The 54,472-nt window shown below is 73.3% G+C and carries 60 protein-coding genes (2 of these 60 only partly in view); 34 read left to right on the top strand and 26 right to left on the bottom strand.

Annotation, left to right across the window (positions count from 1 at the left end; genetic code table 11):
- The 3 genes from P696_RS48490 to P696_RS0127190 all read left to right on the top strand — a co-directional run.
- A protein-coding gene (locus P696_RS48490; RefSeq protein ID WP_245627823.1) for an ATP-binding protein crosses the window boundary here: on the top strand, window positions 1-721 show its 3' end. It extends 2,417 nt beyond the left edge of the window; the window shows 721 of its 3,138 coding nt (coding positions 2,418-3,138); its start codon lies off the left edge, out of view; its stop codon occupies window positions 719-721.
- A gap of 72 nt (window positions 722-793) precedes the next feature.
- A complete protein-coding gene (locus tag P696_RS0127185) occupies window positions 794-2,689 on the top strand; it encodes a hypothetical protein (RefSeq protein ID WP_157429943.1) in 1,896 nt (631 codons plus the stop codon).
- A gap of 17 nt (window positions 2,690-2,706) precedes the next feature.
- Entirely contained in the window at window positions 2,707-3,063 is a 357-nt protein-coding gene (locus P696_RS0127190; RefSeq protein ID WP_026414785.1) for a DUF5955 family protein, read from the top strand.
- Between the two features lie 29 nt (window positions 3,064-3,092).
- On the opposite strand, the gene P696_RS56250 is transcribed toward P696_RS0127190, so the two are convergent.
- Window positions 3,093-4,424 carry a hypothetical protein gene (locus P696_RS56250; protein ID WP_157429944.1) on the bottom strand — a complete coding sequence of 444 codons (1,332 nt, stop codon included), beginning with the start codon at window positions 4,422-4,424 and terminating at the stop codon, window positions 3,093-3,095.
- Window positions 4,425-4,616: 192 nt separating this feature from the next.
- Window positions 4,617-6,308, bottom strand: coding sequence for a hypothetical protein (locus P696_RS0127200; RefSeq protein ID WP_157429945.1), 1,692 nt, complete (start codon window positions 6,306-6,308; stop codon window positions 4,617-4,619).
- 402 nt (window positions 6,309-6,710) lie between these two features.
- Here P696_RS0127200 and P696_RS0127205 point away from each other — a divergent pair, with 402 nt between their 5' ends.
- The 3 genes from P696_RS0127205 to P696_RS0127215 all read left to right on the top strand — a co-directional run bounded on the left by P696_RS0127205 (window position 6,711) and on the right by P696_RS0127215 (window position 10,301).
- Window positions 6,711-7,961 (top strand): MurT ligase domain-containing protein, encoded by a 1,251-nt coding sequence (locus P696_RS0127205; protein ID WP_026414788.1) that lies wholly within the window; start codon window positions 6,711-6,713, stop codon window positions 7,959-7,961.
- Window positions 7,951-8,679: a type 1 glutamine amidotransferase gene (locus P696_RS0127210; RefSeq protein WP_026414789.1), complete on the top strand. Its 729-nt coding sequence runs from the start codon at window positions 7,951-7,953 to the stop codon at window positions 8,677-8,679. The genes P696_RS0127205 and P696_RS0127210 overlap by 11 nt, the downstream gene beginning before the upstream one ends.
- Window positions 8,680-8,885: 206 nt before the next feature.
- Complete coding sequence (locus P696_RS0127215; protein WP_026414790.1) at window positions 8,886-10,301, top strand: purple acid phosphatase family protein; 1,416 nt, start codon at window positions 8,886-8,888, stop codon at window positions 10,299-10,301.
- Between the two features lie 45 nt (window positions 10,302-10,346).
- On the opposite strand, the gene P696_RS0127220 is transcribed toward P696_RS0127215, so the two are convergent.
- A complete protein-coding gene (locus tag P696_RS0127220) occupies window positions 10,347-10,709 on the bottom strand; it encodes a DsrE family protein (protein WP_026414791.1) in 363 nt (120 codons plus the stop codon).
- A gap of 228 nt (window positions 10,710-10,937) precedes the next feature.
- Here P696_RS0127220 and P696_RS0127230 point away from each other — a divergent pair, with 228 nt between their 5' ends.
- From P696_RS0127230 to P696_RS0127245, 4 genes are all read left to right on the top strand, one after another.
- A complete protein-coding gene (locus tag P696_RS0127230; protein WP_026414792.1) occupies window positions 10,938-11,438 on the top strand; it encodes a heme-binding beta-barrel domain-containing protein in 501 nt (166 codons plus the stop codon).
- A 372-nt stretch (window positions 11,439-11,810) separates the two neighbouring features.
- Entirely contained in the window at window positions 11,811-12,227 is a 417-nt protein-coding gene (locus P696_RS0127235) for a Fur family transcriptional regulator (protein WP_026414793.1), read from the top strand.
- Between the two features lie 84 nt (window positions 12,228-12,311).
- On the top strand, window positions 12,312-13,316 hold the full coding sequence (gene ygfZ, locus P696_RS0127240) for a CAF17-like 4Fe-4S cluster assembly/insertion protein YgfZ (RefSeq protein WP_026414794.1): 1,005 nt from the start codon (window positions 12,312-12,314) through the stop codon (window positions 13,314-13,316).
- 351 nt (window positions 13,317-13,667) lie between these two features.
- Complete coding sequence (locus P696_RS0127245) at window positions 13,668-14,360, top strand: hypothetical protein (protein ID WP_157429946.1); 693 nt, start codon at window positions 13,668-13,670, stop codon at window positions 14,358-14,360.
- A gap of 27 nt (window positions 14,361-14,387) precedes the next feature.
- Here the strand turns inward: P696_RS0127245 and dtd are convergent, their stop codons facing one another.
- Window positions 14,388-14,813: a D-aminoacyl-tRNA deacylase gene (gene dtd / locus P696_RS0127250; RefSeq protein ID WP_026414796.1), complete on the bottom strand. Its 426-nt coding sequence runs from the start codon at window positions 14,811-14,813 to the stop codon at window positions 14,388-14,390.
- A gap of 19 nt (window positions 14,814-14,832) precedes the next feature.
- Here dtd and P696_RS0127255 point away from each other — a divergent pair, with 19 nt between their 5' ends.
- Both P696_RS0127255 and P696_RS0127260 read left to right on the top strand, forming a co-directional pair.
- Window positions 14,833-15,666, top strand: a complete 834-nt coding sequence (locus tag P696_RS0127255) for a beta-keto acid cleavage family enzyme (protein WP_026414797.1) — start codon at window positions 14,833-14,835, stop codon at window positions 15,664-15,666.
- Between the two features lie 88 nt (window positions 15,667-15,754).
- Window positions 15,755-16,714: an asparaginase gene (locus P696_RS0127260; protein ID WP_211245874.1), complete on the top strand. Its 960-nt coding sequence runs from the start codon at window positions 15,755-15,757 to the stop codon at window positions 16,712-16,714.
- 68 nt (window positions 16,715-16,782) lie between these two features.
- Here the strand turns inward: P696_RS0127260 and P696_RS48495 are convergent, their stop codons facing one another.
- From P696_RS48495 to P696_RS0127280, 4 genes are all read right to left on the bottom strand, one after another.
- On the bottom strand, window positions 16,783-18,063 hold the full coding sequence (locus P696_RS48495; protein WP_245627824.1) for a CynX/NimT family MFS transporter: 1,281 nt from the start codon (window positions 18,061-18,063) through the stop codon (window positions 16,783-16,785).
- 11 nt (window positions 18,064-18,074) lie between these two features.
- Complete coding sequence (locus P696_RS0127270) at window positions 18,075-18,764, bottom strand: FadR/GntR family transcriptional regulator (protein WP_034487174.1); 690 nt, start codon at window positions 18,762-18,764, stop codon at window positions 18,075-18,077.
- A gap of 89 nt (window positions 18,765-18,853) precedes the next feature.
- Window positions 18,854-19,108 (bottom strand): hypothetical protein, encoded by a 255-nt coding sequence (locus P696_RS0127275; RefSeq protein ID WP_026414800.1) that lies wholly within the window; start codon window positions 19,106-19,108, stop codon window positions 18,854-18,856.
- A gap of 87 nt (window positions 19,109-19,195) precedes the next feature.
- On the bottom strand, window positions 19,196-20,911 hold the full coding sequence (locus tag P696_RS0127280) for a DUF2207 domain-containing protein (protein WP_026414801.1): 1,716 nt from the start codon (window positions 20,909-20,911) through the stop codon (window positions 19,196-19,198).
- Between the two features lie 41 nt (window positions 20,912-20,952).
- On the opposite strand from P696_RS0127280, the gene P696_RS48500 reads away from it, so the two are divergent.
- Entirely contained in the window at window positions 20,953-22,098 is a 1,146-nt protein-coding gene (locus P696_RS48500; protein ID WP_245627825.1) for a neutral zinc metallopeptidase, read from the top strand.
- 31 nt (window positions 22,099-22,129) lie between these two features.
- Here P696_RS48500 and P696_RS0127290 read toward each other — a convergent pair whose 3' ends face one another.
- Entirely contained in the window at window positions 22,130-22,912 is a 783-nt protein-coding gene (locus tag P696_RS0127290) for an SDR family NAD(P)-dependent oxidoreductase (RefSeq protein WP_245627826.1), read from the bottom strand.
- A 66-nt stretch (window positions 22,913-22,978) separates the two neighbouring features.
- Here P696_RS0127290 and P696_RS0127295 point away from each other — a divergent pair, with 66 nt between their 5' ends.
- The 7 genes from P696_RS0127295 to P696_RS0127325 all read left to right on the top strand — a co-directional run bounded on the left by P696_RS0127295 (window position 22,979) and on the right by P696_RS0127325 (window position 27,719).
- The gene (locus P696_RS0127295; protein WP_026414803.1) at window positions 22,979-23,590 is read left to right on the top strand and encodes a TetR/AcrR family transcriptional regulator; all 612 of its coding nucleotides are present in this window, start codon (window positions 22,979-22,981) and stop codon (window positions 23,588-23,590) included.
- A 98-nt stretch (window positions 23,591-23,688) separates the two neighbouring features.
- Window positions 23,689-24,123 (top strand): helix-turn-helix domain-containing protein, encoded by a 435-nt coding sequence (locus P696_RS48505; protein WP_034487178.1) that lies wholly within the window; start codon window positions 23,689-23,691, stop codon window positions 24,121-24,123.
- Window positions 24,120-24,728, top strand: coding sequence for a hypothetical protein (locus tag P696_RS0127305; protein ID WP_026414804.1), 609 nt, complete (start codon window positions 24,120-24,122; stop codon window positions 24,726-24,728). The genes P696_RS48505 and P696_RS0127305 overlap by 4 nt, the downstream gene beginning before the upstream one ends.
- Window positions 24,729-24,912: 184 nt before the next feature.
- Complete coding sequence (locus P696_RS0127310) at window positions 24,913-25,272, top strand: DUF2516 family protein (RefSeq protein WP_034487181.1); 360 nt, start codon at window positions 24,913-24,915, stop codon at window positions 25,270-25,272.
- Window positions 25,273-25,438: 166 nt separating this feature from the next.
- Window positions 25,439-26,317: an oxygenase MpaB family protein gene (locus tag P696_RS0127315; protein WP_245627827.1), complete on the top strand. Its 879-nt coding sequence runs from the start codon at window positions 25,439-25,441 to the stop codon at window positions 26,315-26,317.
- 113 nt (window positions 26,318-26,430) lie between these two features.
- Entirely contained in the window at window positions 26,431-26,811 is a 381-nt protein-coding gene (locus P696_RS0127320) for a BlaI/MecI/CopY family transcriptional regulator (RefSeq protein WP_084338248.1), read from the top strand.
- Window positions 26,808-27,719 (top strand): M56 family metallopeptidase, encoded by a 912-nt coding sequence (locus P696_RS0127325; RefSeq protein ID WP_026414808.1) that lies wholly within the window; start codon window positions 26,808-26,810, stop codon window positions 27,717-27,719. Before P696_RS0127320 ends, P696_RS0127325 begins: the two co-directional genes overlap by 4 nt.
- 14 nt (window positions 27,720-27,733) lie before the next feature.
- Here P696_RS0127325 and P696_RS48510 read toward each other — a convergent pair whose 3' ends face one another.
- Window positions 27,734-28,357, bottom strand: coding sequence for an MFS transporter (locus P696_RS48510; RefSeq protein ID WP_211245875.1), 624 nt, complete (start codon window positions 28,355-28,357; stop codon window positions 27,734-27,736).
- On the opposite strand from P696_RS48510, the gene P696_RS0127335 reads away from it, so the two are divergent.
- Together P696_RS0127335 and P696_RS0127340 are read left to right on the top strand one after the other, a co-directional pair.
- A complete protein-coding gene (locus P696_RS0127335; protein WP_245627828.1) occupies window positions 28,341-30,188 on the top strand; it encodes a helix-turn-helix transcriptional regulator in 1,848 nt (615 codons plus the stop codon). The genes P696_RS48510 and P696_RS0127335 overlap by 17 nt on opposite strands.
- 75 nt (window positions 30,189-30,263) lie before the next feature.
- Entirely contained in the window at window positions 30,264-31,394 is a 1,131-nt protein-coding gene (locus P696_RS0127340) for a type III PLP-dependent enzyme (protein WP_245627829.1), read from the top strand.
- Here P696_RS0127340 and P696_RS0127345 read toward each other — a convergent pair.
- From P696_RS0127345 to P696_RS0127355, 3 genes are all read right to left on the bottom strand, one after another.
- Window positions 31,370-31,837 (bottom strand): pyridoxamine 5'-phosphate oxidase family protein, encoded by a 468-nt coding sequence (locus tag P696_RS0127345; RefSeq protein ID WP_026414812.1) that lies wholly within the window; start codon window positions 31,835-31,837, stop codon window positions 31,370-31,372. The genes P696_RS0127340 and P696_RS0127345 overlap by 25 nt on opposite strands.
- A gap of 19 nt (window positions 31,838-31,856) precedes the next feature.
- Window positions 31,857-33,290, bottom strand: coding sequence for an MFS transporter (locus P696_RS0127350; protein WP_026414813.1), 1,434 nt, complete (start codon window positions 33,288-33,290; stop codon window positions 31,857-31,859).
- Window positions 33,291-33,434: 144 nt separating this feature from the next.
- Window positions 33,435-34,049, bottom strand: a complete 615-nt coding sequence (locus P696_RS0127355) for a CatB-related O-acetyltransferase (protein WP_064744132.1) — start codon at window positions 34,047-34,049, stop codon at window positions 33,435-33,437.
- Window positions 34,050-34,140: 91 nt separating this feature from the next.
- Here P696_RS0127355 and P696_RS0127360 point away from each other — a divergent pair, with 91 nt between their 5' ends.
- Complete coding sequence (locus P696_RS0127360; protein WP_026414815.1) at window positions 34,141-34,779, top strand: TetR/AcrR family transcriptional regulator; 639 nt, start codon at window positions 34,141-34,143, stop codon at window positions 34,777-34,779.
- Between the two features lie 92 nt (window positions 34,780-34,871).
- Here P696_RS0127360 and P696_RS0127365 read toward each other — a convergent pair whose 3' ends face one another.
- The gene (locus P696_RS0127365; protein WP_026414816.1) at window positions 34,872-35,360 is read right to left on the bottom strand and encodes a MarR family winged helix-turn-helix transcriptional regulator; all 489 of its coding nucleotides are present in this window, start codon (window positions 35,358-35,360) and stop codon (window positions 34,872-34,874) included.
- Window positions 35,361-35,587: 227 nt separating this feature from the next.
- Here P696_RS0127365 and trpS point away from each other — a divergent pair, with 227 nt between their 5' ends.
- Window positions 35,588-36,613 carry a tryptophan--tRNA ligase gene (gene trpS, locus P696_RS0127370; RefSeq protein WP_026414817.1) on the top strand — a complete coding sequence of 342 codons (1,026 nt, stop codon included), beginning with the start codon at window positions 35,588-35,590 and terminating at the stop codon, window positions 36,611-36,613.
- Here trpS and P696_RS58365 read toward each other — a convergent pair.
- A complete protein-coding gene (locus P696_RS58365; RefSeq protein ID WP_245627830.1) occupies window positions 36,610-36,786 on the bottom strand; it encodes a class I SAM-dependent methyltransferase in 177 nt (58 codons plus the stop codon). The two genes, trpS and P696_RS58365, sit on opposite strands and share 4 nt — an antisense overlap.
- A gap of 193 nt (window positions 36,787-36,979) precedes the next feature.
- Between P696_RS58365 and P696_RS58370 the strand changes: the two genes are divergently transcribed.
- Window positions 36,980-37,564 (top strand): hypothetical protein, encoded by a 585-nt coding sequence (locus P696_RS58370; RefSeq protein WP_245627831.1) that lies wholly within the window; start codon window positions 36,980-36,982, stop codon window positions 37,562-37,564.
- Between the two features lie 23 nt (window positions 37,565-37,587).
- Here the strand turns inward: P696_RS58370 and P696_RS0127385 are convergent, their stop codons facing one another.
- Complete coding sequence (locus P696_RS0127385; protein WP_245627832.1) at window positions 37,588-38,208, bottom strand: TetR/AcrR family transcriptional regulator; 621 nt, start codon at window positions 38,206-38,208, stop codon at window positions 37,588-37,590.
- A gap of 39 nt (window positions 38,209-38,247) precedes the next feature.
- Between P696_RS0127385 and P696_RS0127390 the strand changes: the two genes are divergently transcribed.
- Window positions 38,248-38,574, top strand: coding sequence for a rhodanese-like domain-containing protein (locus P696_RS0127390; RefSeq protein ID WP_026414820.1), 327 nt, complete (start codon window positions 38,248-38,250; stop codon window positions 38,572-38,574).
- A gap of 27 nt (window positions 38,575-38,601) precedes the next feature.
- Here the strand turns inward: P696_RS0127390 and P696_RS0127395 are convergent, their stop codons facing one another.
- Window positions 38,602-39,078 carry a winged helix-turn-helix transcriptional regulator gene (locus P696_RS0127395; protein ID WP_026414821.1) on the bottom strand — a complete coding sequence of 159 codons (477 nt, stop codon included), beginning with the start codon at window positions 39,076-39,078 and terminating at the stop codon, window positions 38,602-38,604.
- A 102-nt stretch (window positions 39,079-39,180) separates the two neighbouring features.
- On the opposite strand from P696_RS0127395, the gene P696_RS48515 reads away from it, so the two are divergent.
- The 3 genes from P696_RS48515 to P696_RS0127410 are packed head-to-tail and all read left to right on the top strand — an operon-like array spanning window position 39,181 to window position 41,887.
- The gene (locus P696_RS48515; protein WP_034487191.1) at window positions 39,181-40,608 is read left to right on the top strand and encodes an MFS transporter; all 1,428 of its coding nucleotides are present in this window, start codon (window positions 39,181-39,183) and stop codon (window positions 40,606-40,608) included.
- A 45-nt stretch (window positions 40,609-40,653) separates the two neighbouring features.
- Window positions 40,654-40,788 carry a hypothetical protein gene (locus tag P696_RS58865; RefSeq protein WP_281174995.1) on the top strand — a complete coding sequence of 45 codons (135 nt, stop codon included), beginning with the start codon at window positions 40,654-40,656 and terminating at the stop codon, window positions 40,786-40,788.
- A 1-nt stretch (window position 40,789) separates the two neighbouring features.
- Entirely contained in the window at window positions 40,790-41,887 is a 1,098-nt protein-coding gene (locus P696_RS0127410; RefSeq protein WP_026414822.1) for a winged helix DNA-binding domain-containing protein, read from the top strand.
- A 7-nt stretch (window positions 41,888-41,894) separates the two neighbouring features.
- Here the strand turns inward: P696_RS0127410 and P696_RS0127415 are convergent, their stop codons facing one another.
- From P696_RS0127415 to P696_RS0127435, 5 genes are all read right to left on the bottom strand, one after another.
- A complete protein-coding gene (locus P696_RS0127415; RefSeq protein WP_170026592.1) occupies window positions 41,895-42,275 on the bottom strand; it encodes an MmcQ/YjbR family DNA-binding protein in 381 nt (126 codons plus the stop codon).
- A 134-nt stretch (window positions 42,276-42,409) separates the two neighbouring features.
- A complete protein-coding gene (locus P696_RS0127420; RefSeq protein WP_026414824.1) occupies window positions 42,410-43,054 on the bottom strand; it encodes a response regulator transcription factor in 645 nt (214 codons plus the stop codon).
- Window positions 43,055-43,059: 5 nt separating this feature from the next.
- Window positions 43,060-44,325 (bottom strand): sensor histidine kinase, encoded by a 1,266-nt coding sequence (locus tag P696_RS48520; protein WP_051468244.1) that lies wholly within the window; start codon window positions 44,323-44,325, stop codon window positions 43,060-43,062.
- Window positions 44,326-44,407: 82 nt separating this feature from the next.
- Window positions 44,408-45,019, bottom strand: coding sequence for a MarR family winged helix-turn-helix transcriptional regulator (locus P696_RS48525; protein ID WP_064744129.1), 612 nt, complete (start codon window positions 45,017-45,019; stop codon window positions 44,408-44,410).
- Window positions 45,020-45,211: 192 nt separating this feature from the next.
- Window positions 45,212-46,045, bottom strand: a complete 834-nt coding sequence (locus P696_RS0127435; protein ID WP_026414825.1) for an NAD-dependent epimerase/dehydratase family protein — start codon at window positions 46,043-46,045, stop codon at window positions 45,212-45,214.
- 360 nt (window positions 46,046-46,405) lie between these two features.
- On the opposite strand from P696_RS0127435, the gene P696_RS0127440 reads away from it, so the two are divergent.
- Window positions 46,406-46,924 (top strand): O-acetyl-ADP-ribose deacetylase, encoded by a 519-nt coding sequence (locus P696_RS0127440; protein ID WP_026414826.1) that lies wholly within the window; start codon window positions 46,406-46,408, stop codon window positions 46,922-46,924.
- A 162-nt stretch (window positions 46,925-47,086) separates the two neighbouring features.
- Here P696_RS0127440 and P696_RS0127445 read toward each other — a convergent pair whose 3' ends face one another.
- From P696_RS0127445 to P696_RS0127455, 3 genes are all read right to left on the bottom strand, one after another.
- The gene (locus P696_RS0127445) at window positions 47,087-47,554 is read right to left on the bottom strand and encodes a universal stress protein (RefSeq protein WP_026414827.1); all 468 of its coding nucleotides are present in this window, start codon (window positions 47,552-47,554) and stop codon (window positions 47,087-47,089) included.
- A gap of 102 nt (window positions 47,555-47,656) precedes the next feature.
- Window positions 47,657-48,430: a TIGR03084 family metal-binding protein gene (locus P696_RS0127450; protein WP_026414828.1), complete on the bottom strand. Its 774-nt coding sequence runs from the start codon at window positions 48,428-48,430 to the stop codon at window positions 47,657-47,659.
- A 10-nt stretch (window positions 48,431-48,440) separates the two neighbouring features.
- Window positions 48,441-50,228, bottom strand: coding sequence for an AMP-binding protein (locus tag P696_RS0127455; RefSeq protein ID WP_245627833.1), 1,788 nt, complete (start codon window positions 50,226-50,228; stop codon window positions 48,441-48,443).
- Window positions 50,229-50,358: 130 nt separating this feature from the next.
- On the opposite strand from P696_RS0127455, the gene P696_RS0127460 reads away from it, so the two are divergent.
- Window positions 50,359-51,138 (top strand): hypothetical protein, encoded by a 780-nt coding sequence (locus P696_RS0127460; RefSeq protein WP_026414830.1) that lies wholly within the window; start codon window positions 50,359-50,361, stop codon window positions 51,136-51,138.
- A gap of 37 nt (window positions 51,139-51,175) precedes the next feature.
- On the opposite strand, the gene P696_RS0127465 is transcribed toward P696_RS0127460, so the two are convergent.
- Window positions 51,176-51,937 (bottom strand): SDR family NAD(P)-dependent oxidoreductase, encoded by a 762-nt coding sequence (locus P696_RS0127465; RefSeq protein ID WP_026414831.1) that lies wholly within the window; start codon window positions 51,935-51,937, stop codon window positions 51,176-51,178.
- 108 nt (window positions 51,938-52,045) lie between these two features.
- On the opposite strand from P696_RS0127465, the gene mshA reads away from it, so the two are divergent.
- The 3 genes from mshA to P696_RS0127480 all read left to right on the top strand — a co-directional run.
- Complete coding sequence (gene mshA / locus P696_RS0127470) at window positions 52,046-53,356, top strand: D-inositol-3-phosphate glycosyltransferase (RefSeq protein ID WP_026414832.1); 1,311 nt, start codon at window positions 52,046-52,048, stop codon at window positions 53,354-53,356.
- Window positions 53,353-53,871: a type III secretion system chaperone family protein gene (locus P696_RS0127475; RefSeq protein ID WP_084338228.1), complete on the top strand. Its 519-nt coding sequence runs from the start codon at window positions 53,353-53,355 to the stop codon at window positions 53,869-53,871. Before mshA ends, P696_RS0127475 begins: the two co-directional genes overlap by 4 nt.
- 103 nt (window positions 53,872-53,974) lie before the next feature.
- A protein-coding gene (locus P696_RS0127480) for a phosphoglyceromutase (protein ID WP_026414834.1) crosses the window boundary here: on the top strand, window positions 53,975-54,472 show its 5' portion. The gene runs 258 nt beyond the window's last position; only the first 498 of its 756 coding nucleotides appear in the window; it begins with the start codon at window positions 53,975-53,977; its stop codon lies beyond the right edge, outside the window.

A 54,472-nucleotide genomic window follows, 5' to 3' on the forward strand; every position in this document is an offset into this window, starting at 1 on the left:
GCTCGCCGCGAACTCCGACTGGGCGTGGCTGCGGCTGTGGGCCGAGACGCTCGTCCTCGCGCACGTCACGGGCCGTCCGCTGCCCGCCGTCCCGGCCGAGCTCGGCCGGGCCTGGTCGCGGCTGGCGCAGCGGCTGCGCGAGTGCACCCTCGCGACGGTCGTCGACCGCGCCGTCACCCGCCGGTCCCGCGCGCTGCGCACGGCGTTCCCGCCCGCCGACCTGACCTCCGTCGTGGCCGGGGTCGGCGCGAGGCTGCTCGGCGGCGCGCACGACCTGTCGGGCGGACGGCCCGGAGCGCAGTGGGTGATCCCGCAGGTCCGCTGGCTGCACGAGCTGGACCGGCTGTTCCCCTACGGCGCGGGCGCCCCCGACAAGCACGCCCTCGCGCCGCCGCTCGACTTCCGCCTGCCCGGCCTGCGGGACGTCCCGGACGCGCGCCTCGGCCACCGCCTGCGCGACCTGCGCCGCCACCCGCTGTCGATGGAACTCGCGGCGAACCGCCCGCTCGCCCTGCTGGCGCTCGGCGGCGAGGACGACCACGCGGCCTACTTCGCCGATCTGTCGCTCGTCACGATCGGCATGGAGGAGGACGAGCAGATCGACCACATCGCGTCCGCGATGCGCGTCGAGTCGTGGCTCGAACCCGTCCTGAGCTGGCCGGACCGTTTCGTCGCGCCCTTCGAGGACCCGTCCGCCGGGCTCCCCTTCCTCACCGCCTGACACGAGGTCCCGCCGGGCCCGGCGACGGTTTCGTCACGATCGCGGACCGGGTCTCCCGGTATGCGGTGAGTGATGGGTACTTTCTTCCTCCCCCTGCACGCCGGAGGTCGGATGGTCACCGTCGCCGAAGGTACCGCGCCCGCGTTCGGGCACGTTCGTCCCGGGCCCGCGCCGTCCGCGCGGCCGATGCAGAGCACCACGCGCCACCTCTGCGCGGCCGTGTACCTGAACCGCGCCGTCTGCGCGGCGGTGATCGACGAGTACCTGAGGGACGAGCACCGGGCCGTCGTGCCGTCCTTCGGCTTCGACCTCGAACCGGTGATCCGGCACGCGCTGCGCGCCCGGCGGCTGCGGATCTACCGCGACGCGCTGCTGGTCGTGGCCTGGACGCTCACCTTCTTCCTCGCGCCCGGCATCACGGTCGGCCTCGGATGGGTGCTGGTCGCCCCGACCGTCGCGGCGCGCGTCCGGTGGCGGTCGCTGAGCTGGCAGTGGCGGGTCGTGGTCGCGGGGGCCCTCGGGGCTCCCGCCCTCTACCTGCTGAGCGCGCTGTTCGCGATGAGCCTGTTCAGCGCCTCGACGGCCGCGCGGATCGTCAACGACGGCTTCGGAACGGCGAACGACCCGTTCCAGGGCGAGCATCCCGGCGCGACGCTGGTCCTGGCCGTCCTGCTCTTCGCGCTGATCTACTTCGGGCACCTCGCGCTGCTGTTCTGGACGCTGTCCCGCGAGCTCGCGCCCGGCGCGCACGGGCCGGGGCCGCGCGTCCTCAGCCCCCGGGTGAACGTCCTGCTGGAGCGGATCCGCGCCGCGCAGCTCGGCAACGTCACGCTGTACTCGGGCGACAACCCGTTCGTCGGCGCGGGCCCGGTCCGGTCGGACCTGACCCGGGCGTGGTCGATCGTCCTGGAGCTCGACCGGCCCGGCGCTGATCCGCTGACCGGGGAGTCCGGCGGCGACCCCCTGTCGATGGACGCCCCCGGACGGCCCGACCCGATGGCCATGCACCGGCGCGTCCAGGAGAGCGTCCGCGCGATGCGGGACGAGTGGCCGCCCAGCCCGGACGGCACGCCGCCCGAGCGCGGCTCCTGGCTGCCGCCGAACGAGCGCGTCGTCGGCCTCAACACCGGCTGGCACGTGGTCGCGCCGGGCCTGTGCGAGCAGTGGGAGCGGCCGGTCGGGGCGTCCGACCCGCGCCCGTTCAGCGGCCACCCGCTGATCGACGCGTCCGCGCGGCTGCCCTACTCGCTGGCCGGGGACGAGGCGGTGGACGCGCTCGTCCGGCACCCGCAGGGCGCGGTCCGCTGCTACCAGCGGATCACCGTCGGCGCGCGGTCGCAGCCGGTGCTGCGCCGCGACGGCGGCCCGCTCGCGCCCGCCGCCGACCGCGACCAGGCCCTCACCACGTTCGTCTACCTCGCCGTCGAGGGACGGATGCTGTACGGCCAGTTCGTCGCGGCCGTGCTGCCGCCCGTCCGGCCCGAGTTCCGCGTCGTGGACCTGCTGTCGGCGTGGAGCGTCCCCGTCCTGCTGGGGCAGGTCCTCGCGGCCGGGTGGCGCGGCTTCGCCGAGGCCGCCCTGCTTCCGCTGCCGAGGACCGTCTCGGCGCTGTGGGGGATGGCGGGCGGGGTGCTCGCGGCGTCCTCGGGCGGCGATCCGACGGCGCGGACCGTGCGCGACTACGGCTCGCGGCTCAGCGTCCGCGAGCTGGTGGCCGACACCGACCTGCGCGACTTCCTGCAGGTCACGGACGTGGACAAGTACGCCAAGCTGATCGAGCGGCGGGTCAACGAGGCGCTGCTGGACTACCTGGACACCGAGTGCGGCGTGGACGTGTCGGCCTACCGAGAGCAGGCCGGGACCCTCCTCAACCAGGGCGTGATCATGACCGGCGGACGGGTCGACGGGCAGATCGCGGTCACGGGACGAGGCTCCCGCGTCCGCCAGGCCCAGGGCGTGAACCCGTAGACGAGAAGGAGAGCGGAATGGGACGGCGCGGCGACGACCGTGGAGTGCGCATCGGCGGGAACGCCCGGGTGTCCGGGCAGATCTCGACCGGCGACGACAGCGTCCAGATCCAGGGCGCGCGGAGCGGGGAGGACGACGGGACGGCGGGTGCGCTCGACCGCGTCGCCGACCTGATCGACGCGCACGAGGCGGACCTTCCCGAGGCCGCCCGCGCCCGTCGCGACCTGGCCGACATCCGCGAGGAGGCGGAGGCCGACGACCCCGACGGCGACCGCATGTCGGGCGCCCTCGAACGCCTCGCCCGCCGCGTCGGGGGCGTCGCGGCGCTCGCCGAGGCCGTCCACGTCCTCGCGGGCCAACTCGGCGTCGGCTGACCGGGCGGACCAGGACGCGCGGCCTGGGGCTAGATCCCGGCCTCGCTGCGGGGCGACAGGCCCGCCTTGGTCGCGACCGGGTTCCACAGGCCGATGAACTCGCGCTTGGCGTCGGTGGCCTGCTGGTTGACGTCCGCGACGTCGGAGTCGGACGGGCAGCCCGGCGACAGCTCGATGTACTTCGCGTTGGACGCCACGGACGCCTGCAACGCGCGGACCAGCGCGTCCTTGAGCTGCTGGCCGCCGTCGACCGCGCTCACGTCCAGGCCCTGCGCGGTGGACAGCTCCGACTGCCGCTCGCCCTTGATCCGCTGCAGCCCGGCGGTCTCGCACCCGTCCGTCAGGACGGTCTGGAGGTTGCCGCGCGTCGAGGACATGTCGTCCAGCAGGGAGTTCACCTTGCCCGCCTGCTCGGTCAGGTCACCGCTCGGCGAGGACGCGGTCGGCGACGGCGTCTCGGACGGCTGGCCCTGCGTGGTCACCTGCGACGTCTCCTGCGTCGTCGCGGGGGAGGTGCTGCCCGCGCGGTCGGCCTTCCCCGAGCCGTTCGGCCAGAACACGATGCCGAGCGCGATCGCCGCGAGGACGACCAGCCCGGTCGCGATCAGCAGGTAGGGCGGGCCCTTCTTCCTCTCCGGCGGCGGGGGCGGACTCCACACCTGCGGCTCGGCCGCCCACGGCTCCGGCGACAGCGTGATCGTGTGCTCGCCCGGCACGCCGGGAGCGTCCGGCGGCGGAGGAGGCGTCGCGGACAGCCCCGCCCCGCCACCCCACGGCTCAGGCGGCGGCCCATACGCCGCCCCCGGGTCATACGCCGCGTTCGGGGCGTACGCCGCACCAGGGTTGTACGCAGCGCCCGGGTCGTAAGCGGCGTTCGGGTCGTATGCGGGGCCCGGATCGGCGGACGGTCTCGGCGCGGGCACGCCCGGGTCGTACGCCGTCGGCGGCGACGAGTACCCCGCGTCGAGCTCGGTCTGCTGCTGTTGCCCGTGCCCGAACTCCTGCGGCGGACGTCCGAAATCGTGCTCGCCCGGAGGCGCGGACGGCGCCCCGTACTCGCCCGGCCCATGCTCGGGCGCCCCGGACTCAGGCGTCCCGTACTGGGACGAACCGTACGGGGACGACTCGTGTCCAGGACGGCCGTACTCGGCCGGGTACGGCGCTTCGTTCCCGGCCGGATAAGGGCCGGGAGCGGGCTCGGGAGCACCCGGTTCGGACGGCCACGGAGGCGACGACGGCCAGCCGTCATCGCGCCGGGTCGCGTCACCGGTGGGGGACGCGCCGTCGTTCAGGGGCGCGTCGCACCGGGTGCAGCGGGGGAGCGCCGGAGTCGTGTCGCTACCGCAGGCAGGGCACCGCATGAAAGCCCCTCACCGTCAGGGTCCGTCGCGACCAACCTACCGTGACGAACCGCACAGGGGGATGCCCCCGCACGGCCCGCGACCTGGTTGTGATCAGTCGCTCACCTGCGGCTGCGCCCCGAACCGCGTGACGCGGCCGTCCGGCGCGACCCCGGCCCGGCCTCCAGCCTGGCCTTCTGCCTGGACTCCGGCTCAGACTCCGGTCCAGCGCCGGGCGGGCTGGCCGGCCTTGCGGGCGACGGGGTTCCACAGCTCCACGAAGGTCTTCTTCCCGCTGGTGGCGCGGCGCTCGGCGTCGGCGCGGCCGGGAGCGTGGCCCGCGTCCGGCTTCGGCTTGCCCTTGCAGCCGTGCTGCGACCGGGTGGCCCAGGTCAGCAGGGCGCTGTCCACGTCCAGGGACGCCTGGAGCGAGTCGTGCAGGGTCGAGCGCAGCTTCTCGCCGCGGTCCAGCTTGTCCACCTTCAGGGCCTGGGTGCGCTTCAGCTGGTTCTGCCGCCGCTGCGCGACCTCCCGGAAGGAGCCGACCGCGGCGGGCAGGTCCTTGCAGGCGCGGGACTGCGCGAGGCCCCGGACCAGCGTCCGCTTGGTGTCGGCGCTGGCGTCGAGGATCGCGTTCAGCGCCTCCGCCTGCTGCCGGGTCGCCTCGTCGACCTTGATCTTGCTCTTCTGCGCGACCGGGGAGTTGGAGGTGTTGGGCGCCGCGTCGCTCTTGCCGCCGCTCGGCCACAGCACGACCGTGACCGCGACGACCGCCGCGACGACGAGCGCGCCGACGCCGATCAGCAGCGGCTTGTTCGGCTTCTTCCCGCCTCCGCCCCCGGGCGGCGGACCGCCCTGGAAGCCCTGTTGTCCGTAACCGCCCTGGTCGAACCCACCCTGGCCGAACCCGGCGTCCTGCTGGCCGCCGAACCCACCCTGGCCCAGGCCACCCTGCTGACCGAAGTTGCCCTGCTGCCCGAAGTCGCCCTGCTGGCCGAAACCGGCGTCCTGCTGGCCGAACCCGCCCGGCTGCTGGCCGAAGCCACCCTGCTGCTGGCCGAAGTTGCCCTGTTGCCCGAACCCGGCGTCCTGGCCGAACCCCTGCTGCTGCCCGAAGCCGCCGGGGCCGGGCGGGACGGAGCCCGCGTCGATCATGGCGGTCGGCTGCTCGCCGCCGCCCTGCTGGAAACCGCCCCCGGCGGGAGGCTGCTGGCCCCAGCCCTGGTCGGCGACCGTGTGCTGCGGCTGCCACTGCTGCGGCCCGGCGGGCTCGGACGGCTCCTCCGGACGGCGCGGCTTGGCGTACCAGGACTCCGGGACGATCGACTCGGCCGGGTTCTCGGCCGCGCCGTCCTGCCAGTTCTGCGCCGGGGAGGCCGCCGCCGCGGACACGGCGGGCGACGGCGCGATGATCGTCTTCATGTCGGACGGGTGCGGATCGGCCGGCGCGGCCGACTTGTGCTCCCCGGACTCGGCGGGGTCGAACACCCACGCCGCCGTGGACTCGGGGTCACCGGCACCACCGGACGGGCCGGAGTCGGACGACGCCCAGGCCGGGGCCGGCGGCGGGGGCACGTCACCCCCGGTCCCACTGGCGGGCGGCGCGGGCGCGAGAGCGGGCGGCGCGGACAGCGGCATACCGGGCTGCCCGCCGCCGAACCCGGCCGGAGGAGCGCCGGGGCCCGCCTGCCCGCCGGGGCCCGCCGCGAGGGCGCCGGGGCCGGGGACGACCATCGTCTGCTCGCCGAACCCTCCGCCCGCCGCTCCGGGGGGCCCGCCCGTCCCGCCGGCGTTAGGTCCCGCGCCACCGGGGTTCTGGGCGGCCGCCGCACCCGTCGGCGTTCCGCAGTTCGCGCACCTGTCGAGCGTCCCGGCCGTGGTGGACCCGCACGTCGGACACTGCATCGCTCAGACCTCGCTTGTCGCCGCTTCGCACGCCTCGCGGCCCACGCCCTCCACGGGGCGGACCCTCCCCACACCGGCCGCGGGGTATTCGACAAAAGGTACTGCGTACCGTCGGTCGCGTACGCGGTGACGGGAATCCGCGGGGCCTTCCTTCGGCCGCCGTCGCAACGTCACCGGGGCTGGCACCGAATCACGACATGTCGTCCAGGGTCAAGGTCGGCCGCCGAGGTTTACCGCGACCCCGTGTGATGCTCGTCGCATTCTCCGCCCCGGCCGTCCCCCCGGCTCCCCGGCCGGACCCGGGCAGGTGATCACACCCACGACGAGCCCCGCCCGGCACCGACTACCCTCGGGAAGGTCGCTGAGGCGCCCCAGAGACACGGAACAGAGAAGACGGAGTTCATGAGCGATCTTCCGCTGCGTTCGCAGCTGGCCGTCGCACTCGGTCGTACGGCCGCGAAGATGTCCCGGATGGCGGGCAAGGGAGACGGGTCGGTGATCGGCGGGAAGGTCGGCCTCCGGCTCGACCCCGAACTGCTCACCCGGCTGTCCCGGGACCGCAAGCTCGTCCTCGTCTCGGCCACCAACGGCAAGACGACGACGACCCGGCTGATCACCTCGGCGATGACGCCGCTGGGGGAGGTCGCCACCAACGCGTTCGGCGCGAACATGCCCACCGGGCACGTGTCGGCGCTCGCGTCCGCGCCCGCCGCCCGGTACGGCGTGCTGGAGTGCGACGAGAAGTACGTCCCCATGGTGCTCCGGGAGACCGGCGCCAACCTGGTCGCGCTGATGAACCTGTCCCGCGACCAGATGGACCGCGCGGCCGAGATCTGGCTGCTGGCGGGCAAGTGGCGCAAGGCCCTCGCCGAGTCGCCGGGCACCCACGTCATCGCCAACTGCGACGACCCCCTGGTGACCTGGGGCGCGGCCACCGCCAAGTCGGTGACGTGGGTCGCCGCGGGCCAGCACTGGCGTGAGGACTCCTGGTGCTGCCCCGAGTGCGGTGGTCCCCTCGACCGCCAGGAGGGCGAGGAGAACTCCGACTGGGCGTGCCGCCAGTGCCACTTCCGCCGCCCCCGCCCGGACTGGGTGCTCCACAACGGCGCGGTCTACGACCCGCACGGCCGCGCGTTCCCGCTGGACACGATCCAGCTGCCCGGCCGGGCCAACCGGTCGAACGCGGCCGTCGCGCTCGCGGTGGTCGCGCAGTTCGGTGTCCCGCCGGAGCAGGCGCTGCCGCTGCTGGCGACGGTGAAGTCGGTCGCGGGCCGGTACACCAGCGTGGAGGCGCAGGGCCGGACGCTGCGGCTGCTGCTCGCCAAGAACCCGGCGGGCTGGCTGGAGGCGTTCGACGTCCTCAAGCCCGCGCCGTCCCCGCTGATCCTGTCGATCAACGCGCAGGGCCCGGACGGCCGCGACACCTCCTGGCTCTGGGACGTCGACTTCCGCCTCCTGCGCGGACGCCCGGTCTGGGTCGGCGGCGAGCGCCGGATCGACCTGGCCGCCCGCCTCGAGGCCGCCGACGTCCCGTTCACCCTGGTGGACGACGTGGAGCAGGCGATCCTCGCCGTCCAGCCGGGACACCTCGACGTGATCGCCAACTACACCGCCTTCCAGAGCATCCGAACGAGGTACGGCCGTGTCGTCTGACCGTTTGAAGATCGTCTGGATCTATCCGGACCTGCTGTCCACCTACGGCGACCAGGGCAACACGATCGTCCTGGAGCGGCGGGCCGCGCTGCGCGGCATCCCGACCGAGACCGTCCACCTGCGCTCGGACGAGCCGGTCCCCCCGGACGGCCACATCTACCTGCTCGGCGGCGGTGAGGACCGGCCCCAGATCCTCGCCGCCCAGCGGCTGCGCGCCGACGGCGGCCTGACCCGCGCCGTGGAGAACGGCGCGGTCGTCTTCGCGGTCTGCGCGGGCTTCCAGATCATCGGCCACGAGTTCGGCGGGGACGAGGGGCAGCCGCTCCCCGGCCTCGGCCTGCTCGACATCCGCTCGTTCCGGGGCCAGCGGCGCGCGGTCGGCGAGGTCGTCTCGGACGTGGCGTCCGAGCTGCGCGTCCCGCGCGTGACCGGCTTCGAGAACCACCAGGGCGCGACCAGCATCGGCCCGAACGCGCGGCCGTTCGCCAGGGTCGTGTCCGGCATCGGCAACGCCGACGGGCAGGGCTTCGAGGGCGCCTACCAGGGCCACGTCCTCGGCACCTACATGCACGGCCCGGCGCTCGTCCGCAACCCGGCGCTCGCCGACCTGCTGCTGACCTGGGCCGTCGGCCGCGAACTCCAGCCCGTCGACGACTCCTGGGCCGGCCGCCTCCGCGAGGAGCGCCTGGCTGCGGTGCTCGGCGCGGCACCTGCTTAATGGGTTTCGGGCCGCCAGGCTCGCCTGGCGGCTCGCCCGGCGGTCCGAAACCTGTGCGAGTGCGGCATCGCTTCGCGATCAACCGCGCAGGGGCTCGCCTGCGGCGTCGCCCCTGCGCGGTTGGTAACGCACTCGCGCCGGTTGAGGTCGTCGCGCCGACTCTTTGGGCCTGGCGAGGTTGATCAAGCGCTGCGACGCTGCGAGGCATGATCTGCTGCCTGGTGAGCCGCCGCGATGTTCTGCGGCTGAGTGCAATCGCGGCGGGGTTCACTCTCGTCCCGGCGACCGGGGCGCTCGCGGCGGACGCCGTCGCGGCGGTGAACCTGGAGCTGGTCACGCTGACCGAGACCGGCGCCGTCCTGACCTGGTACACCGGCGTCCCCGGGACGGACGACGGGCTCGGGCGGATGAAGCCCACTCCGGCGGACGCCGAGGTCCGGTACGGGACGCACCCCGCGCGGCTGACCAAGGTCGCGCACGGGCCGTCCGGGACGCCGTACCACCACGTCGAGCTGCACGGACTCGAACCGGGCCGCACCTATTACTACCGGGCGTCGTCCCGAGGACGGGCCGCGTCCGCGACGCCGCTGACCGGCGGGACCGCCGCCGGGACGCCGCGCGGCGACGGGATCTTCGCGTTCACGACGCCGCAGCCGCCGCCCGGACGGTTCCTGTTCGCGGTCGCGCTCTGCAACGACCTGCACCTCGGCGAGACCGTCGCGGGCCTGGTCGGCGCGCTCCCGTGGATCAAGGGGATCTCGCAGGTGCCCGGCCATCCGCCGTACCCGGAGATCATGGCGACCGCGCTGGTGGACGACGCGAAGGCGCGCGGCGCGACGCACCTGCTCGCCGCCGGGGACGTCAGCGCCGAGGCCGCGCCCGCCGACCTCGCCCGCGCCAGGGGCCTGCTCGACCGGTTCGGCGGGTACGGCGCCGACTACCTCGTCACCCGCGGCAACCACGACCGCGCCCACGACGGCCACCCGTCCTGCACGCCCGGCCGGTGGCAGGGGAACGACTGCTTCGGCGACGCGTTCTTCCAGGGCCGTCCGACCTACTTCTCCCACGAGCTGAACGGCCTGCGGGTCATCGGCCTCGACACCTACGACAAGCCCGGTGACGGAGGCGACGCGGGAGGGCTCGGCCGCGACCAGTTCGCGTGGTTCCAGGACGAGCTGAAACGCGACCCGGACCGTCCGACGCTGGTGTTCGGCCACCACCCGCTCTTCACCGAGAACGACCCGCTCGCCCTCACCGGGACGCACTCGCTCGACGCGGGCCAGTCCCTGCGGATCCTCGCCGCCTACGACCGGACGCCCGGCGTGCTCCTGCACCACGCGGGCCACACGCACCGGAACCGGCGCTCGGTGTTCCCGCTCGCGCCCCGGGTCGTCCAGCAGGAGGTGGCCGCCGTGAAGGAGTACCCGGGCGGGTTCACGCTGCTGCGCGTCCACGAGGGCGGGTACGCGCTGAACTTCTACAAGACGCGCGCGCCGCTCGCCCGCGAGTGGAGCGAACGCAGCAGGCAGGAGCTGTCCGGGATGTGGCCGCGGCTGTCGTTCGGCGACCGGATCGCCGACCGCAACAGCGTCGTCCGCCGCGACCTCTCCGGCCTCGGCTGACGCTCGGCCCGCGCTCAGCGGCACAGGTTGACCGGCGCGCGGGTTTCAGTAGACGAGGGCCTGGACGCCGTCGGTGGTGACCTCTTCGACGAACGTCGGGGCGCCCGCGATGCGGATGCCGGGGATCACGTCGTCCGGGCCGATGTCGCGGCGTCCGGCGCACTGCGTGCAGAGCGTCACCCGGCCGCCCGCGAGGATGACCTGGAGCAGCTCGTCCAGCGGGGTGGCGAGCGGCAGGTTCAGCTCGGCGGCCCGGCCCGGCAGGGCGTACCAGGCCGACTCGCCGGTCAGCCACAGCGAGACGGGGACGCCGCTGGCGACGGCCGCCGCCGCGACCGTGAACGCCTGGTTCACCCGCTCCGGGCCGTCCGCGCCCGCCGTCGCCTTGATCACCAATGAACGCGCCATACCGGGCACTGTAGCCGGGCGCGCCGTCCCGGCCCGGAACGTCCCGCCGGTTAGGGTGGGGCGCCATGGGCGGACTGGTGAACGCGGGCGTGCTCGTCCTGGCCTGCGCCGGGCTGGCTGTCGCCGCGCTGCTGCTGGTGGTGCGGCTCTTCCGGCTCCGCTGAGCCCGCGCCGGAGCGCGGTGTCAGAGGCGGGCCCGCGGGCGCTCCAGCCGGTAGCCTTCGGGGCATGGAGCCTGAGCTGCACGACGACCTCAAACCGCTGGAATTCCTCCTCGGCACCTGGAAGGGCGCGGGGGTCGGCGACTACCCGACGATCGAGGCGTTCAACTTCGGTCAGGAGATCTCGTTCAGCCACAACGGCAAGCCGTTCCTGATCTACTCCAGCCGCAGCTGGCTGATCGAGCCGGACGGCTCGGTCGGCCGCCCGCTGGCGACCGAGACGGGCTACTGGCGGCCGCAGCCAGGCAACCGGATCGAGGTGACCCTCGCGCACCCGACCGGGATCATCGAGATCTACCTCGGGACGATCGCCTTCCACCAGATCGAGATCGGCACCGACGTGATCGCCCGCACCGACACCGCCAAGGAGGTCAAGGCGGGCAAGCGGCTGTACGGGCTGATGCCGGAGAAGAACGGCGCCCGCGACCTCGGCTGGGTCTATGAGATGGCCGCGATGGGCCAGCCTTTGCAGGCGCACCTGTCGGCGCAGCTCAAGAAGGCCGACTAGCGGCTCAAGAAGCCCGGCTAAAGGCGGCGGAAGGGGTTCGGGGGCGTCCCGGAAAAGGGAACGACCCCCGGACCTTCCCCGCCGGATGGCGGGAGACGCACAGGACTGGTGCGTCGGTCCGGGGGCCGGGTAACTGCCTGGTATTCGCCGATCACCGTCCGGTGATCGGCCACCGCCGTGCGATGACGACGGCGCCGCGGCAGGACGGCGACTAGCGGACAGTCACCTCGCGAGTCCCAGAATGAATCATTTCTTGGACCACCTCCTTTCGCGCGTGCCGCCAAGCTATGCGAGCATCCGGGCGGGAGGCAAACCCTTTTTCGGACGATTTCGCTGCGGCGGTTCGCCGCCCCCGGGACGTAGGATGCGGGCATGGCCGAGACGTGGCAGGAGGAGCTGCGGGCGAAGGGGTACCGCGTGACCCCGCAGCGGCAGCTCGTGCTGGAGGCCGTCCACAGGCTCGAGCACGGCACCCCCGAGGAGATCTGCACCGAGGTGCAGCGCACCGCGGGCGGCGTCAACATCTCCACCGTCTACCGGACGCTGGAGCTGCTGGAGGAGCTGGGGCTGGTCAAGCACGCCCACCTCGGCCACGGCCCCCCGAACTACCACCTGGCCGCCGAGGCCCAGCACATCCACCTGGTCTGCCGCGACTGCGGCCGGGTGAACGACGTGTCCCTGGACGCCGCGGCGAGCCTCGCCGCCGGGCTCGACAGCGACTACGGCTTCGAGACCGACGTCCAGCACCTCACCGTCTACGGCCGCTGCAAGGACTGCCGCGCCCGCTGACGCCGCGGGACTTCGGAGATGGTCTCGGACGGCTGATCAGGTCCGCGAGGCGTGATCCGCTTCCCGCCGCATAGTCTGGGCTGCATGGAGAGCCCGCTGCTGAACGTGCACGGGGCCGTCGCCGCCGACGCCCCCGACCAGGAGATCGCCGCGCACTACGGGGACCCGGTCCGCGAACAACGGCTGCTCGAGGCGGGCAAGGCGTTCGTCGACCGGAGCAACCGGGGCGTCCTGAAGGTCTCCGGCCCGGACCGGCTGTCCTGGCTGCACAGCCTGCTCAGCCAGCACCTGGAGGCGCTGGAGCCCGGCGCCGCGACGCAGGCGCTGCTGCTGACGATCAACGGCCACATCGAGCACCACCTGCACCTGGTGGACGACGGCGAGACGGTCTGGATCCACGTCGAGCCCGGTACCGCGCCCGCGCTCGCCGAGTTCCTCGACCGCATGCGGTTCTTCCTGCGCGTCGAGGTCGAGGACGTCTCCGACCGCTACGCCGTGGTGACCGGCCCTTCGGGCGACGGCCTGGCGGGCGACGGCCCGTCCCTCCCGGACGTCGCGGGCCTGACGACACGGATCGTCCTGCGGAGCGAGCTGGACGGGCTCGCCGCGGGTGACCTGCCCCCGGCGGGCCTCTGGGCCTACGAGGCACTGCGGATCGCCGCGCACGTCGCCCGTTTCGGCCGCGACACCGACCACCGGACGATCCCGCACGAGATCGGCGTGATCGGGACGGCCGTCCACCTGCACAAGGGCTGCTACCGGGGCCAGGAGACGGTCGCGCGGGTCGAGAACCTGGGCCGTCCGCCGCGCCGCCTGGTCTTCCTTCACCTGGACGGCAGCGTCGACCGGCTGCCCGCGCAGGGCGACCCCGTGGAGATCCCCGGCGGACGCCAGATCGGCTTCGTCGGCACCTCCGCACGCCACCACGAGCTCGGCCCGATCGCGCTCGCGCTGGTCAAGCGCAACGCCCCGGTGGACATCGAGCTGCTGGCCGGGGGAGTCGCGGCGTCCCAGGAGGTGATCGTCGCGCCCGACACCGGCGCGAACGCCAAGATCGAGCTGCGCCGCACCGCCGCCGACCGGCCCTAGCGGAACCGCCGAAGGGCGCGTAGAACACGGGCTCCAGGGGCAGAATCGTTCTCACGGGAGAGGCGGCCGTCCGAGTGGCCGCCACGCCCGGAGGAGGTGGGACCCGTCACCGCACCCGAGGAGCCCCCACGCCGCCCGCCCGAAGACGGCGACCGCTGGGTCGCGGGCCCCGGCGACACCGCGCCCGACCCGCCCTCGCCCCCCGAGAGCGTCCCGCCTCCGCCGCCCGGCCACTTCCCCGCCCCTGAACCCCTCCCGCCCTCCGGATCCCTGCCACCTTCCGGGCCTGCGCCGCCTTCCGGATCCCACGCGCCCTCCGGGGCGGTGCCGCCGCCTGGGCCCCCGCCGACCATGACGGCATCGTTCGGGCGGGGCGACCCCGCAGCGACCGAGGATTCGAGCGTCCCGCGTCCCGTGATGCCTCCGGACGCGCCGATGGCCCCCGCCCCGGCGCGGACGTCCACGCAGGCGGCCGGGGGACGGGGGAACCGGCGGAGGCCGCGGCGGGAGCCGCCCGGCGTGTGGTGGGCCGGGTTCGCGCTGTGGGAACTGCTGGCCTGGTACGTGGGCTCGTGGCGGCTCGCGCTGCTGGGGCTGGCCGCGTGGTGCCTGTACGAGTTCCTGCTGATCCCGACGGTGTGCCGGGTGATGACCGAGAAGGGCTACCCGTGCCGGGAACCGGTGCGCGGCAGGCCCTTCGCGTGCCGCCGTCCCGGGCACCAGGCGTTCAAGAACGAGGGGATCGCGCGGCTGCTCGGGCTGCGTCCCCGGCGTCCGGCGCGCGACGTCCGCCCGCTGCCCGCGCCCGTCGGGAACGACCGTCCGGCCTCCCTGCCCGTCCAGGACGACCGTCCGGGGCCGGTGCCCGTCCCGGAGGCGTATTCGCCCGCTCAGGCGGGCGCGCCCGCGCGGGACGAGCGGGTGGTGGTGCATTCGCGGGACGTCCGCGCGCGGCTCGCGCAGGCGGACCAGGTGTGCCTGATCCTCGCGGGCGCGGGCACGGTCGTCGCCATCGCCGGGATGATCTACGGATTCCGCGGCTGAGCCGTCGGAGCCGTCCTGCGCGTGTGGTCAGTATTCGAGGAGGACGGTGATCGGGCCGTCGTTGACCAGCTCGACCTTCATGTCCGCGCCGAAGACGCCGGTCTCGACCTTGGCGCCCAGGGCGCGCAGCTCGGAGACGACGGCCTCCACGAGGGGCTCGGCGACCGGGCCGGGGGCGGCGGCGGTCCAGGTGGGACGGCGGCCCTTGCGGGCGTCGCCGTAGAGCGTGAACTGGCTCACCACCAGCAGCGGGGCCCCGAGGTCGGAGCAGGACTTCTCGTCCTCCAGGATCCGCAGGCCCCACAGTTTCGCGGCCGTCTTCGCGGCCTTCTCGGGCGTGTCGTCGTGGGTGACGCCGACCAGGACCATCAGGCCCGGACCCTCGATCTCCCCCACGACGCGACCCGCCACGGTCACGCTCGCCCTGCTCACCCTCTGGACTACCGCTCGCATGACACGCCATTCTGCCTCCATGGGAGCAACGACGCTCATCACGGTGGCCCCGACCGGGGCGGAGTCGGCCAAGGCCGACGTCCCCGCCCTTCCGGTCACCCTGGACGAGCTGGTACAGACGGCCAAGGAATGCGAGGCGGCCGGAGCCGCCGTCATCCACGTGCACATCCGCGACGACGACGCGCGGCCGACCCTGGACCTCGCGCGGCTGCGCGACACCGTCCAGGCGCTGCGGGAGAGCACTGGACTGATCGTCCAGCTGTCCACGGGCGGCGCGGTCACCGACCCGTACGAGCACCGGCTGCGGGTGCTGGACGCCGAGCCGGACGGCTGCTCGCTGACCTGCGGGACGGTCAACTTCGGCGACGACGTGTTCATGAACCCCTGGCCGTTCATGGTGGAGCTCTACCAGCGGACGCAGGCCCAGCGGATCGTCCCGGAGTTCGAGCTGTTCGACCTCGGGCAGATCCGGTCGCTGCACCGCCTCCTGGACAAGCACGGCCTGCCGTTCGGCGGGCACGTCCACTGTGACCTGGTCATGGGCGTCCCGGGCGGGATGCCGGGGGACGCCCGGACGCTGGTCGCGGCGGTCGAGGCGCTGCCCGAGGGCGCGACCTGGTCGGCGACGGGCGTCGGCCGGACGTCCCTGCCGGTGATGTTCGCGGCGCTGTCGGCGGGCGGGCACCTGCGGGTCGGCATGGAGGACACCCTCACCTTCGCCCGGGGGCTGCCGGTGGCGGCGAACGTCCAGCTCGTCGAGCGGGCGGCCGAGGCGGCCCGGCTCGCGCAGCGTCCGCCCATGAGCGCGGCCGACGCCCGCGCCCTGCTGGGCGTCCGCAAGATCGACAACTGAACGAGGGCGCCGGGGTCCGGCGCACCCCACCAGGTCGGGTATGAGTAAGGACGAGAATGTCTGACTTGTGGGGGTTGTTGTGACGACGGTGTCCACGCCTGTCCTGGTCGAGGTGGAACGTTCCGGCTTCGTGGAGTCGCGCCACCGCGGCAGCGCGGTGGGACTGGCCGCCGACGGGACGACGGTGGTCCGCGCCGGGTTCCCGGACGAGCCGATCTTCCCGCGCTCGGCGAACAAGCCGATGCAGGCGGTCGCGATGGTCCGCTCGGGGCTCGCTCTGGAGGGCGAGCTCCTGGCGATCGCCGCGGGCAGCCATTCGGGCGAGGACTTCCACGTCGAGGGCGCCGAGCGGATCCTGGCGTCCGCAGGGCTGTCGGCGACGGCGCTCCAGTGCCCGGAGCAGTGGCCGCTCGACCAGGAGGTCGCGCTGGACGTGGCGCGCCGCGGCGAGGGCCGCACCCGGCTGCGGATGAACTGCTCCGGCAAGCACGCCGCGATGCTCGCGACCTGCGTGGCCGCCGGGTGGTCCACCGGCGACTACCTCGACCCCGCGCACCCGCTGCAGGTCGCCTCGCGCGAGGCGGTCGAGGCGCTGGCGGGCGAGAGCGTCGCGGCGGTCGGCGTGGACGGCTGCGGCGCGCCGCTGTTCGGGCTGTCGGCGACCGGTGTCGCGCGGGCGTTCCGGGCGCTGGTGACGGCCGAGCCCGGCACGCCCGAGCGCAGGGTCGCCGACGCGATGCGCGCCTATCCGGCCTGGACGTCCGGCACCCGGCGCGAGGAGCGCCTCCTGATGGACGCCGTGCCGGGCCTGCTGGTCAAGTGCGGCGCGGAGGGCGTGGACGCGTTCGCGTTCGCGGACGGCCGGGCCGGGGCCATCAAGGTCGACGACGGGTCCATGCGGGCCCGGACGCCGGTCACCGTGGCGCTGCTGCGCGCGCTCGGCGTCGAGCCCGCCGACCCGGCGGCGCTGGACGACCTGGCGACCGTCCGGCTGCACGGCGGCGAGGCGGTCGTGGGCGAGATCCGGGCCGTCCCGAACCTTTTCTGATCACGGGCGGAACGGCCGGAGGCGCGGCCCTGGAACGTTCCAGGGCCGCGCCTCCGCCGCGTCCCTGGTCATTCGAGGACGCGGGCCCGGCCGGCGCCGAGGCCCGGCAGGATCTCGGCGAGCGCGATCGCGACCACCAGCGCCACCGGGACCGTCCAGCCGGACGTGGCGTCCCGCAGCGCGCCGATCAGCAGCGGCCCGAACGCGGAGATCACGTAGCCGACGCCCTGCACCATCCCGGAGAGCTGGGCGGCGGTCGCGGCGTCCGGGGAGCGCAGCCCGATCATGGACAGCGCGAGCGCGAACGACCCGCCCTGGCCGAGTCCGAGCACCACGACGAACAGCCACATCCCGCCGAGCGGCGCCCAGGTCAGCCCGGCGAACCCGGCGGCCGTGAAGAGCCCGACCATCAGCGCGATCGGCCGCTGGTCGCGCAGCCGCGAGGCCAGCAGGGGCAGGGTCATGTTCCCGATGATCTGGATCAGGCTGGCCGCCGCGGTCACGAACCCCGCGCTGCTCTCCGACAGGCCCCGGTCGGTGAGCAGGGTCGGCACCCAGGCGAACAGGACGTACGCCAGCGACGACTGGAGCCCGAAGAACAGCGTGATCTGCCAGGCCAGCCGCGACCGCCACACCTTCCGCGCGATGTCCCGGTGCGAGGCGGCGGCGGCCGGGCCCGTCCCCGCCGCTGCGGCGGCGCGGCGCACCCGCAGCAGCCGGGGCAGCCACACCAGCGCGGCCAGCACGGACGGGACGGCCAGCAGGGACAGCGGCGCCCGCCAGTTCCCGCCGGTCGCGTCCTGCATCGGGACGGCCAGTCCGGACCCGAGCGCCGCGCCGCCGCTCAGCGCGACCGTGTAGAGCGCCGTCACCGCCGTGATCCGGTGCGGATGGTCGCGCTTGATGATGCCGGGCACCGCGATGTTGCCGATGCTGATCGCCATCCCGGCGACCAGCGACCCGGCGAACAGCGCCGCCGTCACCGGGATCATCCGCAGCCCGATCGCGGCGGTGAGCGTGACCATCGCGGTCACCAGCAGCGCCTCGGGACGCGGCGGACGGCGCAGGAACGCCGCCAGCAGCCCGTACGAGCCGAGGAACATCAGCGGCAGCGTGGTCAGCGCCCCGGCCGCCGTCCCGGACAGGTTCAGGTCGTCCCGGATGCCGCCGACCAGCGGCCCGACTGCGGTCAGCGCGGGCCGCAGGTTGACCGCCACGAGGACGATCAGCACGAGCCCGGCGACCGCCCCGGCGCGTCCGCGCGCGTCCTCTGGTGGTTTGAGGGGATTCGGTGGAGTTCGGGGGCTCGTGATCGAGAGGGAGGGCTCGGACTCCTCGCGGACGGTCACAGGGGGGCTCCTCAGGGGGTGTCGGGGGTGACCAGCGCGTCCAGCTCGGCCAGGGTGGGCTCGATGATCGTCCGGACGGCCCGCTCGGCCGCCTCGGGGTCGCGGGCCGCGACCGCGTCCAGCACGGCCTGGTGCGCCTCCTGGCTGGCCTCCGCGACGGCGACGTCGGCGCGCAGTGCGGCCATCGCCTCGCCGAGCCGTCCGGTGAAGTACCGGTACGCCTCGACGAGCAGGGGGTTCTTCCCGGCCTCGACCACGCCGAGGTGGAAGCGGGCGTCCGCCTCGCCGAACTCCCGGTCGTCGGCGGCGGCGCCGCGCGCGGCGAGCAGCCCCTCCAGGCGGGCCAGATCGGCGCCGGTGCGGCGGCGCGCGGCGAGCCGGGCGGCCTGGACGTCGTAGGCGAGCTGCACCTCGAACACGTCGATCAGCGTCGAGCGCGCCACGCCGGTCAGCATCGGCCGGGGGTCGACGCGGCTGCGCACGTACGTCCCGTCGCCCCGGCGGACCTCGAGCACGCCGATGTGGGTGAGCGCGCGGATCGCCTCCCGGACGGCCGGACGGCTCACCCCGAGTTCGCCCGCGAGCCGGTGCTCCCCGGGCAGCCGCTCGCCCACCTCCCAGCCGCCGCCGGTGATCTCCGACTGCAGCTGGTCGAGCACGGCGTCCACGGTCGAGCCCGTGGGGACCGGGTTGAGGGCCATGCCACCTCCATAGGTCAGATGTCAGACATCTTACCTACGCGAAAAAGATGGCTTTTGGGCGGGTGGGCCGCGAACGCCCCGGCGAGCGGCTACTCGTGGCCGCGGTGCTCGTACTCCTCGGGCTGGACGACGTCACGGCGGTTGCGCTGGCCGGGGTCCCCCTCGATGATCCCGCCCTGGACCGGGCCCCGGTCGGGCATCGAGCCCCTGGTCCTCTCCGGGCGTGCGCGCCTGCGCGCGGCGATCCGGGTCAGGACGAGCCAGGTGAGGATCGCCAGCGCGATGATGATCGGGCCCAGCACGAGCCAGTAGTTGTTCCCGACGTGGTGTCCGATGGCGAGCAAAGGAAAACACCTCCTCACCAGGCAGTACCCGGTGAGAAGGCGCTAATCCTCACATCTCGGGCGGCGTGCGGTCCGCCCTCCGTGGGCTCACATGCCGCGCGACTGGGAGATCGAGCCGGACGTGGCGAGGGTGAAGGTGCGCATGGACTCGGCGAACCGGGACAGGTCCCACTCGGCCGGGCCCTCGTACCAGTAGAGGTTGTCGGCGCCCTCGGCGCGGACGCCCGCGTCCTCGACGGTGCGGGCCCACCGGTCGACGACGTCGAAGACGACCGCGTACGGCAGGAACCGGGAGAACAGGGCGATGCGCTGCTGGGACGGCATCTCCGCGTCCGGCAGGGCGCCCCGCTCCAGGAACGCGCGGAACCCGATGGTGTGCGCCAGGACGGTCGAGCCGCGCGCGGTCTTGGCGGGCATGTACTGGCCGCCGTAGGCGAGCGCCGCGCCCGCGACGATCGCCGCGAGGCCGACCAGCGCGAGGTCGGTGGTGACGGCGAGGACGACGGTGGCGATGATGCCGAGCCCGGTCAGCGCCATGCCCGCGATCGTCCAGCGGGACCGGACGGTGTCCGGGCGGCGCGCGAACCAGCCCTGCTCGACCACGTCGTCGTACATCGCCGACCGGACGCGCTGGAGCTGCGTCGCGAACGTCCCGCCGAGCGCGGACAGCTTGACCGCCTCACGGCCGTCGAACAGCGCGCCGAGCAGGATCCGCTCGTACCGCAGCAGGTCGGCGTCGCCGCCCGCGCGCTGCAGCCGGCGCAGCGTCCAGTCGAGACGTCCGGTGGTGCCGCGGTCGTCCTCCTCGATCAGCAGGTGGCCGCGGACGGCCAGGTCGACGATGGTGGCGGTGACGTCGATCACGTCCGCCTGCTCGTCGATCAGCGTGCCGATCTGGCCGGGACGGACGCCGTCCGGCGGCTCGAACTCCTCGCCGGTGACGTGCCCGTGGTCGGCCTCGGCGGCCCGCTTGCCGACCACCCGGGTGTCCCGGCCTCGCACCATGTAGAGGCCGACGACGCCGCCGACCAGCAGGAGGAGCAGCGCCCCCAGCGCGGACGCGGTGACGCCGTTCACCGAGAACGCGGTCGCGGCGGTGTGGCGGCGCTCGAAGGCGGCCTTGCCGCCGGTCGCCCCGGCCGGGAGCCCGACGACGACGGTGAGGTTGTCGTCCGGCAGCATCTGGCTCTGGCTGAACACGCCCTGCGTGTGCGTGTGGTTCGTATAGAACTGCGTGCACCCGATCGTGCTGTCCAGGGCGCCCGCGAAGCAGTTGACGTTCTGGACCATGGCGGGCGCGTCGACCGTGGCGCGCGCCTGGGCGACGGGGACCTTCCAGCCGCCGATCGCCGTCCAGCGGAACTCCTCGGCGCCGTTCGTCTGGGCGACCGGGCCGCGCACGTCGTACTCCAGCACGACCGAGTGCTGCCCGGACGCCGCGCCGCCGGTGAGCTTCACCTCGGTCGTCGTCCCGGACGAGGAGACCGCCGTCTTCGTCGGCCCGCCGTCAGGGCTGGACGCCTTGACGTTCTCGATCTTCCAGACCCGGTCCCGCGTCACGCTGGAGTGCACGCGGGTGGTGAAGGTCCGCTCGAACCCGGGGCTGGTGAACTGGTAGACGATCGTCTCGCGGACGTGCGCGACGCCGCCCTTGGCCAGGGTGATCGCCGCCTCGTCCTTGACGACGCGGTCGGACACCCGCAGCGCCGATCCGCTCGCGGCCTGCGCGGGAAGCGCGACCCCGGCGGACAGAACGGCGGCGAGCGGCAGGGAGGCGACCAATGGCCACAGGCGACTCGACATGGCGGCAAATGGTAGCGGGCCCGCCCGTATAGTTCTGCCCTATGGCTGGTCACTACCCCCCTCCGGCCGGACGGCCGGGGCAACCTCCGTACGGTCCGCCGCCCCCGCGGCCGCCCTACGGCGGTCCTCCGCACGGCGCGCCGCCCGCGCAGCCGTACGGCGCCCCGCCCCGTCCTCCGTACGGCGCGCCGCCCCCGCCCCCGCAGGGACCGCCGCCGCCGTACCGGGGAATGCCCCAGCCCTACCCGCAGGGCGGTCCGCCGGTCGCCTACCGGTACATGCCACCGCGCCGTCCGCCGCGCCGCAGCGCGGGCGGGACGGTCGCCGGGATCATCGGCGGGTTCGCCGCGCTCGGCGTCGTCCTGATCGTCGTGCTGTCGGCGCTGTCGTCCAACCACACGACCGTCCAGTCCGGTGGGAGCGGCGTGACCGCATCCGGCCGGGGCAGCGGCGGGTCGCCGCAGAGCGCGACCCGCGCGACCGCGACGGACAACAAGTTGTACGCGACCGGCGCGCTGGACTCGGTGGGCTGCCACCTGCCCGCGCTGGACGAGACGTCCGACACGATGCGCCGGTTCATGAACGAGCTGAGCGACTGCCTCGACTCCACCTGGAAGGCGCAGTTCGCCAAGACCGGCATGTCGTTCGCGCCGCCGAACCGCGTGTTCTGGCTCACGTCCGGCAACAGCCCGTGCGGCAACTACCCGGCCCCCGGCTCGTCGGCGTTCTACTGCCCGGCGAACAACACGATGTACGTCGGGCTCAAGCACGTCATCGAGACCTCGGGCTCGGAGTCGGTGGAGCACTTCGCGGTGTTCGCGCGGGTCATCGCGCACGAGTACGGCCACCACGTCCAGGACCGGGCGGGCATCCTGCTCTACGGCGACCGCCTCATGGACCAGAGCGACCCGCTCGGCCGCGCCGAGGCCAGCCGCCGCATCGAGCTGCAGGCGCAGTGCTTCGCGGGCGAGTTCCTCGGCGCGAACCGGACGACCCTGCCGCTGGACCAGGCTCAGTACTCGGCGCTGGTCGTGGACGTCCAGGGCCGTGGCGACGAGAACCAGCCCGCCGACAAGCGCGACCACGGCTCCAGCAAGCACTACGCGGGCTGGGTCGTCCGGGGCATCCGGACGCAGAACCTGTCCGCCTGCAACACCTGGACCGCTTCGCCCAGCGCGGTCTCCTGATGTCCGGCTCCTGACGTCCGGGCGGGCGCGGTCAGAGCTTCGACCCGCCGGTCGCGTCCAGGACGCTGCCGGTGACCCAGCGGGAGTCGTCGGACGCCAGGAACGCGACGACGTCCGCCACGTCCTCGGGCGCTCCGACGCGTCCGAGGGCCGACATCGAGGCGGAGTGGTCCCAGGCTTCCTGGTTCCCCCGCAGCCAGGACGCGTTGACGTCGGTGTCGATGATCCCCGGCCGGACGGAGTTGGCCGTGATGCCGCGCGGCCCGAGCTCCACCGCCAGGTTCGTCGTGAAGTTGTCCAGGGCGGCCTTGGTCGCGCCGTAGGCCATGATCTCGGGCATCGCGACCCGGGCCAGCCCGCTGGACACGTTGATGATCCGCCCGCCGTCGTTCAGACGCGGCAGCGCCTTCTGGACGATGAAGAACGGCGCCCGGACGTTCACCGCGAACACCTGGTCGAAGCCGTCCTCGGTGAGGTGCTCCAGGTCGTCGCTGCGCCCGATGCCCGCGTTGTTGACGATGATGTCGACGCGCGCGCCGCCGGTGGCCTCGTCATAGGCGGCCCACAGGCGGTCGGCGTCGCCGCGCTCGCCGAGGTCGGCCTGGATCGCGATCGCCCTCCCGCCGTCCTTCTCGATCCGCGCGACGTTGTCCGCCGCCGACTCCGCGTCCCGGGCATAGGTGAGGACGACCGTCGCGCCGTCCGCCGCCAAGCGCTGGGCGATGGCCCGCCCAATGCCCCTGCTGCCCCCGGTGACCAGCGCGAACTTCCCGTCCAGACGTCCCGTGCCCATGGTCGTTCGACCGCCTCTCATTTATTGAATGATCGCTCAAGAAAGAAGCTAGCACAGATTCTTGAGCGGTCGATCTAGAATTGGGGCATGACCGAGACCCGCCGGGGCCGTCCCCGGGCCTTCGACCGCGACGCCGCCCTCGCGTCCGCCACCCGGCTGTTCTGGGAGCGCGGCTACGAGGCGACCTCCATCGGCGACCTGACCGAGGCCATGGGCATCCGCCCGGCCAGCCTCTACGCCGCGTTCGGCGACAAGAAGACCCTGTTCAGGGAGGTCGTCGCGAGCTACCAGCGGACCGAGTGGGCGGACTTCGTGGCCCGAGCCCTGGACGAGGAGCCCACCCTCTACAGGGGGTTCGCCCGCGCCCTGCGGGACGCCGCCGAGATCTACACCGACCCGTCCCATCCGGCGGGCTGCCTGGTCATCCGGGCGGCGACGAACGTCGCGGCGCGCGACGCCGAGATCGAGGCGTACCTCCGCGACATCCGCAACGCCAACGTGGACGGGTTCGCCGAGCGGGTGCGCGCGGCCGTCCGGCGCGGCGAGCTACCGGACGCCACCGACCCGGACGCGGTGGCCCAGCTCTTCGCCATCGCGCTGCAGGGGCTGTCGCAGCGCGCGGGCGACGGCGCGACCGCTGACGACCTGCGTCCGGCGGTCGACATGGTCCTCGCGGCCTGGCCGGGGAGCCGGGATTGAGCGACGTCGACGCTGGTCAGGATGGCTGTGAGCAGTCTCACCGGGGAAGTGCTAGCAAGCCGCTTGCAATTGCAAGCACCGTGACGGAGGGTGGAGGCATGGCGAGTTCGAAGGTCGGCTCCATCGGGGAGTACATCCGGGAGCAGCGCACGCGGGCGAAGATCTCGCTGCGCCAGCTCGCGGACGTCTCGGGCATCTCCAACCCGTACCTGAGCCAGATCGAACGCGGCCTGCGCAAGCCGAGCGCGGAGATCCTCCAGCAGATCGCGAAGGGTCTGCGGATCTCCGCCGAGGCGCTGTACGTCCAGGCGGGCATCCTCGAGGCCCGCGAGGCCGAGAGCGACGTGCAGGCCGCGATCCGGACCGACCTGATCCTCACGGAGCGTCAGAAACAGGTGTTGCTCGACATCTACGACTCGTTCCGCAAGGAGAACGAAGCAGCCGGAGTCGTCCCCGAGGCCGCGCCACCGGGCGCGCGCGAGGCGGACGGCGAGCAGGCACCCGCAGCACGGGAAGGGAAACAGGTTCGATGACGCTTGCCGACACCCTCCGAGAGAACAAGGTCGTCTACACCGTCGCCGGCGCGGGCGACCTCGCGGTCGAGAAGCTCCGCGAGGCCCCCGAGCAGGTGGGCAAGGCGCGCGAGACGGCCGCCAAGTACCAGGACGAGGTCCGCGAGAACCTCGGGAAGTACCGGGGCGAGGTCCTGGAGAACCTGGACAAGTACGGCGACGAGGTTCGGGAGAACCTCGGGAAGTACCGCGGGCAGGTGCGTGACACGGTCGCGAGGTACCGCGGCCAGGTCCGCGAGAACGTGGACAGGTACCGCGGCGAGGCACGCGGGAACGTGGAGAAGATCCAGGAGAAGGTCGAGGTCAAGGACCTTCCGGGCGCGGCCGTCGCGTACGTGACGCACTTCGGCACCCGCGCCGTCGGGTTCGTGGACGAGCTGGCCGAGCGCGGCAAGAAGGTCGTCCACGGGGCCGCCTCCGAGGTCGCCCAGGGCGCCGAGGCCGTCGCCGAGGTCGCCGCGGGCGACCAGGGCAAGGGCGCGTCCAGGGCCAAGGCCGCCCGGACGAGGAAGGCCGCCGGGGAGCAGACTCGCTCCGGCGCGTCCACCCCGAAGTCCGGCTCCTGACCCTCAGGGGCGGGGGACCGCCGGACGCTCGACGCGCGAAGGGGCCCGGCCGGGAACACCCGGCCGGGCCCCTTCGTCGTTCGATGTACCGGCTGGACAGGCCGCATAGGGTGGGGAGTCCACTCGCCGAACACGCGGCGCCCACCCCGGCGCCGCCCGGAACGGACAGGAGCGTTGATCGTCGGTGACCGGCTTCGGTGTGCTCGACTACTTCTTCTGGATCCTGCTGCTCATCGCGTTCGTGATGGAGGCGTGGGCGCTGATCGACGCGCTGACCGTGCCGACGAACGCCTACGCCGCCGCGAGCAAGCAGAGCAAGAAGCTCTGGATGATCATCCTGATCGTCGCGGCCGTGGTGGGGCTCGCGGCGGCCGTCCTGCCGCTCCAGGGCTCCTCGCCGATCGCGATCCTCTTCGGCATCCTGCCGGTGGCCTCGTTCATCGCCGCCGCCGTCTACCTCGCCGACGTCCGTCCGGCGGTCAAGCAGTTCAAGGGCCGCGGCGGCGGCCGGGGCTCCAACATGGGCCCCTACGGGCCCTGGTAGGCCGCGGATCCACCCCCGGGACGGGCGTCCGCCGCGGTCCGGGGGTGATCCGGAACACTTGCAAGTGGGCACTTACTTCAGGCACCCTGGGCGGGTCCGCCGATCCGTGCGACGGGCGCCGGGCGGAGGCTGCCGCCGACCGGACGCCGTGCGAAGTGAGGCTCCCGTGACCAGTGCCCCCACCCTCCCGCTCGCCGCGGGCTCCGGCCCGGACGGGCCCGGCGCCGCCGGTGAGCCGATCCCGCGGGTCGTCCGCGAGCTGGTCAGCGGCCCGTCCCTGGCCGCGGGCGGCGCGAACGTGATCATGCAGCTCTCCCGGCTGCCCGTCGGGCTCGGCGTCGTGGAGTCCAAGGTCGAGTCCGGACGCATCGACCGGCACCCGGTCAAGCGCACCCGCACCACGCTCACCTATCTGATCGTCGCGATGCTCGGCGGCCCGGACGAGCGCGTCTGGATGCGTGAGGAGATCAACCGGCAGCACCGCCGCGTGCGCAGCGAACCCGGCGCGGACGTCCGGTACAACGCGTTCGACCGCGAGCTCCAGCTGTGGGTCGCCGCCTGCATCTACTGGGGCATGGAGGACGTCTACCGCCGCTTCTACGGCGAGCCGTCCGAGGCGGCGCTCGCCGACTTCTACCGGCACGGACGGCGGTTCGCCACGACGCTCCAGGTGCCGGACGACATGTGGCCCGAGAGCCGCGAGGCGTTCGAGGAGTACTGGCGGGACGGCCTCGCGAAGCTGAGCAGCACCCCGGAGACCCGCGCCTACCTGCGCGGGATCGCGAAGGCGGCGTTCCTGCCGAGGTCCGTCCAGCGCGTCGTCGGCCCGGCGAACCGGCTCCTCACCGTCGGGTTCCTGCCGCCGGAGTTCCGCGAGGAGCTGGGCTTCACCTGGACGGCCCGGGACCAGCGGGCGTTCGACGCGGGCGTCCGGGCGCTCGCGCTCGCCAACCGGACGATGCCGAGGCCGATGCGCGAGTTCCCGTTCAACGCCTACCTGTGGGACTTCCGCCGTCGCATGCGCACCGGCCGCTCCTTCGTCTAGGGGGCACCTCCGGGGGCGTGGCTCCGCCCGATAGCACTACGCGCCGTAGTACGTAAGTCGGTAGTACTACCCCGCGTGGTGATCTGTCTCACCCGTCGCATACAGTGGACGCCGTGAAGGGTCTGGGAGAGCTTGAACGCACCGTCATGGAGGTCTGCTGGGCGCGCGAGGAGGCCGGTGTCGTCCCCGCCACCGCCCGCGACGTGAGCCGCGCGCTGGCCGACCAGCGCGACCTCGCGCACACCACGGTCATGACCGTGCTGGACCGCCTGGCCAAGAAGGGATTCCTTGATCGTGAGCGGGACGGCCGCGCGTGGCGGTACCGTCCCAGTGCGAGCAGGGAGGGATATGTGACCGAGCTCATGCTGGGCGCGCTGAACGAGACCGGCGACCGCGACGCGGCGCTGGCGCACTTCGTCCGGTCGGTGTCGCAGGACGAGATCGACGTCCTCCGCCAGGCCCTCGAAGAGATCACCCTGGAGCCACCGGCATGACAGGCCCGGCCCTGCTCGCGGCGGTCGCGCTCCTGACCGTCCTCGGCGCGCACGGGCTGTCGAAGGCTCGCTGGACGTGGCGCACCCCCCGCATCGCGATCGGGCTGTGGCAGGCCCTCGGCCTCGGCTGGGGCATCGCCACGATCGGCGCGCTGCTGAGCGTGGCCCTGCTCCCGTACGGGCAGGGCATCGTGCACGGGGTCCCCGGCCTGGTGGCCGACAACGCCGCGCGGCTCGACGTGGTCCACATGGCCGCGCTGCTCGCCGCCGTGGCGCTGACCTTCGTCCTGCTCACCATGCTCGCCACCGCGGTCGTCCGCGTGGTGCGGGCCCGCCGCAGGCACCGCGCGCTGCTCGCGCTGGTCGCCCGCGGCGACTCGGCCGCCCCCGACGCGCTGGTCCTCGACCACCCGGGAGCGGCCGCGTACTGCGTTCCGGGCGTCCGGTCGTCCAAGGTCGTGGTGAGCGCCGGGACGCTGGAACTGCTCGACGACCGGGAGCTGGCCGCCGTCCTCGCGCACGAGCGCGCGCACGCGCGCGAGCGGCACGACCTGGTGCTGCTGCCGTTCTACTCGCTCCGCCAGGTGTTCCCGCACTTCCGGCTCGTCGGACGATGTCTGGACGCCGTCGAGCTGCTCATCGAGATGGCCGCCGACGACCGCGCCCGCCGTCACCGCCCCGCGAAGGAGCTGGCGACGGCGCTTCTGCGTTTCGCCGCCGCCCGTCCGGCGGCGGCCCCGTCGGGCACGCTCGGCGTGGCCGCGGCCGACGACCTGCCGGTCCTGGCCCGCGTGAACCGCCTGCTCCGCCCCGAGCCGCAGCCCCGCCGCATCCGGGTGGCCGCCACCGTCGCGATCCCGATGGCGATCATCATCCCGGCCCTCCTCTGGACGCTGCCACCCTTCTAGAACGCCTTCACCCCTCACACACGCCGGTCCAGGACCCGATCCCGGACCGGCGTTCCGCTGTCACCACCCGCCGCGCCGTCCGGGGGAGCAACAGCGACAGCGGGATGGTCGCCAGCGTGAGCGCCAGGTCTCCCAGCAGGGTGAGACGCGCCGCCCCGACCAGGCCGTGCCGTCCGGCCAGCGTGAAGAACACGGCGCCGGACGCGGAACAGCGCGAGGTCCACGACCGGTTCGGCCGTCCGGCGCTCCCAGAGCAGCGTCGCGGCCAGCACCGGGAGGCTCGCGCCGAGCGACAGCCAGGTCCACAGCGGCCAGCCCTCCTCGCGCCCCAGCACCAGCGGGGCCAGCGCCAGCCCGAGACCGGACGAGACGCCGAGCACACCGGCGACGTCCAGCCGGGGAGCGGTCCGGGCCTCGGCGCGCGGGAGGACGCGGGTCGCGAGCAGCGCCGCCGGGACGCCGACCGGCACGTTCACGAGGAAGATCGTCCGCCAGCCGAGGCCGAACAGGTCGGCCTGGAGCAGCAGCCCGCCGAGCACCTGCCCGCAGACGCCGCCGAGCCCCATGACGGCCCCGAACCAGCCCATCGCCCGCGCCCGCCGCTCCGGCGCGAACGACGCGGTGATCAGTGCGAGCACCTGCGGCACCATCGCCGCCGCCGCCCGGCTGCCGGAACCCGAGCTGGAGGGGGCGCTGCGGTCCGCGATCGAGCAGGGCGTCCTGGCGCGGCCGGTCCGCGACCACCACGCCTTCCGGCGCGATCTCGTCCGGCAGGCGGTGTACGAGGACATGCTGCCGAGCGAGCGCACCCGCTTCCACCTGTGGTTCGGACGCGCGCTCCAGGCCGATCCGTCCCTGGCGCCACCTGATCACGTCCTGCCGCTGCTCGCCGCCCACTGGCAGGTCGCGGGTGAGCGCGAGGAGGCGCTCGCCGCCTGCCTGCGGGCCGCGCGGGCCGCCGCCGACATGCACGCCTACCCCGAGCAGCTGCGGATGCTCGAACGGGCCCTGACGCTCCTGCCTCCCGGCGCGGACCGGTCGCGTGCGCTGTCCCTCGCCGCCGCGGCGTGCCTGCACGCGGGCGAGGCCGGACGCGGCGTCGAGCTGGCGACCGAGGCCCGGTCGCTGCTCGACCCGACCCGGGCCGATCCGTCCCCGGCCGACTCGTCCCCGGCCGACTCGTTCCGCCGCCGGGCCCTCCTGCTGGACCTGCGCAGCACGCTGGCCCACCGCCTCGGCGAGGACGGCCTGTCCGACCTGCGCGAGGGCGTCGCCCTCCTCGAGGACGGCCCGGACCGCGCCCGCCTGACGTCCACGCTGGCGAACCGTCTCTACCTGATGGCCCGGTTCGACGAGGCCCGGACGCTCGCGTCCCGGGCGCTGGAGATGGACGGGGACGAACGCGTCCGGGCCTGGGCCCAGCTGACCCTCGCCGCCCTCGCGGCCCTGGACGGGGACCTTGACGAGACCGCGACCCGCACGGCCGAGGCCGAACGCCTGGTCCTCGCCTCGGGCGACGCCACGACCCGGTGCGTCGCGATCCTGTGCGAGGCGGACGCGCTGCACGCGATGGGCGAGGACGAGCGGGCCTGGGAGCACGCGCGGAAGGGCATCGAGACGGCCCGCGAGCACGGCCTCGTCCGCGACCAGGGAGCCGGGCTGACCGCCCTGGCGGCCGAGGCCCTGGTCACGCTCGGCCGCTGGCCCGAGGCCCGCGCCGTCCTCACCGCCTGCCTGGACCGGGATCCGCCGCCGCTGCTCCGCGCCCTCGCCCTCACCACCCTCGGCGGGATCGAGCTGGCCGCGGGCGACACCGAGGCCGCGGCATCGGCCGCCGCGGAGGCGCGCCGGAACCTGAGCGCCACCTATGGCGGACGCATGTTCCAGCTGCGGCTGCTGGACCTCGAATGCGCCGTGGCGTCCGACCCGGACGCGCTGCTGGCGGACGTCCTGTCGGCTCCGGACCTGCTGGCCCACCCGCGCCAGGTATGGCCGCTGCTGGACACCGCGGCCCGCCGCACCAGGACGCATCGGCCCCGGATCCGGGCGCTGGCGGCGGACCTTCCCGTCGTCGGGCCCGTCCAGGAGGCGCATCGGCTGACCGTCCTGGCCGAAGTGGGCGACGCCTCCTGGCGGCATGCCGCCGACGCCTGGCGGTCGCTGAAGCACCCGCACCGCCTGGCGTACGCCCTCATGCGCGCGGGCTCGGTGGGGGAGGCGACCGCGTTGACCACGAGCCTGGGCGCGACCCCCTTCGCCTCCGAGACGTCGTTCCCGCCGCTGACGCCACGCGAGGTCGAAGTGCTCGGCCTGGTCGCGCTCGGCTACAGCAACCGCCGGATCGGCGAGCATCTGTTCATCTCCGGACGCACGGCCGGAGTGCACGTCTCCAACGTCCTCGCGAAACTCGAGGTCGCGTCGAGGACCGAGGCGGCGGCGGCGGCGCACCGGCTGAAACTCATCGGATGAGTCCGGTCCGGGCAATTCGTGGCCGATGACGCGGTGGGGCCTGTGGGGGCCCTCCAGGCGCGTGAGAATGGGGACGTGCTCACCGACCGGCTTCGGACGTGGATGGGGGAGACCCCACGGCTGCCCGCCTTCGTGTACGACCTGGACGCGCTCGGCGCCCACGCGCGCCGCATCAGGGACGCGGTGCCGGTCGAGGTCTTCTACGCGGCGAAGGCCAATCCGGACGCGCCGGTCCTGCGGACGCTCGCGCCGCACGTGGACGGGTTCGAGGTGGCCTCGGGGGGCGAGTTCCGGCACGTCCGGGACGTCCTGCCGGACGCGCGGCTGGCGTTCGGCGGTCCCGGAAAGACCGACTCCGAACTCGACCTCGACGCCGACCGCCTGCACGTCGAGTCGCCGTTCGAGCTCGCCCGGCTGGCCGCGAAGCGCCGAGAGGCGGACGTGCTGCTGCGGGTGAACCTGGCGGTGGACCGGGAGGACGTCGCGCTCGCGATGTCCGGCCCGTTCGGGATGGACCCCGTCCTGATCGAGGAGTGCCACGCGATCCTGGCGTCCGCGCCGTGGCTGCGGCTGCGCGGCGTCCACGCGCACCTGGCCTCGGGCCTGGACGTCCCGGACGCGCTGGCCCAGTCCCGCGAGATTCTGGACTGGGCGCGTCCGTGGGCGGAGAAGGCCGGGGTGGAGGATCCGGAGTTCAACCTGGGCGGCGGGATGGCGGTCGACTACGCGTCCCCGGCCCGGACGTTCGACTGGGAGACCTACGGGCGGGAGATCGCGCGGCTCGTCCGTCCCGGTGAGACCCTGCGGATCGAGCCCGGACGGGCCGTCACCGCCTACTGCGGCTGGTACGTCACCGAGGTCCTGGACGTGAAGCCCGCGCACGGACGCTGGTACGCCGTCCTCCGCGGCGGGACCATGCACCTGCGGACCCCGGTGACCAAGCAGCACGACCAGCCGTTCACCGTCGTCCCCGGGCGGACGGGCGGCTCGGCGGCTCCGGCCGTGCGGGACGCGGAGATCACGCTGGTCGGGCAGCTGTGCACGCCCAAGGACGTCTTCGCGCGCGATGTCCCCGTCGCCGAGATCGGCGTCGGGGACATCGTCGCTTTCGGCATGTCAGGCGCTTACGGCTGGAACATCTCGCATCGCGACTTCCTCATGCACGACCCGCCGGGGTTCCACTACTTGGTGAGCGAGGTGCCGTAAAGGCGCTCGACGTGGAGGCGGATGACGACGCGGCGGTCCTTCACCATCTGCCCGAGGAAGGCCGCCTCGTCCGCCGGATCCGGAAAGCCGCCCATCATGTCCAGCAATTCGCGGGAGACCGCGTCGCCCGGCTCCGCGGCGACGTCCGACAACTCCGCGGTCCCTTCGGCGACGGCGAACGCCATGAAGTCCTCACTGGAGACATAGAGGGACGTTCGCGGGTTGTTCCGCAACTGCCGGACCTTGAGCCGGTCCGCCGTGGTCGAGATGCGGACGATCCGCTCCTTCTCGTCCCAGGAGAAGACGACCGTGGACATGTGCGGGTGCCCGCTGCGCTTCACCGTCGCCAGAGTTCCGAAAGTGGTCGCGCCGATCAGTTCGGACGCCTCCTCGTCCGAAAGCGCGACGGGTGCGGGTCCATCTCCGGGGCCATAGGCGGTCATCGTGGTTTCTCCCTTTTCCTTAGAGCTCAACGGTTGCGGGGGCCGGGGCCGGGGCCTCGGCGGGGGACGGCTCGGACGCGGGCGTCACCCGGCGCAGGACGACCAGCGACAGGACGATCCCGGCGGTCAGCAGCCCGGCGCCGGCCCAGAAGGCGACGTGGTAGCCGTGCGTGAGCGCGGCGCGAGACGTCCCGCCGGTGTTCGCGGCGGCGACGGCCGACAGGGCCGCGACGCCGAGGGCCGCGCCGATCTGCTGCGTCGTGTTGAAGACGCCCGACACCACTCCGGCGTCCTCGGGCTTCGCGCCGGACATGCCGAGCCCGGTGAGCGACGGCATCACGAGCCCGAACCCGCCCGACAGCAGCATGAGCGGCAGCAGGTCCGTCGCGAAGTGCCCGTCCACGGGGACGCGGGCGAGCAGCAGCCGCGCGGCGAGCAACAGGACGAGCCCGGTCACGAGGACGGTCCGGGCCCCGAGCCGGTCGATCAGCCGCGCCGCGACGAAGAGCGACACGACGGCGATCGCGCCCGCCGCGGGAAGCATCGCGAGCCCGGTCTCGGACGCGTTGTAGCGCAGGACGTTCTGCATGTAGAGCGCGACCATGACCTGGAAGCTGAACAACGCGGCCAGGACGACGAACTGGACGAGGTTCGCGCCCCAGACGTTCCGGTCGCGCAGCACGCGCAGCGGCATCAGCGGGACGGCCGCGGTGGTCTGCCGGGCGACGAACCCGCCGAGGAGCGCCAGCGCCCCGAGACCGAGGCCGAGCGTCCGGAGCCCCCAGCCCGCGGACTCGGTCTGGACGATCGTGTAGACGCCGAGCATGCTCCCGGCGGTCACCAGCGCCCCGCCGAGCACGTCCGCGCCCGCCGCGAACCCGAGGCCCCGGCCGGACGGCAGGTACCGCAGCGCGGCGAGGACCGTGGCCAGCCCGAGCGGAAGGTTGATCAGGAAGATCCAGTGCCAGTTCAGCGCGTCGGTGAGCACCCCGCCCAGGACCTGCCCGAGGGACGCGCCGACCGCGCCGGTGAACGCGAAGGCCGACAGCGCGCGGTTCCGCTCGGCGGGCGCGGAGTACAGCGTGGTGATCATGCCGAGCGCGACCGCCGAGGTCAGCGCGCCGCCGACGCCCTGGGCGAACCGCGCCGCGATCAGTGTCGCGGGGCCGGTGGCCGCCGCGCACACCGCCGAGGCGAGGGTGAACACCGCGATCCCGGCGACGAACACGGCCCGTCGTCCGGCCAGGTCGCCCAGCCTGCCCGCCAGCAGCAGCAGGCCGCCGAACGCGATCACGTAGCCGTTGACGACCCAGGTCAGCCCCGCGTCGCCGAGCCCGAGGTCGCGCTGCATCGCCGGCAGCGCGACCGTCACGATCGACCCGTCCAAGATGATCATCAGCGGACCGGCGCACAGCACGGCCAGCGCCAGGGCCCGTGATCGAACGCTCTCCATCAACTCTCCTCAGGCGACGCCCGCCGGTCCGGCGCGAACGGCCGGACCCGGCCGCGCCCGGTCGGCGCGACAGGAGAGACGTTAACAGATAGTTCTGTTGTAGACGATATGTATCCGATCTAGATTATTGGCGAGTGTCCGGCTTCACGGGCGCGGGCGGGACGGCGCGGCGGCCTCCAGGGCGTCGACGGAGCCGGACATGATCGTCCGGAGGTGCGCGGTGATGTGCTCGACCGGCCAGTCCCACCAGGCGATCTCCAGGAGGCGGGCGACGTCCTCGGGCGCGAAGCGGGTGCGGATGAGCCGCGCCGGGTTGCCGCCGACGATCCCGTAGTCGGGGACGTCCGAGGTGACCACCGCGCCGGACCCGACGATCGCGCCGTGCCCGATCCGGACGCCCGGCATGACCGTCGCGCCGTTCCCGAGCCAGACGTCGTTGCCGACGACGGTGTCGCCGCGGTTCGGCAGGCCGGTGAGCAGGTCGAAGTGCTCGGCCCACGCGCCGCCCATGGTCGGGAACGGGAAGGTCGACGGGCCGTCCATGCGGTGGTTGGCGCCGTTCATGATGAACCGCACGCCGGTCGCCAGCGCGCAGAACCTGCCGATGACCAGCCTCTCCGGCCCGTAGTGGTACAGGACGTTGCGGGTCTCGAAGGCCGTCGCGTCGTCCGGGTCGTCGTAGTAGGAGTACTCGCCGACCTCGATCAGCGGGGACGTCACCAGCGGCCGGAGCAGCACCACCCGCGGCTGCCCGGGCATCGGGTGCAGCACGTCCGGATCGGTCGGCAGGGCGTTCGGGGCGGTCATCGGCACTCCATTAATGCGACAAGTGATGCATTAAGATGCTGGCATGACCTCGTCCAGCGAGCAAACCCGTCCAGGAGACCCCGGGGACGGCGCGCCACGACGCCGCCCGGGTGGACGGACCGAACGTGTTCGCACGCAGGTGCTCGACGCGGTGCAGGCCGAACTCGCCGAGAACGGGTACGACGCGCTGACGATCGACGGTGTCGCGGCCCGCGCGGGCGTGCACCGCGCGACGGTCTACCGGCGCTGGCGCGACATCGGCGGCCTGCTCGCGGACGTCTTCGACGCGGCGAGCGACGATGACTGGCAGCCCGCCGACACCGGCTCGCTCCAGGGCGACCTCACGGCCCTGAACGAGGAGAGCCAGGTGGCGCTGACCGCGCAGCCGCCGCTCGTGTCCGCGCTGATCGCCGCGTCCTTCCGCTCCGACGAGGCCGCGCGCGGCGTCCGCGAGCTGTGGGAGGACCGCTACACCCGCTGCGAGGTGATCGTCGCGCGGGCCGTCGAGCGCGGCGAGATCCCACCGGGCACGGACGCGCGGCAGCTGCTCATCGCCGCCACCGCCCCGGTCTACCACCGGCTCGTCCTGCTCCGGACGCCGCCCGACCCGGACCTCCCCGCGCACGCGGCGAGGACGGCCGTCCTCGCCGCCACCGCCGGAGCCTTCGCCACGAGCGACTAGGAACGCCCAGGCTGCGGCACGCGCGCTCGCCGCGTCTGTCGGCCGTCGCGTCCGCTGGTCGGTGCCCGCGCGGGCGCTGCGGGGTTGGGGTTCTAGAGGGCGCGCTCGCGGGTGCGGCGGGCCGAGGTGGACGCGACGGGTTCGGCGAGCAGCCCGGTGGCCAGGCGGTTCATCGCGCGGAGGAAGACCTCGCGCTCGTCCTCGGGTAGCGCGTTCAGCACCTCGGCGTGGACGGAGTCCACGATCTCCTGGCTCCGCGCGGCGACCTCGGCGCCCTTGTCGGTGACCGCGATGACGCGGGCCCGCCGGTCCCTGGAGGACGGGCGGCGCTCGGCCAGGCCGCCGTGCTCCAGCGCGTCCACGGTGCTGACCATCGTGGTCTTGTCCATGTCGCCGATCTCGGCCAGCTGGTTCTGGGTGCGCTCCTCCTCCTGGGCGTGGACGAGGACGCAGTGCATGCGCGCGGTCAGGCCGATCTCGGCGAGCGCCGCCGCCATCCGCGTCCGCAGGACGTGCCCGGTGTGGTCGAGCAGGAACGAGACGTCGGGCGTGACGCCGGAGGTGGGTGCGAGAGAGGTCATGCCCCCATTCTAGTTCCGTAGCGGATTATCCGCTTTTGTGTTGATCACAGGTCTGGGCAGCGGCGCGCCCGGCCGGGTACGCTGAGGCCATGCATCTCAGCGTCTGTCTTGGTTGGTGGCCGTCCTCGGACGGCTGACCAGGCGTACGCGCAGGCCGTCCGAGTACCGGGCGGCCTTTCTCCTTTTCGAGGGGTCCGCCCTGAGAACCGCCCTCGAAGGAGAAGAGCATGACCCTCACCACCCCCGAACTCTCGGAACTCGTCGCCGGCGACGCCGCGCGGCACCGCGTCCTGACCGGTGACCGCCCGACCGGCCCCCTCCATCTCGGCCACTACTTCGGCACCCTGGAGAACCGCGTCACGCTGCAGCGCGCGGGCGTCGAGGTCTTCGTGATCATCCCCGACTACCAGGTGCTCACCGACCGGGACGTGGCCGACCGGCTGGAGGAGAACGTCCTCGGCCTGATCGCCGACTATCTGGCCGTCGGCATCGACCCGGCCACCGCGACGATCTTCACGCACTCGGCCGTCCCGGCGCTGAACCAGTTGTTCCTGCCGTTCCTGTCGCTGGTCTCGGTGCCGGAGCTGAGCCGGAACCCGACCGTCAAGGACGAGATCGAGCACTCCCGGCAGAGCGCGGTCAGCGGGCTGATGTTCACCTACCCCGTCCACCAGGCCGCCGACATCCTGTTCTGCAAGGCCGACCTGGTGCCGGTGGGCCGCGACCAGGCCCCGCACCTGGAGGTCACCCGGACGGTCGCGCGCCGCTTCAACGAGCGGTACGGCCAGGTCTTCCCGGTGCCGGAGTGCCTCCTGTCCGACGTCCCGCTGCTGCTCGGCACCGACGGCCAGAAGATGAGCAAGTCGCGCGGCAACGCGATCGCGCTGTCCTCGACGGCGGACGAGGTCGCGCGCCTGGTCAAGCGGGCCAAGACCGACGCCGACCGGCACATCGCCTACGCGCCGGAGACCCGTCCCGAGGTGTCGAACCTGGTGCGGCTCGCCGCGCTCGCCCAGGGGCGCGCGCCGGAGGAGGTCGCGGCGGAGATCGGCGACCGCGGCGCGGCCGAGCTCAAGCGGGTCGTCACCGAGTCGGTGAACGAGTTCCTGCGTCCGATCCGGGAGCGCCGGGCCGCGTTCGCCGCCGACCCCGGGCAGCTGCGGGCCATCCTCGCCGCGGGCAACGCGCGCGCGAACGAGATCGCAGGAACCACGCTGGCCGAGGTCCGGAAGGCCATGGCGATGACGTACTAGGCGATGGTGTCGATGCGGGCGAGGAAGTCGGGACGTCCGAGCAGGCCGGACAGTGCGGGCATGACGGCCGGTGGAGGGCCAGGCCGTACGCGAGGTGGGCCCGCACGCCGTCCGCCCGGCCGGAGCGCGCGGGCGATGTTGGCGAACGCGGCGACGGGATCGGCGAAGAACATCACGCCGAACCGGCTGTTGGAGCGGCGTCAAGCCCTCGGGTGTCGGTGCTGGTGGGGGCCGTGAATCCCTCGCTCGGGGCACGACGGGGCGCGACCTGCGGGGGAGGCGGATGGTGATCACGGGGGAGGTGTGCCGGACGGGCGCGGCCCGAGGCTTGGGGACGTCGAGAAGCCCCGAACCCGGGAGAGGGTCGTGTCCGAGACCGTTCACACACGGCGTCCGCATCGGATCGCCGCCGCGTACGCCCGCCTGCACGGACGCCCCGCCGAGGGCGTGCCGCGCTGGGCCGTCGTCGCCGCCCACGCGACGGCCTGGGTCGTCCTGCCGTCGTGCCTGTGGCGGCTGGCGTTCGGCCTCTTCGGCCTGCCGATCGCCGAGCATCCGCGCACGGCGGCGGACATGAGCGGCGACACGCCCTCATGGCTCCCGCAGGGGGCCTACATGATCGTGTTGTCCCTGGTCAGCGAGGGGTTGGCGTTCCTGACCGTCGGCCTGGTCAGCACCTGGGGCGAGCGGGTCCCGCGCTGGGTGCCCGGCCTCGGCGGACGCCGGATCCCCACGCTCGCGGCGGTCGTCCCGGCTGCGCTCGGGGCCGCCGCGGTGATCTGGATCTGCGCGTTCGGGCTGTTCTTCTCGCACCCGACCGAGGAGTTCCACCAGACCTTCGCCCACCAGTGGCAGCTCAACCTGCTCATCGTCAGCTACGTGCCGCTGCTCGCCTGGGGGCCCCTCCTGGCCGCCGTCACGATCGCGTACTACCGCCGCCGCACGCGCTGACCCGGCGGCGGCGCGCGCCGGGCTCAGGGGGCCGCGACGGTGCGCGCGAGGCGGGTCAGGGCCGCGCGCAGGCGGTCCTCGCCCAGATCGGGGAGCAGCGCGGAGACGTGTTCCGCGCTGAGGACGGCCAGGAGGCCGTGCGCGGCGGCCTCGGGATCCGGGTCGCCGTCCAGCAGGAGCGCCAGGTGCAGGTGCCAGAACCGGTACGCGCCGATGCGGTACCGCGCGCCGGGGGACGCGGTCTCCGACATCCGCACCAGCGGCAGGTGTCCCAGCAGGTGGTCGAGGTAGGCGAGGACGAACGCCTCGACCCGTTCGGCGGACGTCGCCCCCGGGCCGAGCGGCGGCGGCCCGCCGAGGATCGCCTCCTGGAGTTCGCGCTCGCGGGCGTCCAGCAGCGCGACGGCGAGCCCCGCCTTGTCGCCGAAGCGGCGGAACAGCGTCCCCTTGCCGACCCCCGCGGCCGTCGCGATCTGGTCCATGGACACGGCCTCCGGACCGTGCTCGGCGAACAGCCGGGCCGCCGCGTCCAGCACGGCCGCGCGGTTGCGCGCCGCGTCCGCGCGCTCTCTCGGCGGCGGGGTGCGCAGCAGTTCCAGGGGCGTTGCATAACCGGACCGCGGTCCGTTACTGTCCTCAGACACGAAACGGACTATAGTCCGATTCTCGAGAGGATGCTTGGCATGACCGCACTCATCACCCGCGACGAGCTGAAGGCCGCCATCGACGGCGGGAAGGTCACGGTCGTGGACGCCCTCGGCGGCGACTACTGGGCCAAGCAGCACCTGCCCGGCGCGATCCCGCTGAACCCGGGCGAGGTGGACGCCGAGGCGGCGAACCGCCTCACCGACCGCGACGCCGCGATCGTCACCTACTGCTCCAACGAGGCGTGCCCGAACAGCGGCCAGGTGGCCGACCGCCTGACCGCCCTGGGCTACACCGACGTTCGCAAGTACAAGGAGGGCATCGAGGACTGGACGGAGGCCGGGCTCCCCACCGAGTCCGCCTGACCGCCACCCCGGCCCCGGCCCCGATCGTTAGAACGGCGCGCTGCGGACGGCCGGGGTCGTGGCCGCGATCTCGGCCTCCTCGGCGGCGCGCAGGTCGTAGGCGTCCCTCGCGGCGGCGATGGCGCCCTTGTGGACCTCGGTCCAGTCGACCAGGGCCTTGATGGTCGAGTGCAGACTCGCGCCCAGCGGCGTCAGGGAGTAGTCGACCCGCGGCGGGACGACGGGGTGGACGGTCCGGTGGACCAGGCCGTCCCGCTCCAGATGCCGCAGGGTGCGGGTCAGCATCCGCTGGCTCACGCCCTGCACCGACCGGCGCAGCTCGGTGAAGCGCAGACTGCGCTCGTCCAGGAGCGCGATCACGAGCAGCGACCACTTGTCCGCCACGCGGTCGAGGATCTGCCGGGTCTCGCAGTCCTCCCGGGAGTCCCAGTGCGAGATGTCGAAGCCCTGGTCAGGGACGGTATCCGCGCAGTAACCGGGGGACTTTGAAGTGCCGTCTTCCATGATCCCCGATGGTGCCTGACGATGCTGTCGGTATCAAGAGGTAACCGGCAGGCCCATCGGGAACCGCCGGTTCACACTGCCGGAAGAGGTGTCGGGACCGAAATGAGTACTTCACGCCGCTGGGGTGCGCTCCTGGTGTTGTGCGGGGCGATCTTCCTTGAGGGGATCGACGTGGCGATGCTGAACGTCGCGCTGCCGTCGATCCGGGCCGATCTGGGGCTGTCCACGGGCGCGCTGAGCGGCGTCGTCAGCGCCTACGTGCTCGGGTACGGCGGATTCATGCTGCTCGGCGGCCGCGCCGCCGACCTGTTCGGACGCCGCCGGATGTTCCTGTCCTGGCTCGTGGTGTTCGTGGTCTTCTCCGGGCTCGGCGGCCTGGCGACCGAGGGCTGGATGCTGCTGACCGCGCGGTTCGTCACCGGCGTCGCCTCCGCGTTCCTCGCGCCCGCCGGACTGTCGCTGGTCACCGCCGCGTTCCCGGAGGGCCCCGAGCGGACCCGCGCGCTGTCGGTGTACGCCGCGACCGCCGCGGGCGGCTTCACGCTCGGGCTCGTCGCGGGCGGCCTGCTCACCCCGCTCGGCTGGCGCTGGGTGTTCTTCGCGCCGGTCATCCTGTCGCTGCTGATCCTGGTCGCCGCCGTCCCGCTCGTCCGGGACGACGCGGAGAACGCTCGTGGCCGCCTCGACGTCCCGGGCGCCCTCCTCTCCACGACCGCCATGTCCGCGCTGGTCTACGGGGTCGTCCGCCTGGAGCACGCCTCGGACGGCCCGCTCCTGACCGCCGCCGTGTTCGCCGCCGGGATCGTCCTGCTCACCGCGTTCGTCCTCGTCGAGCGGCGCGTCCCGGAACCCCTCGTGAGGCTCGGCGTCCTGCGCTCCGGGCCGCTGGCGCGCGCGAACCTCACCGCGCTCCTGTTCGTCGGCGCGTTCGGCGGCTTCCAGCTGCTCATGACCTTCTACCTCCAGGAGATCCGCGGCTGGACGCCGATGCAGACCGGCCTGACCATGCTCGTCGCGGGCCTGGACCTCGTCCTCGCGCCCACCCTGACGCCCCGCCTGGTCGCCCGCTTCGGCGTCACGCGGGTGATCCTCGCCGCGACGGTCCTGGCCGCCGCCTGCTACACGACCTTCCTCGGCGCGGGCCTGGACTGGTCCTACGCCATGATGCTCCCCGGTCTCGTCCTGCTCGGCCTGGCCTTCACCCTCGGCTACGGCCCCCTGACCATGGCCGCCACCGAGGGCGTGGACGAGTCGGAGCAGGGCCTGGCGAGCGGCCTGCTCTACACGTCCATCCAGTTCGGCACGGCCCTCGGCGTCTCGATCGTCACCGCCGTGAACGTCGCCGTCCTCACCGGCGACAGCACCGCCGACAAGCTCGACGCCCTTCACACCGCGATGCTCGTCCCGGTGGCGGTCGCCGTCGCGGGAGCCCTGGTCACCGCTCTCGGTCTGCGCCGTCGCGGGACCGTTCAGCCGGTGCCCGAGCCCGTCGCGGAGGGCGTCCCCGGGCCCGTCCGGACGAACGCCTGAGCGCGGGCGGGATCGGATGTCGGTGGGGCGTGGCAGGATGCGGGCATGATCGAGATCGGGCCGCTTCGTCAGGACGAGCGGGACGCGGGGGAGACCCGGGAGCACAACGAGACCGTGCGGCTCCCGCACGACAAGGCCGCCCGGTCCAACGGGTTCCTCCGCTCCGACCACGCCCTCTGACATGGCCGCCACGCTGGGACGACGTGAGCTGAACCGGGCGTTGCTCGCCCGGCAGCTCCTGCTGCGCCGCCACCGCATGGGTGTCCTCGACACCCTCGAGCACCTGGTCGGGATGCAGGCGCAGGCGCCGAACCCGCCCCACCTCGGCCTCTGGACGCGGCTCGAGGAGTTCGACTTCGACGAGCCGGGACGGCTGCTGCACGAGCGCCAGGCCGTCCGCATGGTCCTCATGCGCGGCACGTTGCACCTGGTCAGCGCACGTGACGCGCTCCGGATCCGGCCGCTCACGCAGACCGTCATGGACGCCTTCCTGCGCAACCAGAGCACGCTTCGCGGCCTGGACGGCGTCGACTTCGACGCGGTCCGGGAGACCGTCCGGGAGCTGCTGTCCGCCGAGCCGCTCTCCGACAAGCAGGTGCGGGAGGCGCTGGCCGAACGCTTCCCCGGGCACGACGCCTCGGAGCTCAACTGGGCGGCGCGCTGCATGCTGCCGCTCGTCCAGGTGCCGCCGCGCGGCGTCTGGGGGGCGTCCGGGCTGGCGAGGCACGCCGTGCTGGACGCCTGGCTCGGCGAGCCCCCGGCCGAGCCGGACGCCGAGGCGCTCGTGCTGCGCTACCTGGCCGCCTTCGGGCCCGCGAGCGTGGCCGATGCCCAGCACTGGTCCGGCCTCACCGGACTGAGCGAGGTCTTCGGACGGCTCAGGCCCCGCCTGCTCACCTTCAAGGACGAGACCGGCCGCCTCCTGTACGACGTGCCGGACGCGCCCCGCCCGGACGCCGACACGCCCGCGCCCGTCCGGTTCGTCCCGGAGTTCGACAACCTCACGCTGTCCCACAGCGACCGCACCCGCATCGTCACCGACGAGGACCGCAGGCGCCTGTTCACCGTGAACGGGATCATCCGCGCGGCCGTGCTCGTGGACGGATTCGTGCGCGGCATGTGGAAGGCCGAGGTCAAGCGCGGAGCCGCGACGCTCCGGATCGAGGAGTTCGCCCCCATCCCGGACGCCACGCGCGAGGAGCTGACGGCCGAGGGCCTGCGGCTCCTCGAGGCCGCCCACCCGAAGGCGGCGGACCGCACCGTCCTGTTCGCCTCGTAGGCCATGCTCACGGCATGAGCTGCTCGGCCAGGCGTTTCGGGGCCAGCAGCAGGTAGCTCTCGGTGACCAGCTCGGTGATCTCGTCCCAGTCGACGTCCGGGAGGTCGAGCCACGCGCCGACCCACCCGTGCTGGCCCATGTAGGGCGCGCTGAAGAACCGTTCGGGTTCGGACCCGAGGAGCGCCTGCTGCTCGTCCAGCGTGACCTTCACCCACAGGGACACGCGATTGTCACCGTGGTGGTTGTCCACGTACCAGGCGAACGTCGTCTTCCGCACGCGGTAGGCGACGTGCGGGCCGTGCCCGGACGGCTCGGACCCCGCCTCCGGCAGGCCCGTGCAGATCTCCGTGAGCCGGGCCTTGCGCCGCTCGGTCTCCTTATCGTCCATGCCCGCCATCATGCGCGACGCCACCGACAGTTCCGCGCCAGGCCCAGGCGCGCGTCAGACGCGAGGGCCAGGTGCGCACGTCAGGCGCGCAGGCAAGGCGGGCGGGTCGGGCCCGCACGTCAAACACGCACGGGTCAGGCGGCGTTCAGGTACCGCAGGACGGCCAGGACGCGCCGGTGGTCGCCGGGCGCGGGCGGCAGGCCGAGCTTGGCGAAGATGTTCGCGACGTGCTTCTCCACGGCCCGTTCGGACACCACCAGCGCGCCCGCGATGGCGGCGTTCGAGCGTCCCTCGGCCATGAGCCCGAGCACCTCCCGCTCTCGCGGGGTCAGGCTCGGCAGCCTCGCGCCGCCGCCCCCGCCGAGCAGCTGCGCGACGACCTCCGGATCGAGCGCCGTGCCGCCGGATGCGACGCGCCGCAACGCCGTCTCGAACTCGGCGAGGTCGGACACGCGCTCCTTCAGCAGGTAGCCGACCCCGGCGGGCGATCCGGCGAGCAGCTCGGCCGCGTACCGGGTCTCGATGTACTGCGAGAACAGCAGGATCCCGACCGACGGGTGGTCGCGGCGGAGCGCGAGCGCGGCCCGCAGGCCCTCGTCGGTGTGCGTCGGAGGCATCCGGACGTCGACGACCGCGACGTCCGGTTCGTGCTCGGCGACGGCCGCGACCAGCGCGTCCGCGTCGCCGACCGCCGCGGCGACCTCGTGGCCGCGCAGCCGCAGCAGCTGGACGAGCCCGTCGCGCAGGATCACCGCGTCCTCGGCGATCACCACCCGCAGCGACGTCACGGGACGGGGAGGGGAAGGGACACGGTCACGGTGGTGGGGCCTCCGGGAGGGCTGTGCACGGTCAGTTCGCCGTCAACCGTAGCGATCCGGTCGGCGAGCCCGGCCAGCCCACCGCCCGGCCGGACCTCCGCCCCTCCGCGTCCGTCGTCGGTGACGCGCAGCGCCAGCCGGCCGTCCGCCGTCCGGGCGTCGATCGTCAGGCGCGACGCGTCCGCGTGCTTGGCGGCGTTGGCGACCAGTTCGGCGGCGCAGAAGTAGGCCATGGACTCCAGCGCGGGCGACGGACGTTCGGGCAGGTCGGTGGCCAGTTCGGCGCGGACCGGGCTGCGCGCGCCCAGCGTCGCGAGCGCCGCGTCCAGCCCCTTGTCGAGGACGGGCGGGTGGATGCCCCGCACCAGTTCGCGCAGCTCCCCGATCGCGGCGCGGGCCTCCTCGTGCGCGGCGTCCACCAGCTCGCGGACGGCGTCCGGCGCGTCCGGCGGGAGCGTCTCCCTGAGCATCGCGAGCCGGATCGTGACCGCGACCAGCCGGACCTGCGCGCCGTCGTGCAGGTCCCGTTCGATTCGCCGGACGGTCGCGACCGCGTCCTCGACCGCGTACGAGCGGCTCTCCTCCAGCGCCCTGATGCGTTTCTCGGCCGGTCCGGGACGGAAGACGAACCGCAGGACCCGCACGTCCAGGCCGGCGGCGGCGCGGGTCACGGCGGGCGCGGCCAGCAGCAACGACGCGCCGACGGCCGTGAGCCCGAGCACGCGAGGCCAGGTGTCGAAGAGGATCCCGGAGATCATCAGTCCGTGGCGGATGCGCCCGGACGCGTCCGTGACCGTCGTCTCGTTCATTCCCAGCCGCCACTGCACCGGGTACGTCAGCAGGACCGCCCCGTACACCCACGTGAGCAGGACGGCCAGCAGCCCGAGCAGCCCCGTCGGGACGCTCGCGGCCAGGTAACCGAACGCGCGGTAGCCGAGACGTCCGTGCTGTTCGCGCACCCAGTTCCGCATGCCGCGGGCCTTCCCGCGGGACGGCATGGGCACGTCCTCACCGAGCAGCCGGGCCGCCAGGACGCGTCGCCCCTCGGCCATCCGGACCGACCCGTGCAGCACGGCCGCGGTCGCGGGCCTGCCGATCCGGGTGACGGAGAGGACCAGCGCGGCGAGCCCCGCGTAGACCGCGTAGTAGACCCCGAACGCGCTCAGCGCGCCGCCTCCGACCAGGTAGAGCGCGGGCGCCCAGCAGCGCCGGTCGTAGGGGTTCCACCTCATGCGCCCAGCGTCGCCGACGACGGGCGTCCGCGTCGATCGTGCCTCCACGGGGACGGGGGGTTCGGCTGGCCCCACCCTCGCGTCAGGCGGCGTCGCAGTCCGAGTCGTCGTCCGAATCCTCGTCCGAGTCGATGCCGGGGCAGCCGCCCACGTCCGCGCAGCCAGGGCCGATCTCGACGGCCGCCGAAGGCGGCTCGGCGTCGGTGGGGCAGACCGGGGAGTCCGGGCAGACCGGCGCGTCCGGGTCGAGCCCGGCGAGCAGCGTGGTCAGGATGTCGTCGAAGGACGCCAGCTGCTCGGGCGTGAGCCGGTCGAACACCAGGCGGCGGACCTCGCCGACGTGTCCCGGCGCGGCCTTCTCGACGACCGCCATGCCGTCGTCGGTCAGCGACGCGATGATCGCGCGCCGGTCGTCCGGATGGCGGCTGCGCACCACCCAGCCGTTCGCCTGGAGCTTGTTGACCGCGTGCGACAGCCGGCTCGGGGACGCGCGCACGACCGTGGCCAGCTCGGTCATGGTGAGCGACCGGCCGGGCGCCTCCGAGAGCATCGCCAGGATCAGGTAGTAGCTGAAGGGCAGGCCCTCGTCACGGCCGAGCTGCCGCTCCATCGCCTCCGACAGCAGCCGGGAGAACGCGACGAAGGCGCGCCAGGTCTGCTGCTCCTCGTCGTCGAGCCACCGGGTGTCCGTCATACCGGACATCATACTTGAAGTTTCAATGATCTGTCCGAGCCGCCCCCGCGAAATATCTCGAAGGCGGACGGACGGTACAGATCGGACGACCGAGGGCCGCGCCGCCCCCGGGCGTGTCACACCGGACCCGATCATGTCCGGCAGAGCCCGGCGGGATTCAGGCGATCTCGCCCGAACCCGGTCGATCCGGCCTCAGTCGAGCTGGGCGAAGCCGTCGCGCCAGGACTCCAGGCGCGGCTTCCAGCCCAGCTCGCGCGCCCGCGCGTTGGACACCGGACGCCCCTGCAGGGCGGCGTGCCGTGCGGTCGGCGGGGTGGGCGCGCCGAGCGCCGCGCTGTAGACCGGCAGCCACTCGGCGGCCGTGGCGGGCTCGTCGTCCACGATGTTCACCGGGCCCGCGGGCCAGTCGAGCGCCGCGACGGCGGCCGAGGCGGCGTCGTCCACGTGCACGAAGCAGGTCCAGGACGGGGTGAGCTTCAGCGCGCCGTCGCGCACCCGCTGGGCGATGGCGCCGTCCGGGGCGTACCAGGTGCCGGGGCCGTAAAACGCTCCATAACGGAGCACGACGCCGTGCGGCATCTCGCCGACCGCCTTCTCCAGGGCGGCGACGCCGCGGTGCGGCTGGAGCGACGGGTCGAACTCGTCGTCCTCGGTCGCCGGCTCCTCGCCGGGCCGGTAGACCCAGGCGATCGACTGGGCGATCATCTTCTCCACGCCGGCCGCGCGCGCCGCGTCCACCAGGTTGCGCGTGCCGTCGATCCGCAGCCGCGAGTTGGCCTCGAAGTCCGACGCGGACAGGTCGGTGAGCTGGTGGATCACCACGTCGGGCGCGTGTTCGGCGAGTGCCGCCGTCAGCCCTTCGCGGTCGAGCACGTCCACGACGGACGGGACGGCGTGCTGGTCGGCGATCAGCTGCGCGCGCTCGGGGCTGCGGGTCGTTCCGACGACCTCGTGACCGGCCTGGACCAGCAACGGGACCAGCCGCCGCCCGACCACGCCGGCCGCGCCCGCGACGAGAATCTTCAAGGGGGGCACCTCCACGACTTTCACACCATTGTGGTCGCTGTAGCGGCAGGATAGTGCCGCCTGTGACGACGTTTTCTCCGGCGGTTCGCTCGTTCGTGACCCGGCCGCCACCACGGGCCAGGCGGTCCGGCCCGAGAACGGCCGCCGAATTATCGGTACTTTCCGGTATTCCATGAAACCCCACGGCGCCCGCTCGCGCTCGCCGTTTGGCCCCTCCCGGCCCGGATTTCGCGTCGCCGCACAGGGTTTAACGTTCCGACCCCCTGAGCAGGGTTCCCGACGGGATCAGAGGGCGACGCGCCTGTCCGAGAATGTGCCTTTTATGGTGGACGCGCCGTTGGTAGGGGTGAAAGGGAAGCGATGAAGATCACTCTGGTGCGCGGGGACATCACCGCGCAGCGCGTGGACGCGGTGGTGAACGCGGCCAACTCCTCGCTCCTCGGCGGGGGCGGGGTGGACGGCGCGATCCACCGCCGCGGCGGACCGGAGATCCTGGAGGCGTGCCGCAAGCTGCGGGCCTCACACTACGGCGGCGGGCTGCCCACCGGCCAGGCGGTCGCCACCACGGCCGGACACCTCCCCGCGCGCTGGGTCATCCACACCGTCGGGCCCGTCTACTCCGTCTCGGAGGACCGTTCTGCCCTGCTGGCGTCCTGCTTCCGCGAGTCCCTCCGCACGGCGGACGAGCTGGGCGTCTCCTCGATCGCCTTCCCCGCGGTGTCCGCCGGGATCTACGGCTGGCCCGTGGACGACGCCGCGCGCATCGCCGTGAACACGGTCGCGTCCACCCCGAGCACCGTGGAGGACGTCCGGTTCGTCCTGTTCACCGAGGAGGCGTACACGGCCTTCGAGCAGGCCCTGAAGGCACTGAGCGGATAGTTCTTCCCGGCGTGTCGGTCAGCCAGGGGAGACCCGGGAGGCGCGCGCTCCGGCGGGGGCGTGGCGCGGCCGGGACCGGTTCCGGGACGGGCGTCCCGTGGCCGGTCGGACGCTACTTCATAGCCGCCGGTTAAGGACGGTCTTGCTTGGAGGGAAGGTCGGTCAGTCCTCCTTCTTGGCGTGCGGGACGACCAGGACGGCCCGGTGGGTCTTGTGCAGGACGCGCGTGGACACGCTGCCGAGGATCACCGAGCGGGCCGCGCCGAGGCCGCGCGAACCGGTGACGATGACGTCGGCGTCGAGCTCCTCCGCGACGTCCACGATGCCCGCCCAGATCGGGCCGGTCGTGCGCGCCGACCGCGCCTCGACCTGCTCGAACCCGGCCTTGCGGGCGATCTCGGCGCCGGCCAGCGCGAGCCGCCGGGCCTGCTCCTCCTCGGGCCACTCGTCGGACTTGTCGTCCACGGTGAGCGCGCCGGCGGCGGCGAGCGGGGCCCAGTTGATCTGGCTGAGCAGGGGTTCCCAGACGGTCAGGACGGCGACGGGTTCTTGGGGACGGAGCGTGCGGGCGGCGAACTCGATGGCGGTGCGCGCGTCGTCGGAGCCGTCGAAAGCGATCAGGATGGTCATGCTTCAGTCCTATCCGCTGATCGGCCGAACGGAACACGAGGTGCCGAAGATCACCTTCCGGACGCCGTCCGCCGAGGTCAGCGGCGGCTTTCGGACGTGTGGTCAGCCGCGGGCCGGACGGTCGGCGCCGGGAGGTCCGGCGAACGTCTGGATCACGTCCAGCCAGCGGTCGGCGTCCGGCCCGGTGGCGGCGACGTCCACGTCGGCGCGGTTGCGGCGGCGGGTGGCCAGCACGCAGAAGTCGAGCGCGGGCGCGGTCACGCGCTGGGCGGCGTCCGCGGGGCCCCACGTCCACGAGGCCCCGCCGTCCGGCGGGGTGATCTCGACGCGGAACTCCTCGGCGGGCGGTGTCAGGCCGCGGTTGTGGAAGGCGAAGTCCCGGGCCCGGACGGCGATGTGCGCGACGTGCCGCAGCCGGTTCGTGGGGGCGCGGGTCACGCCGAGCGCCTCCGCCACGTCCTCGCCGTGCGCCCAGGTCTCCATGATCCGCGCGGTCGCCATGGATCCGGCCGCCATCGGCGGGCCGAACCACGGCAGGCGCGTGCCGGGCGGGAGCGCGGCGAGCGCCATGCCCAGCTCCGCCAGGCCCTTGCGCCAGCGGTCGAGCAGCTCGGCGGGGGCGAGCTTGGCGCCCTCGGCGGCGGCGAGGTCCACGTCCTCGATCCGGGGCAGGTTCGCCAGGAACCCGTCGGGATCGGTGGCGGCGCGCAGGGCCGCCTCCTCCGTCCAGGTCAGGTGCGCGATCTGATGGGCGATGGTCCAGCCCTCGGCGGGCGTGGGCGTGGCCCACGCGGCGGCGTCGAGGGGCGTGACGAGCGCGTCGAGGGACGCGCCCTCGGCGGCCATGTCGGCGAGCAGCGCGTTGAGATCCGGCATTCCGCCAGCATCACCCGCCGCCCGCCACGGGCGGAAGACCCCGACCGAGCAGGATTCGGGCCGCCGCGTAGTCGGCCTTGCCGTTGGGCAGCCGGAGCGACCCGTCCGTCCGGACGAACGCCTTGGGGATCTTGTAGCGGGCGAGATGCCCGGCGCAGCCCTTCCGCAGGTCGGCGTCCGTGGGGCCGCCGGGGCCGGGGGCGCCGGTCCGCACGACCGCGACGATCTCGGTGCCCCAGCGCTCGCTCGGACGGCCGACGACCAGCGCGTCCTCGACGCCGGGCAGGCCGCGCAGGACGGTCTCGACCTCCTCGGCGAACACCTTCTCGCCGCCGGTGTTGATCGTGGTGGCCTCGCGTCCGTGCACCTGGACGGCGCCGTCCGGGAGGATCCGGGCACGGTCCCCGGCGACCACGACGCGCGTCCCGTCCAGCGTCACGAACGTCGCGGCGGTCCTGTCGGGATCGTTGAGGTAGCCGAGCGGGATCGTCCCGCCCTTGGCCAGCCAGCCCAGCTCGTCCTCGCCGGGCGCGAGCACGCGGGACCGGTCGGCGCTCAGCACCACCGCGCCGGGCGAGGCCGCGAACGGCCGCTCGTCCGCGCCCTGGCGGGTCACCTGGAACCCGGTCTCGGACGATCCGAGCACATCGGCGATCCGCGCGCCGGGCAGCAGCTCCAGCAGGCGCCTCTTCACGCCCGGACTGATCGCGGCGGCCGAGTTCAGCAGCGTCCGGAGCGCCGTCAGGTCGTGGTCGCGGCGTTCCAGTTCCGCCACGAGGGGACGCGCGAACGCGTCGCCCACCAGCGGGATCCGGGTGACGCGCTCGCGCTCGGCGACGGCCAGCAGGTCGGCCGCGTCCAGGCCGTCCACGCGCGCGGGGAAGACCACGCACCCGCCCCCGCACCAGGCGCCCAGCGCCGACCACGTCCCGGCGCCGTGCATCAGCGGCGGCCCGACCAGCACCCTCGCCGTAGACCGGACGGCCCGCGCGACCGCCTCGTCCAGGTCGGTGATCGCCGTGTGGTCGCGGCGGCGCATGCCGAGCGGGCCGAGCATGAGGTCCCCGATGCGCCACAGCACGCCCTTGGGGAGTCCGGTCGTCCCGCCCGTGTACAGGATGTGCAGGTCACCGGCATCGGGAACGACGTCCAGAGCCTCATCTGGGGTGGTTTCGAGGGTCGTCTCGTACGCGCGCGCGTTGGGCGGCTGCGGGGTCTCGGACTCGTCGTCCACAGAGAGGAGCAGGGGTTGGAGGCCGGTCCGCTCGAGGACTTCAATGATTCGTGGGGCGTACCGGGCGTGGTAGATCACCGCGCTCGGACGGGCGTCCTCGAAGAGCCGCACCAGCTCGTCGCCGGTGTAGCGGTAGTTGACGTTGAACGGCGCGACACGGGCCATGTGCGCGCCGACCAGGCCCTCCAGGTACTCGGGGCCGTTGTGCAGACAGAGAGCCAGGTGATCATGTGGTGACTCCCAGGGCGCGCCGCCCCCTTGCCCGTGCCGTCCAAGCCCGGCGTCATGCAGCACGCGAGCGAGCCGACGGCTGCGCACGACCATGTCACGCCACGTCCGCGCGTGCCGCCCGTCCCCGTCGTACCAAACCAGACACTCCCGCTCGGGCATCACCTCCGCGACCGCCCCAAGCACCCCGGCCAACTCAAGTTCCCCGTGAACACGCCCCTCGCCCACGCAGACCTCGCGAGCGCGGGCCTCATGCGTCCGGGCCTCCTGCACACGGGCCTCGTGCGCGGGGGCCTCGCGGGTGTGGGGCTCGTGCGCGGGGGTGGGGTCGGGCACGGCGGCTCCCTTGGGCGCGGACGGGCGGGAGATCACCGTAACCGATCGCTTATGTCGGACAGAATCCCGTTCGGTCTGCGGGGCGGCGACAATCGACGGCGTGGCGCGCGCGACGAGACCCCAGGGGGAGGTGACCCGGGGAACGACGAACCCGAACCGGCTCCGCCGAGCGGACCGGTGGACGGCCGCCACCCAGGGACGCCTGCTGCGCGCGGTTCCGCGTCCGCTGGCCGTCGACCTCGGGTACGGCGCGACACCGATCACCACGATCGAGTTCTACGCACGCCTGCGCGCTGTCGCGCCCGAGGTCGAGGTCGTCGGCATCGAGATCGAGCCGGATCGCGTCGCCGCGGGTCAGGCCGTCCAGGCGCGGTACCCGGGGTTGTCGTTCCGGCGCGGTGGGTTCGAACTGCCCGTCGACCGTCCGCCGACGCTCGTGCGCGCGTTCAACGTGTTGCGGCAGTACGACGAGGACGCCGCCTGGCAGGCGTGGGAGGACCTGACCGCGCGGCTCGACCCGTCCGGCGTGCTGATCGAGGGCACCTGCGACGAGATCGGCCGCCGCGCGGTCTGGGTGACGCTCGACCGCACCGGCCCCCGGACGATCACCTTCGCCGCGCACCTGCCGTCCCTCGACCGGCCGTCCGACCTCGCGCCCCGGCTGCCCAAGACGCTGATCCACCGCAACGTCGAGGGGGAGGCTGTGCACGCGCTGCTGGCCGACCTCGATCGCGCGTGGGCGATCGCCGCGCCGCAGTCGGCGTTCGGCGCGCGCGCCCGCTGGATCGCCGCCGTCGAGCACCTCGCGGCGACCCACCCCGTCTGCACGACCCCGCCCTACGGCGGAAGGGCACGCTGGCGCCTGGGCGAACTCACCCTCCCCTGGACAGCGGTCGCCCCCACCCGCTGATCGCCCGCTGGTCCGGCGGCCTCGTCGGCCCCTGGTGTCAGTGCTCGCGGTGGAGTTTGTGGGGGGCGGCCTGGACGCGCGGCTGGACGTCGATGCGGTCGATGTTGACGTGTGCCGGGCGGGTGACGGCCCAGGCGACGCAGTCGGCGATGTCCGACGCCACGAGCGGGTCCGGGATGCCCTCGTACGGCTTCTCGGCGCGCTCGCTGTCGCCGCGGAACCGGACGAGGCTGAACTCCTCGGTCTTGACCAGGCCGGGCGCGATCTCGGTGATCCGCACCGGCTGGTCCACCAGCTCCAGCCGCATGACCTCGTTCACCGCGTAGGCGGCGTGCTTGGCGGCGTTGTAGCCGCCCCCGCCCTCGTAGGCGACGTGCGCGGCGAGCGAGGTGATGTTCACCACGTGGCCGGCTCCGGACGCGATCATCTTCGGCAGCAGCGCCTTGGTCACCCGCAGCAGCCCGAGGACGTTCGTGTCGTACATCGCCTGCCAGTCGGCCGGATCGGCGTTCGCGACCGACTCCAGGCCGATCGCGCCGCCCGCGTTGTTCACCAGGACGTGGCAGGAGTCGAGCGCGTCCGCCAGCGCGTCCACGGACTCCTGCGAGGTCACGTCCAGGGTCACCGGGACGACCTTGCCCGCGCCGGGAACCTCCTCGGCGATCTCCTTGACGAGGGCGTCCAGGCGGTCCCGGCGGCGCGCGGCCGCCACGACGTTGAACCCCTCGGCCGCGAGCCTCCGCGCCGTCGCCGCTCCGATCCCGCTGCTCGCCCCGGTCACCACCGCCGTTTTACGCATGCCGCACAGCTTCCCAGATCGGCCGGGGGACGCACGTCACAGGGTCGCCCTCGCGGGACGGGAACAGTCGAACCGGTGGATAGGTTGCACTACCGGAGGTGGTGTCCGGTGTCGGGTCGTATCAAGCGAGTTGCGACGATCAGCCTGCATACCTCGCCCCTGGATCAACCGGGCACGGGCGACGCGGGCGGCATGAACGTCTACGTCGTCGAGACCGCGAAACGCCTGGCCGAGCGGGGCGTCGAGGTGGACGTCTTCACCCGCGCGACCTCCCGGGCCCTGCCGCCGGTCACCGAGCTGGCCCCCGGCGTCCTCGTCCGGAACGTCGTCGCGGGGCCGTTCGAGGAGCTGGACAAGGGCGAGCTGCCCCGCCACCTGTGCACGTTCACGTCCGGTGTGCTGCGCGCCGAGGCGTCCTATGACCCAGGCCACTATGACCTGATCCACACCCATTACTGGCTTTCCGGCCAGGCCGGATGGGCCGCCAAGCGGCGCTGGGGCGTCCCGCTCGTGCACTCCATGCACACCATGGCCAAGGTCAAGAACGCGGCCCTCGCCGCCGGGGACGCCCCCGAGCCCCTCCTCCGCGTGAACGGCGAGCAGCAGATCGTCGACACCGCCGACCACCTCGTCGCCAACACCGCCAAGGAGACCCGCGAGCTCGCCGGTCTCTACGCCGCCGACCCGTCCCGCATCGCGACCGTCAGCCCCGGCGTCGACCTGGCCCTCTTCCGTCCCGAGTCGCCGGTGATCGCGCGCGGCACCGGGCTGCTCCCGCACCGCACCGGCCCCGCGCGCCGCCGCCTCGGCCTTCCCCGGGACGCCTTCGTCCTGCTGTTCGTCGGACGGATCCAGCCGCTCAAGGCCCCCGACGTGCTGCTCCGCGCCGTCGCGCTCATGCTCCACCAGGAGCCCGCGCTGCGCTCCAAGCTGGTCGTCGCCGTCGTCGGCGGGCCGTCAGGGTCCGGACGGAGCCGTCCCGAGGGACTCCAGCGGCTCGCCTCCGAACTCGGCATCACCGACGTCGTCCGGTTCGAGCCGCCCTGTCCGCAGCGCGAGCTCGCCGACTGGTACCGGGCCGCGGACGTCACGGTCGTCCCGTCCCACAACGAGTCGTTCGGCCTGGTCGCGGTCGAGTCCCAGGCGTGCGGGACGCCCGTCGTGGCCGCCGCCGTCGGCGGGCTCCAGACCGCCGTGAAGGACGGCGAGTCCGGCATTCTGGTCAACGGGCACGATCCCGCCGACTACGCCTCCGTCCTGCGCCGCCTGTACGCCGAGCCCGGCACCCACCTCCGGCTCGCGCGCGGGGCGGTCCGGCACGCGCAGGCGTTCGGCTGGGACGCGACCGTGGACCGCCTGCTCGAGGTGTATACCGGTGCGACGACCCGCGAGGCGATGGTGAAGGAGATGGCCCGGTGAGCCACGGCGCGCAGGAGACCCCGGCGGACGACCCGATCGCGGTGATCGAGGAGACGCTGAGGTCGTCCGAGCTGGAGTACAGCGTCCCGCGCGAGGGCGCGTTCTTCGTCAAGCTGCCCGGCCAGCACAAGCTCGCCACCATGACCTGGCTGATCGTCGGCGACCACAGCCTCCACGTCGAGGCGTTCTTCTGCCGCCGGCCGGACGAGAACCACGCCGAGTTCTACCGCTTCCTCCTGGAACGCAACGGCCGCATGTACGGGATGTCGTTCGCGCTGGACGAGGTCGGCGACGTCCACATCGTCGGCCGCCTCCCGCTGCACTCGGTCACCCCGGACGAGGTCGACCGGCTCCTCGGCTGCGTCCTCACCTACTCGGACGAGAACTTCGACAAGGCCCTGGAACGCGGCTTCAAGACCTCGATCCAGAAGGAGTGGGACTGGCGCGTCAAGCGCGGCGAGTCCCTGGCGAACCTGCGGGCCTTCGCGTCCTTCGCCGACCCCGCCAACCGCTGATCCGCGGGCGGCTGACCTGCCCGGTTCCGCCGTCCTGCCTCCCCTCCGCCGCCGTCCGGCCTGGTGCCGGACCGCCCGGTGACGCCCGCTAGGCTCTGGTGCCATGGCGACCCTGGTTTTGCTGCGGCACGGCGAGAGTGTGTGGAACGCGGAGAACCTGTTCACCGGATGGGTGGACGTGGACCTCTCCGCCAAGGGCGAGAGCGAGGCGACGCGCGGCGGCGACCTGCTGCTCGACGCCGACATCACCCCGGACGTGGTGCACACCTCACTGCTGAAGCGGGCCATCCGCACGGCGAACATCGCGCTGGACGTCGCGGACCTGCTGTGGATCCCGGTCCGCCGGTCCTGGCGGCTGAACGAGCGGCACTACGGCGCTCTGCAGGGCAAGAACAAGGCCCAGACGCGCGACGAGTACGGCGAGGACCAGTTCATGGTCTGGCGCCGCTCCTACGACACCCCGCCGCCGCCGATCAAGGACGACGACCCGCTGTCCCAGGTCAACGACCTGCGCTACGCGTCCCTGCCGTCCGAGCTGATCCCGCGGACCGAGTGCCTCGCCGACGTCGTGGACCGCCTGCTGCCCTACTGGTACGACGCG

Source organism: Actinomadura oligospora ATCC 43269, from assembly GCF_000518265.1.
GTDB lineage: Bacteria > Actinomycetota > Actinomycetes > Streptosporangiales > Streptosporangiaceae > Spirillospora > Spirillospora oligospora.

What these genes read in the sequence shown, in the direction of transcription:
- P696_RS58365 (WP_245627830.1), bottom strand. Translation starts at nt 36,786, where the DNA reads ATGTTCTTCGCCGATCCCGTCGCCGCGTTCGCCAACATCGCCCGCGCG.
- P696_RS0127270 (WP_034487174.1), bottom strand. Translation starts at nt 18,764, where the DNA reads ATGGCCCTCAACCCGGTCCCCACGGGCTCGACCGTGGACGCCGTGCTC.
- P696_RS0127415 (WP_170026592.1), bottom strand. Translation starts at nt 42,275, where the DNA reads ATGGACGATAAGGAGACCGAGCGGCGCAAGGCCCGGCTCACGGAGATC.
- P696_RS0127345 (WP_026414812.1), bottom strand. Translation starts at nt 31,837, where the DNA reads ATGACCGCCTATGGCCCCGGAGATGGACCCGCACCCGTCGCGCTTTCG.
- P696_RS0127245 (WP_157429946.1), top strand. Translation starts at nt 13,668, where the DNA reads ATGACGGCATCGTTCGGGCGGGGCGACCCCGCAGCGACCGAGGATTCG.
- P696_RS0127290 (WP_245627826.1), bottom strand. Translation starts at nt 22,912, where the DNA reads ATGAGAGGCGGTCGAACGACCATGGGCACGGGACGTCTGGACGGGAAG.
- P696_RS0127445 (WP_026414827.1), bottom strand. Translation starts at nt 47,554, where the DNA reads ATGACCATCCTGATCGCTTTCGACGGCTCCGACGACGCGCGCACCGCC.
- P696_RS0127255 (WP_026414797.1), top strand. Translation starts at nt 14,833, where the DNA reads ATGGGAGCAACGACGCTCATCACGGTGGCCCCGACCGGGGCGGAGTCG.
- P696_RS0127450 (WP_026414828.1), bottom strand. Translation starts at nt 48,430, where the DNA reads ATGCCGGATCTCAACGCGCTGCTCGCCGACATGGCCGCCGAGGGCGCG.
- P696_RS0127200 (WP_157429945.1), bottom strand. Translation starts at nt 6,308, where the DNA reads ATGCAGTGTCCGACGTGCGGGTCCACCACGGCCGGGACGCTCGACAGG.
- P696_RS0127215 (WP_026414790.1), top strand. Translation starts at nt 8,886, where the DNA reads ATGATCTGCTGCCTGGTGAGCCGCCGCGATGTTCTGCGGCTGAGTGCA.
- P696_RS48520 (WP_051468244.1), bottom strand. Translation starts at nt 44,325, where the DNA reads ATGAGGTGGAACCCCTACGACCGGCGCTGCTGGGCGCCCGCGCTCTAC.
- P696_RS0127360 (WP_026414815.1), top strand. Translation starts at nt 34,141, where the DNA reads ATGACCTCGTCCAGCGAGCAAACCCGTCCAGGAGACCCCGGGGACGGC.
- P696_RS0127355 (WP_064744132.1), bottom strand. Translation starts at nt 34,049, where the DNA reads ATGCCCGGGCAGCCGCGGGTGGTGCTGCTCCGGCCGCTGGTGACGTCC.
- P696_RS0127465 (WP_026414831.1), bottom strand. Translation starts at nt 51,937, where the DNA reads ATGCGTAAAACGGCGGTGGTGACCGGGGCGAGCAGCGGGATCGGAGCG.
- P696_RS0127440 (WP_026414826.1), top strand. Translation starts at nt 46,406, where the DNA reads ATGAAGATCACTCTGGTGCGCGGGGACATCACCGCGCAGCGCGTGGAC.
- P696_RS58865 (WP_281174995.1), top strand. Translation starts at nt 40,654, where the DNA reads ATGATCGAGATCGGGCCGCTTCGTCAGGACGAGCGGGACGCGGGGGAG.
- P696_RS0127280 (WP_026414801.1), bottom strand. Translation starts at nt 20,911, where the DNA reads ATGTCGAGTCGCCTGTGGCCATTGGTCGCCTCCCTGCCGCTCGCCGCC.
- P696_RS0127390 (WP_026414820.1), top strand. Translation starts at nt 38,248, where the DNA reads ATGACCGCACTCATCACCCGCGACGAGCTGAAGGCCGCCATCGACGGC.
- P696_RS0127325 (WP_026414808.1), top strand. Translation starts at nt 26,808, where the DNA reads ATGACAGGCCCGGCCCTGCTCGCGGCGGTCGCGCTCCTGACCGTCCTC.
- P696_RS0127205 (WP_026414788.1), top strand. Translation starts at nt 6,711, where the DNA reads ATGAGCGATCTTCCGCTGCGTTCGCAGCTGGCCGTCGCACTCGGTCGT.
- P696_RS0127395 (WP_026414821.1), bottom strand. Translation starts at nt 39,078, where the DNA reads ATGGAAGACGGCACTTCAAAGTCCCCCGGTTACTGCGCGGATACCGTC.
- P696_RS0127220 (WP_026414791.1), bottom strand. Translation starts at nt 10,709, where the DNA reads ATGGCGCGTTCATTGGTGATCAAGGCGACGGCGGGCGCGGACGGCCCG.
- P696_RS56250 (WP_157429944.1), bottom strand. Translation starts at nt 4,424, where the DNA reads ATGCGGTGCCCTGCCTGCGGTAGCGACACGACTCCGGCGCTCCCCCGC.
- P696_RS0127235 (WP_026414793.1), top strand. Translation starts at nt 11,811, where the DNA reads ATGGCCGAGACGTGGCAGGAGGAGCTGCGGGCGAAGGGGTACCGCGTG.
- P696_RS0127305 (WP_026414804.1), top strand. Translation starts at nt 24,120, where the DNA reads ATGACGCTTGCCGACACCCTCCGAGAGAACAAGGTCGTCTACACCGTC.
- ygfZ (WP_026414794.1), top strand. Translation starts at nt 12,312, where the DNA reads ATGGAGAGCCCGCTGCTGAACGTGCACGGGGCCGTCGCCGCCGACGCC.
- trpS (WP_026414817.1), top strand. Translation starts at nt 35,588, where the DNA reads ATGACCCTCACCACCCCCGAACTCTCGGAACTCGTCGCCGGCGACGCC.
- P696_RS0127230 (WP_026414792.1), top strand. Translation starts at nt 10,938, where the DNA reads ATGGAGCCTGAGCTGCACGACGACCTCAAACCGCTGGAATTCCTCCTC.
- P696_RS48505 (WP_034487178.1), top strand. Translation starts at nt 23,689, where the DNA reads ATGGCGAGTTCGAAGGTCGGCTCCATCGGGGAGTACATCCGGGAGCAG.
- P696_RS0127365 (WP_026414816.1), bottom strand. Translation starts at nt 35,360, where the DNA reads ATGACCTCTCTCGCACCCACCTCCGGCGTCACGCCCGACGTCTCGTTC.
- P696_RS48525 (WP_064744129.1), bottom strand. Translation starts at nt 45,019, where the DNA reads ATGACGGACACCCGGTGGCTCGACGACGAGGAGCAGCAGACCTGGCGC.
- P696_RS0127190 (WP_026414785.1), top strand. Translation starts at nt 2,707, where the DNA reads ATGGGACGGCGCGGCGACGACCGTGGAGTGCGCATCGGCGGGAACGCC.
- P696_RS48515 (WP_034487191.1), top strand. Translation starts at nt 39,181, where the DNA reads ATGAGTACTTCACGCCGCTGGGGTGCGCTCCTGGTGTTGTGCGGGGCG.
- P696_RS0127295 (WP_026414803.1), top strand. Translation starts at nt 22,979, where the DNA reads ATGACCGAGACCCGCCGGGGCCGTCCCCGGGCCTTCGACCGCGACGCC.
- P696_RS0127350 (WP_026414813.1), bottom strand. Translation starts at nt 33,290, where the DNA reads ATGGAGAGCGTTCGATCACGGGCCCTGGCGCTGGCCGTGCTGTGCGCC.
- P696_RS0127410 (WP_026414822.1), top strand. Translation starts at nt 40,790, where the DNA reads ATGGCCGCCACGCTGGGACGACGTGAGCTGAACCGGGCGTTGCTCGCC.
- dtd (WP_026414796.1), bottom strand. Translation starts at nt 14,813, where the DNA reads ATGCGAGCGGTAGTCCAGAGGGTGAGCAGGGCGAGCGTGACCGTGGCG.
- P696_RS0127185 (WP_157429943.1), top strand. Translation starts at nt 794, where the DNA reads ATGGGTACTTTCTTCCTCCCCCTGCACGCCGGAGGTCGGATGGTCACC.
- P696_RS48500 (WP_245627825.1), top strand. Translation starts at nt 20,953, where the DNA reads ATGGCTGGTCACTACCCCCCTCCGGCCGGACGGCCGGGGCAACCTCCG.